45 protein-coding genes, 1 other RNA gene and 1 CRISPR repeat array (1 of these 47 running past the window's edge) are annotated in these 57,671 nt (G+C 56.2%); of the genes, 25 read left to right on the plus strand and 21 right to left on the minus strand.

Going from position 1 to position 57,671, the window contains the following annotated elements; all coding sequences use genetic code 11:
• Positions 1-41: 41 nt before the first annotated feature.
• A CRISPR array of direct repeats spans positions 42-1,168; the repeat unit is 36 nt; unit sequence GCTGGGAATCAGTTACCAGAACTCTTGATATTCTTT.
• 49 nt (positions 1,169-1,217) lie between these two features.
• The 4 genes from cas2 to QP503_RS08400 form a co-directional block, all read right to left on the minus strand.
• Positions 1,218-1,538, minus strand: coding sequence for a CRISPR-associated endonuclease Cas2 (gene cas2, locus QP503_RS08385; protein WP_103632373.1), 321 nt, complete (start codon positions 1,536-1,538; stop codon positions 1,218-1,220).
• Positions 1,531-2,454: a type II CRISPR-associated endonuclease Cas1 gene (gene cas1 / locus QP503_RS08390; protein ID WP_103632374.1), complete on the minus strand. Its 924-nt coding sequence runs from the start codon at positions 2,452-2,454 to the stop codon at positions 1,531-1,533. The genes cas2 and cas1 overlap by 8 nt, the downstream gene beginning before the upstream one ends.
• 2 nt (positions 2,455-2,456) lie before the next feature.
• A complete protein-coding gene (gene cas9, locus QP503_RS08395; protein WP_285101602.1) occupies positions 2,457-5,759 on the minus strand; it encodes a type II CRISPR RNA-guided endonuclease Cas9 in 3,303 nt (1,100 codons plus the stop codon).
• 260 nt (positions 5,760-6,019) lie between these two features.
• Entirely contained in the window at positions 6,020-7,864 is a 1,845-nt protein-coding gene (locus tag QP503_RS08400; protein ID WP_131367614.1) for a DEAD/DEAH box helicase, read from the minus strand.
• Positions 7,865-8,115: 251 nt separating this feature from the next.
• Between QP503_RS08400 and QP503_RS08405 the strand changes: the two genes are divergently transcribed.
• Entirely contained in the window at positions 8,116-8,745 is a 630-nt protein-coding gene (locus tag QP503_RS08405) for a ferritin-like fold-containing protein (protein WP_285101605.1), read from the plus strand.
• An 80-nt stretch (positions 8,746-8,825) separates the two neighbouring features.
• On the opposite strand, the gene QP503_RS08410 is transcribed toward QP503_RS08405, so the two are convergent.
• Positions 8,826-9,047 carry a DUF3107 domain-containing protein gene (locus QP503_RS08410; RefSeq protein ID WP_006680924.1) on the minus strand — a complete coding sequence of 74 codons (222 nt, stop codon included), beginning with the start codon at positions 9,045-9,047 and terminating at the stop codon, positions 8,826-8,828.
• A 94-nt stretch (positions 9,048-9,141) separates the two neighbouring features.
• On the opposite strand from QP503_RS08410, the gene QP503_RS08415 reads away from it, so the two are divergent.
• Together QP503_RS08415 and QP503_RS08420 are read left to right on the plus strand one after the other, a co-directional pair.
• Positions 9,142-12,291, plus strand: a complete 3,150-nt coding sequence (locus QP503_RS08415; RefSeq protein ID WP_285101607.1) for a PD-(D/E)XK nuclease family protein — start codon at positions 9,142-9,144, stop codon at positions 12,289-12,291.
• 3 nt (positions 12,292-12,294) lie between these two features.
• Entirely contained in the window at positions 12,295-15,762 is a 3,468-nt protein-coding gene (locus QP503_RS08420) for an ATP-dependent helicase (RefSeq protein ID WP_006680926.1), read from the plus strand.
• A gap of 112 nt (positions 15,763-15,874) precedes the next feature.
• On the opposite strand, the gene QP503_RS08425 is transcribed toward QP503_RS08420, so the two are convergent.
• Entirely contained in the window at positions 15,875-17,509 is a 1,635-nt protein-coding gene (locus QP503_RS08425; RefSeq protein WP_285101624.1) for a phosphotransferase, read from the minus strand.
• A 220-nt stretch (positions 17,510-17,729) separates the two neighbouring features.
• Here QP503_RS08425 and gdhA point away from each other — a divergent pair, with 220 nt between their 5' ends.
• From gdhA to QP503_RS08465, 8 genes are all read left to right on the plus strand, one after another.
• Positions 17,730-19,091, plus strand: coding sequence for an NADP-specific glutamate dehydrogenase (gdhA, locus tag QP503_RS08430; RefSeq protein ID WP_285101609.1), 1,362 nt, complete (start codon positions 17,730-17,732; stop codon positions 19,089-19,091).
• Between the two features lie 125 nt (positions 19,092-19,216).
• The gene (gene prfB, locus QP503_RS08435; RefSeq protein WP_103632381.1) at positions 19,217-20,341 is read left to right on the plus strand and encodes a peptide chain release factor 2; all 1,125 of its coding nucleotides are present in this window, start codon (positions 19,217-19,219) and stop codon (positions 20,339-20,341) included.
• Positions 20,342-20,615: 274 nt separating this feature from the next.
• Positions 20,616-21,305, plus strand: a complete 690-nt coding sequence (ftsE, locus tag QP503_RS08440) for a cell division ATP-binding protein FtsE (protein ID WP_006680930.1) — start codon at positions 20,616-20,618, stop codon at positions 21,303-21,305.
• Between the two features lie 2 nt (positions 21,306-21,307).
• Positions 21,308-22,222: a permease-like cell division protein FtsX gene (gene ftsX / locus QP503_RS08445; RefSeq protein ID WP_006680931.1), complete on the plus strand. Its 915-nt coding sequence runs from the start codon at positions 21,308-21,310 to the stop codon at positions 22,220-22,222.
• Positions 22,223-22,224: 2 nt separating this feature from the next.
• Positions 22,225-23,493, plus strand: coding sequence for a peptidoglycan DD-metalloendopeptidase family protein (locus QP503_RS08450; RefSeq protein WP_103632382.1), 1,269 nt, complete (start codon positions 22,225-22,227; stop codon positions 23,491-23,493).
• A gap of 187 nt (positions 23,494-23,680) precedes the next feature.
• Positions 23,681-24,211 carry an SsrA-binding protein SmpB gene (gene smpB / locus QP503_RS08455; RefSeq protein ID WP_006680933.1) on the plus strand — a complete coding sequence of 177 codons (531 nt, stop codon included), beginning with the start codon at positions 23,681-23,683 and terminating at the stop codon, positions 24,209-24,211.
• Between the two features lie 214 nt (positions 24,212-24,425).
• Positions 24,426-24,802: a transfer-messenger RNA gene (gene ssrA / locus QP503_RS08460) on the plus strand.
• Between the two features lie 121 nt (positions 24,803-24,923).
• Positions 24,924-25,337, plus strand: coding sequence for a hypothetical protein (locus tag QP503_RS08465; RefSeq protein WP_141089621.1), 414 nt, complete (start codon positions 24,924-24,926; stop codon positions 25,335-25,337).
• Positions 25,338-25,602: 265 nt separating this feature from the next.
• On the opposite strand, the gene QP503_RS08470 is transcribed toward QP503_RS08465, so the two are convergent.
• The 6 genes from QP503_RS08470 to QP503_RS08495 form a co-directional block, all read right to left on the minus strand.
• Positions 25,603-25,905: a hypothetical protein gene (locus QP503_RS08470; protein WP_219585690.1), complete on the minus strand. Its 303-nt coding sequence runs from the start codon at positions 25,903-25,905 to the stop codon at positions 25,603-25,605.
• 142 nt (positions 25,906-26,047) lie between these two features.
• Positions 26,048-26,905: a hypothetical protein gene (locus tag QP503_RS08475; RefSeq protein ID WP_285101611.1), complete on the minus strand. Its 858-nt coding sequence runs from the start codon at positions 26,903-26,905 to the stop codon at positions 26,048-26,050.
• The gene (locus QP503_RS08480) at positions 26,902-27,708 is read right to left on the minus strand and encodes a bifunctional DNA primase/polymerase (protein ID WP_285101613.1); all 807 of its coding nucleotides are present in this window, start codon (positions 27,706-27,708) and stop codon (positions 26,902-26,904) included. Before QP503_RS08480 ends, QP503_RS08475 begins: the two co-directional genes overlap by 4 nt.
• A 218-nt stretch (positions 27,709-27,926) precedes the next feature.
• Complete coding sequence (locus QP503_RS08485) at positions 27,927-28,154, minus strand: helix-turn-helix domain-containing protein (protein ID WP_285101615.1); 228 nt, start codon at positions 28,152-28,154, stop codon at positions 27,927-27,929.
• Between the two features lie 155 nt (positions 28,155-28,309).
• On the minus strand, positions 28,310-29,455 hold the full coding sequence (locus QP503_RS08490; RefSeq protein ID WP_285101617.1) for a hypothetical protein: 1,146 nt from the start codon (positions 29,453-29,455) through the stop codon (positions 28,310-28,312).
• Complete coding sequence (locus QP503_RS08495) at positions 29,452-30,702, minus strand: tyrosine-type recombinase/integrase (RefSeq protein WP_285069493.1); 1,251 nt, start codon at positions 30,700-30,702, stop codon at positions 29,452-29,454. The genes QP503_RS08490 and QP503_RS08495 overlap by 4 nt, the downstream gene beginning before the upstream one ends.
• Positions 30,703-31,485: 783 nt before the next feature.
• On the opposite strand from QP503_RS08495, the gene QP503_RS08500 reads away from it, so the two are divergent.
• Positions 31,486-34,632, plus strand: a complete 3,147-nt coding sequence (locus QP503_RS08500) for an InlB B-repeat-containing protein (RefSeq protein WP_285101619.1) — start codon at positions 31,486-31,488, stop codon at positions 34,630-34,632.
• Between the two features lie 541 nt (positions 34,633-35,173).
• On the opposite strand, the gene QP503_RS08505 is transcribed toward QP503_RS08500, so the two are convergent.
• Complete coding sequence (locus QP503_RS08505) at positions 35,174-35,998, minus strand: YwiC-like family protein (RefSeq protein WP_141089623.1); 825 nt, start codon at positions 35,996-35,998, stop codon at positions 35,174-35,176.
• A 207-nt stretch (positions 35,999-36,205) separates the two neighbouring features.
• Between QP503_RS08505 and QP503_RS08510 the strand changes: the two genes are divergently transcribed.
• Complete coding sequence (locus QP503_RS08510; RefSeq protein ID WP_103632421.1) at positions 36,206-37,171, plus strand: bile acid:sodium symporter family protein; 966 nt, start codon at positions 36,206-36,208, stop codon at positions 37,169-37,171.
• 331 nt (positions 37,172-37,502) lie between these two features.
• Here QP503_RS08510 and QP503_RS08515 read toward each other — a convergent pair whose 3' ends face one another.
• On the minus strand, positions 37,503-39,467 hold the full coding sequence (locus QP503_RS08515) for a solute carrier family 23 protein (RefSeq protein WP_103632396.1): 1,965 nt from the start codon (positions 39,465-39,467) through the stop codon (positions 37,503-37,505).
• 461 nt (positions 39,468-39,928) lie between these two features.
• Here QP503_RS08515 and QP503_RS08520 point away from each other — a divergent pair, with 461 nt between their 5' ends.
• The 3 genes from QP503_RS08520 to QP503_RS08530 all read left to right on the plus strand — a co-directional run bounded on the left by QP503_RS08520 (position 39,929) and on the right by QP503_RS08530 (position 42,549).
• Positions 39,929-40,210, plus strand: coding sequence for an HU family DNA-binding protein (locus QP503_RS08520; RefSeq protein WP_006681852.1), 282 nt, complete (start codon positions 39,929-39,931; stop codon positions 40,208-40,210).
• A 195-nt stretch (positions 40,211-40,405) separates the two neighbouring features.
• Positions 40,406-40,738 carry a DUF3039 domain-containing protein gene (locus QP503_RS08525; RefSeq protein WP_040318748.1) on the plus strand — a complete coding sequence of 111 codons (333 nt, stop codon included), beginning with the start codon at positions 40,406-40,408 and terminating at the stop codon, positions 40,736-40,738.
• A 35-nt stretch (positions 40,739-40,773) separates the two neighbouring features.
• The gene (locus tag QP503_RS08530; RefSeq protein ID WP_424133820.1) at positions 40,774-42,549 is read left to right on the plus strand and encodes a DEAD/DEAH box helicase; all 1,776 of its coding nucleotides are present in this window, start codon (positions 40,774-40,776) and stop codon (positions 42,547-42,549) included.
• Positions 42,550-42,639: 90 nt separating this feature from the next.
• Here QP503_RS08530 and QP503_RS08535 read toward each other — a convergent pair whose 3' ends face one another.
• Positions 42,640-43,980 (minus strand): nicotinate phosphoribosyltransferase, encoded by a 1,341-nt coding sequence (locus tag QP503_RS08535; protein WP_006681849.1) that lies wholly within the window; start codon positions 43,978-43,980, stop codon positions 42,640-42,642.
• Between the two features lie 81 nt (positions 43,981-44,061).
• On the opposite strand from QP503_RS08535, the gene clpS reads away from it, so the two are divergent.
• The 4 genes from clpS to QP503_RS08555 are packed head-to-tail and all read left to right on the plus strand — an operon-like array spanning position 44,062 to position 46,570.
• Positions 44,062-44,349 carry an ATP-dependent Clp protease adapter ClpS gene (clpS, locus tag QP503_RS08540; RefSeq protein ID WP_006681848.1) on the plus strand — a complete coding sequence of 96 codons (288 nt, stop codon included), beginning with the start codon at positions 44,062-44,064 and terminating at the stop codon, positions 44,347-44,349.
• Positions 44,346-44,921, plus strand: coding sequence for a DUF2017 family protein (locus QP503_RS08545; RefSeq protein ID WP_006681847.1), 576 nt, complete (start codon positions 44,346-44,348; stop codon positions 44,919-44,921). Before clpS ends, QP503_RS08545 begins: the two co-directional genes overlap by 4 nt.
• Before the next feature lie 9 nt (positions 44,922-44,930).
• Positions 44,931-45,767: a glutamate racemase gene (murI, locus tag QP503_RS08550; RefSeq protein WP_006681846.1), complete on the plus strand. Its 837-nt coding sequence runs from the start codon at positions 44,931-44,933 to the stop codon at positions 45,765-45,767.
• Positions 45,764-46,570 (plus strand): MBL fold metallo-hydrolase, encoded by an 807-nt coding sequence (locus tag QP503_RS08555; RefSeq protein ID WP_006681845.1) that lies wholly within the window; start codon positions 45,764-45,766, stop codon positions 46,568-46,570. Before murI ends, QP503_RS08555 begins: the two co-directional genes overlap by 4 nt.
• 18 nt (positions 46,571-46,588) lie before the next feature.
• Here the strand turns inward: QP503_RS08555 and QP503_RS08560 are convergent, their stop codons facing one another.
• Positions 46,589-47,521, minus strand: coding sequence for a LysR family transcriptional regulator (locus QP503_RS08560; RefSeq protein ID WP_103632397.1), 933 nt, complete (start codon positions 47,519-47,521; stop codon positions 46,589-46,591).
• Positions 47,522-47,661: 140 nt separating this feature from the next.
• Here QP503_RS08560 and QP503_RS08565 point away from each other — a divergent pair, with 140 nt between their 5' ends.
• Positions 47,662-47,790: a hypothetical protein gene (locus QP503_RS08565; protein WP_006681843.1), complete on the plus strand. Its 129-nt coding sequence runs from the start codon at positions 47,662-47,664 to the stop codon at positions 47,788-47,790.
• Between the two features lie 123 nt (positions 47,791-47,913).
• Here the strand turns inward: QP503_RS08565 and rdgB are convergent, their stop codons facing one another.
• Positions 47,914-48,537 (minus strand): RdgB/HAM1 family non-canonical purine NTP pyrophosphatase, encoded by a 624-nt coding sequence (rdgB, locus tag QP503_RS08570; RefSeq protein ID WP_103632398.1) that lies wholly within the window; start codon positions 48,535-48,537, stop codon positions 47,914-47,916.
• Positions 48,537-49,304: a ribonuclease PH gene (rph, locus tag QP503_RS08575; RefSeq protein WP_103632399.1), complete on the minus strand. Its 768-nt coding sequence runs from the start codon at positions 49,302-49,304 to the stop codon at positions 48,537-48,539. Before rph ends, rdgB begins: the two co-directional genes overlap by 1 nt.
• Positions 49,305-49,359: 55 nt before the next feature.
• Between rph and nudC the strand changes: the two genes are divergently transcribed.
• Both nudC and QP503_RS08585 read left to right on the plus strand, forming a co-directional pair.
• Positions 49,360-50,367 (plus strand): NAD(+) diphosphatase, encoded by a 1,008-nt coding sequence (gene nudC, locus QP503_RS08580; RefSeq protein ID WP_285084253.1) that lies wholly within the window; start codon positions 49,360-49,362, stop codon positions 50,365-50,367.
• 40 nt (positions 50,368-50,407) lie between these two features.
• Positions 50,408-52,444, plus strand: coding sequence for an ATP-dependent DNA helicase UvrD2 (locus QP503_RS08585; protein ID WP_103632401.1), 2,037 nt, complete (start codon positions 50,408-50,410; stop codon positions 52,442-52,444).
• A gap of 15 nt (positions 52,445-52,459) precedes the next feature.
• On the opposite strand, the gene QP503_RS08590 is transcribed toward QP503_RS08585, so the two are convergent.
• On the minus strand, positions 52,460-53,368 hold the full coding sequence (locus QP503_RS08590) for a hypothetical protein (protein WP_103632402.1): 909 nt from the start codon (positions 53,366-53,368) through the stop codon (positions 52,460-52,462).
• Positions 53,369-53,508: 140 nt separating this feature from the next.
• On the minus strand, positions 53,509-55,041 hold the full coding sequence (locus QP503_RS08595; RefSeq protein ID WP_103632403.1) for a zinc-dependent metalloprotease: 1,533 nt from the start codon (positions 55,039-55,041) through the stop codon (positions 53,509-53,511).
• 132 nt (positions 55,042-55,173) lie between these two features.
• On the opposite strand from QP503_RS08595, the gene QP503_RS08600 reads away from it, so the two are divergent.
• On the plus strand, positions 55,174-56,385 hold the full coding sequence (locus QP503_RS08600; RefSeq protein WP_285084255.1) for a YlbL family protein: 1,212 nt from the start codon (positions 55,174-55,176) through the stop codon (positions 56,383-56,385).
• A 16-nt stretch (positions 56,386-56,401) separates the two neighbouring features.
• Here QP503_RS08600 and QP503_RS08605 read toward each other — a convergent pair whose 3' ends face one another.
• Entirely contained in the window at positions 56,402-56,968 is a 567-nt protein-coding gene (locus QP503_RS08605) for a PPA1309 family protein (protein WP_006681835.1), read from the minus strand.
• A 194-nt stretch (positions 56,969-57,162) separates the two neighbouring features.
• Between QP503_RS08605 and QP503_RS08610 the strand changes: the two genes are divergently transcribed.
• Positions 57,163-57,671: the start of a UPF0182 family membrane protein gene (locus QP503_RS08610; RefSeq protein ID WP_181002131.1), read on the plus strand. It continues 2,539 nt past the right edge of the window; 509 of the gene's 3,048 nt are visible here — the first part of the coding sequence; its start codon is at positions 57,163-57,165; the stop codon falls past the right edge of the window.

Here is a 57,671-nt window from a genome sequence, read left to right on the forward strand (position 1 = left end):
CTTGATATTCTTTTCGGCGGACTGCTCGCGGCCGCCGCCGTGCTGGGAATCAGTTACCAGAACTCTTGATATTCTTTGCGATATGCCCGTTCAGCCTGTTCGTAAGCTGGGAATCAGTTACCAGAACTCTTGATATTCTTTTGGTCGAGACCGTTCCACGCGTTGCGGGGCTGGGAATCAGTTACCAGAACTCTTGATATTCTTTCCAGGTGCGCGAGGCTTGCCCAGCCGTTGCTGGGAATCAGTTACCAGAACTCTTGATATTCTTTACAAAGAGCGGACTATATGGCGTGTCTGGGCTGGGAATCAGTTACCAGAACTCTTGATATTCTTTACTCACCATTTACGGCGACGACACTCCAGCTGGGAATCAGTTACCAGAACTCTTGATATTCTTTGCAGGGCTCGGCGCGCTCATCGCGTCTAGCTGGGAATCAGTTACCAGAACTCTTGATATTCTTTACATCCCTAGGCGAACAAACGACGACCTCGCTGGGAATCAGTTACCAGAACTCTTGATATTCTTTCCAAGGCGAGCGTCTAGCCAGTTCCTACGCTGGGAATCAGTTACCAGAACTCTTGATATTCTTTTTCTGCCCCGTGCCAACACTCACTTTGAGCTGGGAATCAGTTACCAGAACTCTTGATATTCTTTCTTGACCAGACCACACGGGCGTGCCCGTGCTGGGAATCAGTTACCAGAACTCTTGATATTCTTTTGCCCGGTTCGGCGTCGTGGGTGAGCGTGCTGGGAATCAGTTACCAGAACTCTTGATATTCTTTTGCGCGCACGTGGGCGTACCTGGATTCGGCTGGGAATCAGTTACCAGAACTCTTGATATTCTTTGCCACGCTTGCAGGGCGAACGTCCACGCGCTGGGAATCAGTTACCAGAACTCTTGATATTCTTTAACTCGGGTACGCGTGCGTTCGAGTTAAGCTGGGAATCAGTTACCAGAACTCTTGATATTCTTTTTTTTGAGGATCGTCCACTTTTCGCCCGGCTGGGAATCAGTTACCAGAACTCTTGATATTCTTTACCGGCCACGGCATATCCTGCGTTTCCTGGCTGGGAATCAGTTACCAGAACTCTTGATATTCTTTGCGCGAGCGGCAGCAACACGACCGAGAAGCTGGGAATCAGTTACCAGAACTCTTGATATTCTTTAGAGCCTGTGGTTTTCCGCAGAATAGCGCGGGAAAGTGCCTTTGAGGCGTCAGAAAATCATCAATTGTTCTGGCGCCTCATCTGCTACTTGCTCACGTGCGTTCTCAAAACAGTAAGCAGACGACCACTGGCGATCAGTCACGGCAAGCACCCGAACCTTCCCTCCCGTTGGCAAGGATCCCTTAATCGCTTTGATCGTCGTCATATCGATTCCGCCAGTCGGCCAATACTTTACGTACACACTGAACTGAACCATCAAAAAACCGCGATCAAGCAAGAATTTTCGAAAACGTGTTGCCTCACGACGCTGCGGAGCCGTTAAAACAGGCAAATCAAACATCGCAACACACCACATCGGAGAATCAGGCATTCTTGAGATCCGTATTCAACGCTGATGGCCCCTGCCACGAAGGAACCGGGAGTTTTTCAATATCTCCTTCGACATAACGCCCATACTGTTGGGCGAGATCTAATAAGACACGTGGAACACTTCCGGCATCATTGAACGTCTGCATTGCAGCTGCAACCAAGCGTTTCTTCACACTTCGATCCGAAGGAGTAGCATCTGCCGGAAGGAACATCGCAATCTCATCAATACATGGTCGAAATGGTTCAATCAGATCATCAACAAGGTTGAACATATTTGAACGCCCTCGATGGAAAACCCCATTCGCAGGTCCAAGACCAGCGGCAAGAACAGCTCGGATTCCATGGCCACGTAGGATCGCATATCCATAATCGAGGCAGGAATTGGGGCCAAATAATGCGCCGATTCCTGGTGTTCGTTTTCCGAGAGTGTCTGAAAACTTACTCCAATAGATGCGCGCTGCTTGCCCTTCAAGATTGCTAGGGTCACCCGAACGAACTTGGCCAGCGATGTGTTCTAATTCTTGCGCTCCAGGCCTATTGAGATTTCGCAGAACTGCTGCCTGCCCTTGAATCTTTGAGCGAACAATACGTCCCCAAGCATTTTTCCTGCGAGGCAGACTCAACTCGAGCTGTGCTTTGTGGCGTGCTCCAACACGAGTGTGCTCTGACCATGAAAAGGCTCCCGATTCTGGAACTCCGCGCCAGTCGCAGAACAATACAGCGATATCTTTGTCCGTTAATCGATGGATTACACCTGCAGAAAACGAGACCTTCATTCCGATCAGAACAACGGCAACATCAGCAACGGATACTCGTTGGCTCACGCCATCAGAATTAACGACAACAATGGCACCGTCGTCCGAGTGGATCTTCCCTTCAAAAGAGGTGAAGTCCAGTATCCGCCACTGGCTACTCATCCCTATTGCAACTTACTCGAAAGGGGAAGGGAACGGTGTGAAACTACTCGTGGTTTTCCGTGCGTATCACGTCGATACAGAAAAACATTCCCAATTTTCAGAAGTTTATCAATAGCAGGCCGCCAGCCTTTCGTTTCTACGATTTTAACGATGTCGTCTGGGGCGTCGTCAGCTAAGCCTTCGCTTGCGATGAGCAGTGGTTTCAAACCGAGTTTAGCTTTATCTGGGAACCCAGTAACCTCCCACCTCGTTGCCTGCGGGTAGGTTTCATTGAAGGTTCCGATCTGTCCTGTCGTGAATCCAGACGGATCAATCTTCAACTCGTCCCCGACAACTAGCCAGCCAATTTGCTCAGCTGTTCCATTAGCGAGGGCCTCCCTCAACTTCGGAACTGCCGTGCGCACGCTGATCGTGTTTGCTGGAAGTTCAACAGTCAATAGATCCTCCTTCTGGAAGCGCACCAGATCGCACTGATAGACACGCAACATCGCATACGTTGTATTCTTACCCGAGATACGGAAGATGCGAGCGTGATGGATCCCAGCTCCGATCTCGCAGTAGCCTCCACGAATAGCCAAATAAGCGGCTGCAGTCGGGAAAAAATCCACGGTTTCGTTCGGACCCAAACGCTTGTCGTGAAGACGAATAGTGCGCGAAGGATTCGCTGGCAAACCTTCCTTTGGATCGAAATCCGGATCTCGTGTCAGTGCTGTCCACAAAGCAGGAGTCGAGGCGCGGTCAATCAGCTCCACTGGCATCGCATCGCTGACAATGCGCTTATCGGATGCTTTAAAAGGCTTCACAGTGTCCTCGTGCACCGAACTAGAGCCAAGTCGAAGACGTTTGTTCTGGCAGATCGGGATGCGATCTTCTGCTAAGAAAACATTGAACAACTCAGAGGCACGAACCATTTCCTCGCACCAGTGTTCCCAACGCTTCCGTGCGGTATCACTTCCGCCGGTAAAGGACTTCCAGGTTTCCTGTTCACCTAGTACTCGCTGGGATTCGCGCATATTCATGCGTAGTGCAATAGTCTGAGCAATCCCGGGCTCCATCAAAGCAATCGTTAATGCATCCATCGCATGATGGCGCCGATCCAAACGCGTTTTACCCTTTCCGCCGATCAGATTAACTCGGCTCTCAAACCCAGATGCGCGACGTCCCTCTGCAGTTACAGCACCACGGAACACCCGAACCGTCACATCGTTTTCTGCTGAACGGTAGAAGCCCTCAATGCGATGACGTAGTTCGTTCGCCATCCACGCAACAGATTCCAGCGATCGACCATCGATCTCCGCATCAGCATGCTTCGTTTTCAGACGCAGACGAATCGCCTTCCTGAAGTCGTTCATTTCACGACCATTCATGCCGGGTTCAATCCTCATATCACTGACGCGCTTGTACGCTTCCTTCAGGCTGACTCCTGGTCGTTTAGTCTGTTCAGCCCAGACAGCGAAGGGAAGATTCGACTTCTGGTGATTGCACGCTCGGCAAACAGCAGCAAGGTTTTCACGAGTGTTTGTTGATGCAGCACCTTTTCGAGGAACAATGTGATCCATCTCAGCATCGGTATAGGTAATCGGCATGCCACAGTACAGGCATTGGCAATTCTGTCGTTGTAGAGCCAAATAACGCGTCAGCTCTGACCCACGAGGCTTTCCACCAATATCGAGACGCTCACGCATTTCAGCGAAGATTTTCTCGTTGCGATTACGGCGCGTTTGCAAAGAACGTTGATATTCGCGTGAAGCTTTTTCGCTACCGAGAGCGTCTCGGACATGCTCAATGTTGACCGATTCTGGAGTTCCCCACTGGTTTGTTGCAGCACTAATCCAACGCGCAACCTGCTTCAAAACACGATCAACGGCTGGGTTTCCAACAGGCTGTCCAATCGGCTCGGCTGGGGGAGTCCACGAATCATCCACCCCGAAGGCGATCTTACGAGCAGAGTGCAGATCGCACCCTTCGGACAGCATCGTATTGGTCAGTTTTTCCAACGAATCAACAGAGTAGGCTGCGCGACCACCAGGCAATTCAACTTTATCTAGAGCCTCTAGCTCTTCATCAGTGAAATCAGACAGGAACTCGCGCACGTCGTCATCAGCAAGCGACCCCTCGTCATCAGAGCCCACGTTGGACAGAGCGTTCACCATGGCACAGCGGTGATCGTAATCAGCATCTTTCCACCATGCGGAGAGCTTCTTCAGCTTTCCATTGAGAATCTTCTGCGATGTGACATCAAAAGGTGGTCGTGTACTGGGAGCAATCCCATCGAACCCCTCGGTGGCTGTTCCTTTCAGATGTGAACGCGGAATCTCAAGATTATCGGCGACCTCTTCCCATGTCGGAGCCTCAGTGAGACCAGCTTGATTCAGGAAATCAACAACAATCTCCGTCTCTTCTGGGGTTAGTGCACGAAGCTCTGTCCCTTCTTTGATACGTAGATTCTGGACGATGCTGACGATACGGAACTGCTGGAACGCAGGATGAGCTTTCTCTGCACGAAGCCCGTGTGCTCCCGGTAAAACATCTTTACCGACCCGCTTAGCGGCGCTTCCCTTCGGCGATTCGGCAGCAAAAACAAAGCCAATGATCTTCTTCAGGAGATCATTATCAAGCCCCTGAACGGTAGCAATACGCCGAAGCTCATTCGCGTTATCAGACTGCATGAGCTTGCCACCCAAGATTCCCTTTGGGCCACGCAACTTGCCTGTTTCAAACACATCAAGATAGACAGAGATGAGCTGCGCAGGAGTCTGATCGGCTGTTAAGGAAATACCTGTCTTTTCAGAAACCCGTTCAGCAAGAGCCTTCAACTGCTCGGAAGGATCCGCCTGAATGTGAAGAGACGAAATACGAGCATAGGGGCTACGCCACCCACGATGACGTGCCATATGGCGGAGCGCAATCGACAGTAGCTTGTCTTGTTCTGCTTTATCGTCAATGTGTTCCGTTGCAAGACGTGCACGAATTCGCCACGGAGAACGTGCGTCAGTAATAGTTGCGAGATCAACCAGTGGCCAGCCACATTCTTCAATGAAGGCGTCAAGCTCGTGTAGGCGCTTCTTGCGACGGCGGATGAGTCGACGCGTTCGTCTTGCTACCCCAGCTTCTGCCAATCGAGTCGTCGCAGTCTTATTTCCACCAGGATCAATGCCTGAATCGTGCATATGCACCATTGAGTTCAAAAGCTGAATCGGCATACCCGATTCATCGACCTCAACCGCACAAAAACCAATGGAGTGTGTGCCTACGTCAATGCCAACACGGTAACGAAGCTGCTGAGAAGCGTCCTTGCAAAACATGTTTTTATAGTGACATAGACCATGTAGAAATGAAATTGCATTCGCGTCTTATTCAGGTATCAGCCCTCTCATCAGAGAAAACAGAGGGAACAAAAAGACCGGGCCACTCGAAAGAGTGACCCGGTGGAGCATTCAACGCCGCTAACGAGTCGGCGCTTACTGGGAATCAGTTAAGTGCCACTATACACGTGCGAGCCTCCCAATGGGAGCGTTTTACACAACCCAATGCTCAAGAAAGATGAGAGGCACGAACGAATGCCTTACTCGGCGCTGCCACCCTTGTCCTTACGACGGCGCACACGCTGACGCCGAGCCTTCGGCGCTGAGCCCTCAGTGCGCGGAGCCTGCGTGTGGTTGCCACGACCGCGCCCCTTCGTTCCACGGTCAGAACGACCCTGCTGGCCCGCATGGAACTCGCGATCCCCGTCCTTTGAACGGCGATTACGTTCCGGTGAGTGCGAGCGACCCCTCGAACCGGATCCACCCTTGCTACCTCCGCGCCCCGAACCGGAGCGAGCACCCGAACGGCCTAAGCGGCCTCGTGAACCGTGAACGCCACGCGGTGAAGAACCACCCAAGTCCTCTAGGACCTCGGCGTTCAAGCCCGCAAGCTTACGCTGGGCGCGTGGCAGGCGACCCGTGGTTTCCGGTGCAATATCAAGGTCGGTGAACAGGTGGTCAGAGGTGTGGTAGGTCTCCAGCGGTTCTGGAACCCCCAAGCCCAACGCCTTCGAAATCAATGACCAACGTGGCGTATCATCCCAGTCCACGAACGTGACCGCGACGCCCGAATGTCCTGCGCGACCGGTACGGCCAATACGGTGGATATAAATCTTCTCGTCTTCGGGGCACTGGTAGTTAATGACGTGGGTGACGTCGTCAACGTCGATGCCTCGTGCAGCAACGTCGGTGGCAACGAGCACGTCCACCTTGCCATTACGGAAAGCACGCAGAGCCTGCTCACGAGCACCCTGACCCAAGTCACCGTGCAACGAACCAACTGCGAAACCACGCTCCGTCAGATCCTCGCCAAGGCGGGCAGCAGTGCGCTTCGTGCGACAGAAAATGATCGAACGGCCACGGCCCTCAGACTGGAGGATTCGCGCGACAACCTCGACCTTATCCATTGCGTGAACACGGTAAATCACCTGCTTGACGGAGTTCACGGTCTGGTTCTGATCCTCGGGATCTTGAGCGCGAATGTGCGTCGGCTGTTCCATGAACTTACGAGCCAAAGCCACAACCGGGCCGGGCATGGTTGCCGAGAACAGCATCGTGTGGCGGTTCGCGGGAGTGCGTGCAAGCAACGTCTCAACGTCGGGCAGGAAGCCCAGGTCGAGCATCTCGTCGGCCTCATCCAAAACGACCGTCTCGGCACCGTTCAGATGCAGAACACCCTTTCGGAGCAGGTCAATCAGACGACCGGGCGTGCCCACAACAATGTCCGCGCCCTTTTTCAACGCCTCGATCTGAGGTTCGAACGCGACACCACCGTAAATTTCCACGATGCGTGTCGACAGGTAGGCGGCAGCCTCGCGCAGGTCAGTGGCCACCTGCTTCGTCAGCTCGCGTGTCGGCAGGATGATCAGAGCCTGAGGCATGTTCGGGTTCAGCAATTCGTCATAGCCCTCTTCATCAGGAGCAATAACGTCTTCCAGAACCGGAATACCGAAACCGAGCGTCTTGCCCGTACCCGTCTTCGCCTGACCAATAATGTCGTGGCGATCAAGAGCCGGCGGAAGCGTCAGCGCCTGAATGGGGAACGGGTGCGTGATTCCCTTATCTTCCAGCGCGTCAACGATCGGGTCGGTCACGCCAAAATCAGCGAAGGACTTGTGCTCAAGATCCTCGTCGCCCGTGTCCACAACGTCCGGCGTTGCTTCGGGTTCAACAGCGACCGGAACAATAGTGCCTAGGCGGACAACGCCTGCGGAGTATTCAACGGTTTTCGGCTTGCTTGCCTCCTGCACGTCAGCTACTTGAGTGAATGCGGTGGCCTCGTCATTTTTTTCAACGGGCACATCGGTGCCCTGGGTATTCGTGGAAGTCACGATCTGCCTTCTCTCCCGGAAACGCCGGGGTGGGGGTAGCAGCCGATCGCGCATTATCGAGGCGCCAAGCGCGCGCAAAAACGTGGTATTCAAAGCGACCGGTCAGCTATGGTCACTCCCATTGTACGTTGGCATCTCAGTTTTCAGCCCGAGGATATGGTCACACTACATTCACGAGGCCACCCCGACCGCCCGGGTGCGCACGTTCAGTATGCGCACGGGGTGGGGAAAGTGCGCAGGTTGCGTGGACATCCGTCTTCGCGATTGAGATATCGGGGGAGTGCAGACGAGGCTAGGCTGAGAACATGGCTACTGAAAACGGTGCGGTTGAAGCCGCAGATATTGAAGTAATCGGTCTGCTCGCGTTCACGGCACTCGCCGCAATGACGCGACTGTCAAAGGACGGCGATCAAGCGCCGACCATCGAAGCCCATATCGAGCATGCGCGTATGTCCGCACGGGCTTTTGAACTCTTCACCCAGCTTGAAGCCTGGTGTACGAACCGTGACATCGACCTGCCTGCAGCAGCTGGGCAGTACAACGGTCTCTACGACGATCTGGATGCTCGCACACGCCCGACAACATGGTTCGAACGCTCAGTGAAAACCTACGTGACCATGGGAATCATCTCTGACCTGCTCGGCGAAATCGCTAGCCGGCACGAACTCTTCATCGAAGAAGCCGGAAACTGGGATGTCACGCAGGGGGAGTGGGTTCGTGAGAATATCGCTCCGCTGATCTCCGCAGACGAGCAACTCGGCGCCCGCCTGTCCTTGTGGGCGCGACGCGTCGCAGGTGAAGCATTCGCTCTAGTGCGCGCAACACTGTTTACGCACCCCGCCCTTGGCCAAGACCCCGACACTGTTGATGCGATCGTCGCATTCGTCACCAAGCGTCACGGTGAACGTATGGAGCAGATTCATCTGAAGGCCTAACAGCGTCAACTCTCAGCCTGACACACCTGAACGCTCTTCTGCGAGCTGCGGAAGAGCGTTCAGTGTATGAAGACCGGGCTTCAGATCATGAAGCCAACGCGCCGCTTGGGCTCGTCGGCAATCTGCACGAAAGTCAGCGCGTGTCCGGGCACGAGATAACGAGCGCCCTCGGCGTCCGTCAGATCCAGAAGAGAGTCGCCTGTGAGCGCTTGAGCGACCTTTGCAGTCAGCTCATCAGCGGTCAGATCCAACTCAAGATGCAGTTCACGAGTGCTTTCGCGAACGCCGACGATGATATTCATACCCACTCCTTCACTCAATGAGTGATCTGTTTTTCGAACCTGACTTTAATGCTATGCACATTGGTTTCTACATGCCTCCTGAGATGATTACCCTATGAGCGAAATAAACGTACAGATTGCTACGCGCCCGCATGGATGGGCGGATATTCCGCCGCTGAATCATGCTCAGAAACAGGCATGCGATTCAGCGGAAATGCATTCTCTTATCGTTCGTGGTGCGCCAGGTTCGGGGCGGTCGACATGTGCGTTAGAAGTCTTCCGCCGTGCAATTGAAAAAGGCGAAGATGCCGTCATCATTGTTCCTGACCGCGTTCGTGCGCAGATCATGACCCCTCGGGCTCAGTTTTTTGCTCCCCGTACTCTTCGACCTGTTCGTACCCTGTCAGCTTTCGCGTATCGGATTGTGAATCAGTGGCGCGTTGAACGTCAAGAACCCCTGGGTGGCATTGAGCTTGTCACCGGCGCAATGCAGGATCAGCTGATCCAAGATCTACTGGAATCAGCTGACATTGAATGGCCGGACTCAATCTCGCAGGAAATGCGCGGAATGTCTGCTTTCCGCGATGAACTCAGGGATCTGTTTTCGCGCGCGGGTGAAGCCGGAATGGACGGTATCGCGCTCAGTCGCGCCGGTCACGACTTTGATAAACCCCAGTGGGTCGCAGCCGGTGAACTGCTCCAACGCTACCTTGAACAACCTCAATTCGCTCTTGAGTATCAGGGCACACTGGCGGTTGACATTTCTCGTATCCAAGCCCTGGCAGCAGATGTTCTTGGACAGTGGCAGGACAAAGCTGCTTCTCTGGGTATCACGGGCGAACGGCCACTTCCTGACCTCGTCATCGTCGACGACCTGCAGGACTGTACGGCATCCACGATCACTCTGCTCGCCCAACTGCATCAGCTGGGTACTCGTATTGTCGCTTTTGCTGACTCAGATGTTGCCGTCGCTACGTACCGTGGTGGTGAGCCCCATTTGGACGGTCGCCTTGAAAAGAAGCTCCATCTGAATTCTCATGAGCTGGGTGACGTGTACACAACCGCGCCCGTTCTGCGTGAACGCTACAAGGTGATCGCCCAGGGCATTGCGCATTCGGACGACAATCCTCGGCGTCAATGTGGGGTTGCTCCGCAGGCTCAGAAGCTCGACGGCAAGGTAATCACCCACGTTGGTGGCTCATACGCGCAGCTTGGTGCACACGTATCGCATGCCCTGCGTGCCCACTTCTTGCACGACAAGATTGCTTGGAAGGACCAGGTCGTCATCGTCAGATCAGAGGCCCTCGCTGAAGAAACTCGTCGCTATTTACGTCGCGGTGGAATCCCAGTTACCTCGCACTCTACTGCCTTCGATTTCCGGAGTATTGCAACAACTCGCATTCTTCTTGAGCTGATGAGTTCTCACCCGCAGGCGCGTGGCGATGAATGTGCAGAGGCTCTTATTTATTCGCCACTGATCCAATGCGATGGGATGAAACTCTATTCGCTTCTTCAACGGGTCAGCGCATGGATGGGTGCAAGCGTCCAGGATGCTCCGCTGGTTACGGCTTCCACGTTGATGAGTCAGCCGGATCTTTTGACGAACGAGGACATCGGTTTTGTTCCGCCGGAATTGCAACGCGCGGCGCAGATGTGGGGCATTTCAACGGATCAAGAACAACGTCCACGTCAGCTTCTATGGACGCTGTGGGATGCGGCAAATGTTGGTGACGACTGGAAAGAGCGCGCTCTAGCCAATGATCAGGACTCATCTTGGTACGACGACCAGCTGGACGCTGTTCTCTCCCTGATGCGCGTGGCAGACGTCTGGGAGCAACGTAACCCTGATGGGAACGCCCGCGATTTTGCAAAAGAACTGCTTGATCACACTGTCCCCATCGATACGATCAGTCGCGTTGCAGTACGGCCTGACGGTGTCCGTGTGATTACTCCGGCACAAGCGATGGGTCGCCATTGGAGCGTAGTCGTCCTCATGGGGTTGCAAGACGGTGTGTGGCCAAATACGCGCCTGCGCACACGCGCGATGCGTGGTGACCTGCTGGCGGATGTTGCTTTAGGTAGGACAGGTGACGGCGCGAATGGGCGTGTTCTTCTCGATGAACCTCAGGTGGCGCGCAGAGCTGTCCTTGATGACGAACGTCGTCTGCTGGCAGCCGCAGTTTCTCGATGTTCAACATATCTGCATCTTGGTGTTGTCGTCGCTGAAGACTATGCGCCTTCACGCTTTTACGCGATTCTTGTGAATCCTGAAGGCCAAGAGGGCGGTGACATAGCAGTTCCGACTCCGGCACCTGCTCCTTTGAACCTCGAAGGTCAGATCGCTGAACTCCGTCGTGCTGCATCTGCGCCCGATGAAAGCGAAGACGAATCGACGGCAGCATCTCTTCTTGCTCTTTTGGCTCGAGAAGGCATTTCCTCGGCGGACCCCGATGAATGGACTGGTGAAGGTCCGCTGACTTCCCAGCAACGCATTGCCTCTCAACGCGTTGTTCTTTCTCCGTCGCGTATCGAAGCGATGATGGATTGTCCTCTTCGCTGGTTCTTCTCGTCTATCGGTGCGCAGCCTCGTGCCACGAATGCTCAATCAGTTGGGCAAATAGTCCACGAGCTTGCTGAAGTCTTCCCTCGCGGGAGCGCAGAAGAACTCCAATCCCACCTGCTCCAGGAGCTAGAAAGAATCGATATCGATATGCAGACCTGGGGCGGAATTGAGTTTAAAGATGCCGCCCTCGACAAGGTTGAGCATCTTGCTGAATACCTCGCGCAATGTCCGCACGACATTGAGATTGCTACCGAACGGGCGATCGAAGTCGACATGGATGGCGTCACGATCCGTGGACGCCTGGATCGCCTTGAGGTTGACCCCGATGGTCGCGTTCGCATTGTTGACTTTAAAACAGGAAAAGTTGCGACCAAACAAGAAGCAAAAGATCACGCTCAGCTGGCGATCTATCAGATTGCTCTCGCTCAGATGATCGCAAACGGTGCAGACCTAGGGCTTGACCGTCAGGCCAGTGAAGTCAACGGTGCCAAGCTGGTCTTTCTGGCAAAGAAACTGCAAGAGCGCACGCAAAGCGTTCTTGACGAAGACGAAAAATGCGCCTGGCATGCCGTTATTCAAAGCGCAGGAGAAATCGCGCGTGGCATTCGCTTGCAGGCGAAACCAGATAATACGAAGTGCTCACGGTGCGTGTTTGCGCGCTCATGTCCTGCACAAGACAGCGGTCGAAGGACGGTGGACTGAACAATGACACAGCATGTCTATAGCGCTGAAGAGATCCAGCGACTGATTAACCCCAAAATCCATCCGACCCCAGAGCAAATTAAAGTCATCGAATCACCTCTACACCCGCTGCTGGTCGTTGCTGGCGCGGGTTCGGGCAAAACGGAAACGATGGCAATGCGCGTTCTCTGGGCGGTTGCCAACGAACCGGACATCACAGCGTCGCGTGTTCTGGGCCTGACTTTCACAAAGAAAGCCGCAGGTGAACTGAAAGATCGTCTACGTTCACGATTGAAGAAACTCAGCATTGGCATCGGAGCTTCCGAAAAGGAAAAGATCAGCAACGATGATGATTCTTCTGCGAAAACAAAGATGATCGACCCGCATGAAGAACCGACATCAATGACCTACAACGCCTTCGCGGGGCAGATTGTCAGCGAACACGGTTTACGGATCGGCTTGAATCCTGACGTCACAATGCTCAGCCAAGCTGGTTCGGTTCAGCTGATGACAGACATCATGACGAATTGGCCGAAACGCCTCGATGAGAACATCACGATTTCGTCTGCGGTCACGACGGCGTTGAGCCTCAACGGACAGTTGGGGGAGCATGGACTCAGCATCGAACAAGCTCGCGAACAGTTGGGACAATTCGGAGCGGAACTCACCGAGGTCGGCGATTCTAACGAAGACGCACGTAAGGTGCAGGCGCGTAACCAGCTTCGTATCGCCCTCCTTGATCCCATTGCCCAGTTCCAACGCCGTAAGCGTGAACTCGGAGTCATGGATTTTTCGGACCAGCTGATCCTGGCCACTCGAATCGTGAATACCGTGCCCGATGTTGTTCAACAGATTCGTAAAGAATATGGGCTTGTTCTGCTCGATGAATTCCAGGACACCTCTGTCATCCAGATGGAACTCCTGTCAACGCTCTTCAAAGACCAGGCGGTGACTGCCGTCGGCGACCCGAACCAAGCAATCTACGGCTGGAGAGGTGCTTCGGCATCCTCGCTAGAATCATTCATGGAACGTTTCTGTTCTGAAGAACCCAAGCCGGAACAGACTCTGACGCTATCAACCGCGTGGCGTAACGATCGTCAGATCCTTGTATGCGCCAACGAAGTGGCAAAACCGCTTCGCTCACATTCGCATGCTGCAACGTCTCCGGTCCTCGTCGAATCTACATTGGCAACTGAAGGCGATGTTGAAATTGCCTATGAAGCTGATCGCGATGCTCAGATCGCGCACGTTGTTGACTACGTGCAACGCCTTCGCAATACCCATCGGAGTGAGTGGAAGATCGGCATTCTCTGTCGCAAGAAGAGCCACTTTCTTCCCATTGACCGCGCACTTCGCGAGCATGGCATTCCCACCCAAGTTCTCGGGCTCGGCGGACTGCTGGAACAACCGGTTGTTGCTGACCTGCGTGCAGCCCTCGAGATTACGAACTCAGTAGATGCATCTCCTGCCCTGTTGAGACTCCTTGTTCGTGAAGATATCGGAGCGTCCGACCTGCGTTTGCTGGGGCAGTGGGCAAGCCGTCTGAACCGTAAGAGCAGAGGAACTCCGTATGAGGGCGTGCTTCTGTCAGCCGTTGATTCTCCTCCGGAAGTGGGATGGACGTCTACGAATCGTCAAGCGGGATCGTCACAATCCGATTCCGTTGCAGAGAGTGCCAACGATGCTCCTCAAGAATCGGATGCGCAGACGGAGGCGCTTGATGGTCCATCGTTCTCTGAAGGTGGATATCGTCGCGTTCTTCGCCTCGGAGAGCGCCTGCGAAAACTACGCTCGTTGCGTGGGCATGGGCTGGTTGAACTCGCAGAACGAGCAAGCCAGATCATGGGGATCCTCGATGATGCGATCGCCGACCCGCTGGGTTCAGGTGCTAGGGAATCGCTCGATGCCTTTATCGACCAGATTGCAGAATACGAATCAAGCGTTGATAACCCCACTCTTGCTGGTCTTGTCGAATGGCTGAACGTTGCAGAAAGCGATCCGGCAGGGCTCAAAGGCGTTGACGTTCAACCGGACCCGTCCGCAGTGCAGATCCTGACAGTGCACGGATCCAAAGGCCTGGAATGGGATAGCGTCATTGTCTTTGGAATGTCCGATACAATTTTCCCCTCGCACCGTAGCAAGAGCGTGTATTGGCGGGACGAGCCTCCAGCCCAAACCGGCTGGGTCATGGCTCCTGAAGAACTCCCGCATCCGTTGCGAGGTGACTATGGCGACCTCCCACCTTTCACCATTGATGTTTCTAACGGACGCACCCCATCCGCAGGATTCTCAAAGTGGTTAAAGACCGTGTATGGGCCGGAACTTGGTGCACACGTAGAAAGGGAAGAACGTCGTCTGGCATACGTGGCAATGACACGAGCACGCCACACGCAACTCCTCATCGGCTCGTGGCTGGATGAGAGCAAAACCCTACGAAACCCTTCCCGCTACCTCATGGCATCACGGCATGCGATGATCGAAGACTTCGAACAGACCTTGGCGACAGGGCAAGTCGTGTGGGCAAACGGAAACGTGGATGTCAAAGACGGCAACGAGTTGCAGGAACTTCAAAAACGAATCGACGGCTTAAACGACGTCATTCCCGAAGCTCCAACATCGGAGTCGTTTGCGCAAGACAGTGAGGAAGACACCATCTACTTCCCCTTCGAAATTGGTCCATCACGTCAAGCGGTTGCCAAAGGAGCCCAGCGCGTGCGACAAGCTCAAGCAGAGCTGAAAACGGACGCCGACGTCTTCGAACTGCTCGACGCCTTGGGTGAATCTCAGCGCGTTAAAGACGTGACAGCGCTCATTGAGGAACATCGACTTGCATCAAGCAAAGAAACCATGGTGATCCGCCAGGATCATATTCCGGCAACCTCGGTTTCAAAGATGCTCGAAGACATCGACGCGTTTGCTCTGGATATGCGCAGACCCATGCCCGCTCAACCCAGCGACAGCGCAACGCTTGGAACGATTTTCCACGCGTGGGTTGAACGACAACTGCATCTTGCCAGCCCAGAAGAACGCGATGAGCCCGTTGCTGGGATCGAGACCCTTGATGATCACGAACGCGCCCGATTGCGACACATGCAGGACAACTTCGTCGAGCTTCCCATCGTCAAAACGGGCACACCGATCGCCATCGAAGAAGCATTCAGCGTCAAGGTCGCTGATATTTCAGTCAATGGCAGGATCGACGCTGTCTTCGAAGACAAACACGGTAAAACAATCATCGTCGACTGGAAGACAGGGCGGGCTCCACACAGGAACACGAAGAAGGAAACACTGCGTTACTACGCGACTCAGCTCCGCCTCTACCGGCTGGCCTGGTCGCAACTCACCGGGCTCGCGGAAGAATCAATCACTCCGATGCTTGCCTTCGTGGACGCTAACACAACTGTTTCCCTTGATGATCTGGTGAAACTAGGTGGTGCAGGCCTTGAAGAAAGCCTAGAAGACGAAGTGAAAAGGACCTTGAAGCGGGCCTAGGCGCAAAATACAGTTCGGGCCCACACGACAGTTCGTGCCCACACGGACACCGCGTGGGCACGAACAAATGCGCCAAATATGCTTCGCCGGAACTTGCTTCAGTCTCTGGCCATTACTCCTGATCCAAGAAGTGCAGGCGCTCAGTCGGAGCCTCGTTCACATCGGTAGAAGCGCGTAAGACGGACGAAGGCGAGGGAACCGAAGACGTGGAAGCCGAATCGGATTCTGACTGAGAACCGGACTGTTGCGGATCGTCATTATCTGCGCGGTCATCATCTACGCGCTTATTGGCATCGTCGTAGTCCGCAAGCAACGTTTCAACGTCGTGCCCGTGACGCCCATGACGCCCAAACCTGGTGAAAAGTGATGCTGGCAAACCAAATCGTGTTGCAAGACTCGCCTTTTCTTCGGGCGCGTCCTGATCACAATCAGCATCGACTTCGGAGTAAGAGTCATCGTCGGCACAACGATCCGGGGCTGCGTAGTCGTCCGAATCCGAGTAATCGTCAGAATCTGAAAGATTGGCGGCGCCGAGGCGGCCTGCTACGACGTTGAAATCAATGACCTCAGTCTTCTGGTTCGCAAGCTCTGCGCCAGCAAAGGAGGACGTGGAGAAAGCTGGTGCCCGGCGCGAAGAAGAAGCAGAATCGGAGGCAGAGGAGACGGAAGGCGACGGCACGGAAGCAGAAGATGCAGGCGATGGGGCGGAAGGTGCGTATGCGGAAGCAGAAGATGCAGACGACGATGGGGCGGAAGGTGCGGTAGTGCCAGAATCAGAAGCCTGAGAATCCTGCGTCTGAGCAGCATGCGCATGCGGGCGTTCAACGATTTGCGCGTCCCCCAGATCTGTTGAAAGCTCACTGAGCATGTGGCGCGCGTCAGAAATGATGCTTCGGTCTTCCGCGTGCAAGCCGTGAACCAGCCAGCGCACAATAGCAAGCTCAGACAACAGTTGCGCACGAGTAAATAACTGCAGATCAGCAACCGTTCGTTCCTGAGAATATGCGGCGCGGAAACGCTCCAAGAAAGCATCCGATGCAGACGCAAGAACCCACGCGATGTCCTGAGCGGGATCGCCGACGTGCGCAGAAGTGAAGCCAGTCATCGCGCGAACAATGCCAGCGTCGACGATGACGGAATTGCCTTGAATATCGCCGTGGATCGGGGCTGCGGGGAAGCGCCACAATGACAGATCCTCAAGGGCTGCTTCCCAACGGTTCCAGAGGTTCGCGGGAATCAGGACCTGAGACGCCACCTCGTCAAGCATCGCCAGATGGCGTTCGCGACATTCAGAGACGGAGTATGCGGGCAGGTTAATGCCGGTGTAAATGACCGGAGGAAGGTTGTGAAGTGCTGCAAGGGCTTTACCGAGCGAAGCGGGAAGAAGGTTCGGATTGTCGAAGTCGTCGTCGCTCATCGGGTGCCCGCCAAGGTCTTGGTGGACGATGACACGATCACCTTCAGGGGTCAGGGTTGTGCCGTGGATTCGCGGGACCTCGAAGGGGATTTTCTTCGCGTCTTTTGCTTTCGCCAGCCGGGTGAGGACGCCTGACTGAGCGTCCAAATCGAGTCCGCCGACGCTGGAGTGCGGGCAGGTGACGGTCCATTTATTGCCGGCTGAATCGATGATGCCGGTGACGGAAAGAACCTCGTCGGCAAATTGTGGTTCGCGCAGACCCGCAACGGAAAGTCCGGGGACAGCGGCGGTCGCTAGGGCAGCAAGTTCAAGCGGAGTTTTCGGGCGCATCACAGTTTAACGGTACATGGGTGTGTGCCTGAAGCGATGGTGCGGCTTGCGCTTCGTCAGGTTTTTGTGGTCGACGAGGCCGGCCTCGCCGATGATTTGGCTGAATGCCGTAGTGAGTGGCCGGTTCGGGAAGAGGTTCAAAGTATGTGATCTTTCTTGAAAGGGTCAATATGTGGAAAGGGATGGTCAAGTATGTGTAATACATGCCCATAATTAGGGCATGAGCACACTTGACATGAATCGTTTGTCCGACACTCTTCGACCTGTTTACGAGGCCGTTGTTGCCCGCGACCCGGGGCAGCCCGAATTCCACCAGGCCGTCTACGAGGTCCTGCTGACGATTGCTCCGCTTGCCGAACGCAAGCCTGAATACGCTGACCTTGAGATCTTCAAGCGCGTTGTCGAACCGGAACGCCAGATCATGTTCCGTGTCCCTTGGATGGACGACAACGGCAAGATCCAGGTGAACCGTGGCTACCGCGTTGAGTTCAATTCCGCGATCGGCCCGTACAAGGGCGGTCTGCGCTTCCACCCGTCCGTCAACCTGTCGATCATTAAGTTCCTTGGCTTCGAACAGATCTTCAAGAACTCCCTGACCGGCCTGCCGATTGGTGGTGGCAAAGGTGGCTCCGACTTCGACCCGAAGGGCAAGTCCGATGCTGAGGTCATGCGTTTCTGCCAGTCCTTCATGACTGAGCTCTACCGCCACATCGGTCCCGACACCGACGTTCCCGCAGGTGACATCGGTGTTGGTGGTCGCGAGATCGGCTACCTCTTCGGCCAGTACAAGCGCATCACCAACCGTTACGATGCGGGTGTCCTGACGGGCAAGGGTCTGAACTGGGGCGGTTCCTTCGCGCGTACCGAAGCAACCGGCTACGGCTTGGTCTACTTTGCCGAGGAAATGCTGAAGTCGAAGGGCACCTCGTTCGACGGCAAGAAGGTCGTCGTTTCCGGCTCCGGGAACGTTGCCATCTACGCGACTGAAAAGGCTCAGCAGCTGGGCGCGACTGTCATCGCCGTCTCGGACTCCTCCGGCTACGTGGTGGATGAGGCTGGCATCGACGTTGCACTTTTGAAGGACATCAAGGAAATTCAACGAGGCCGCGTTTCCGACTACGCCAGCGAGCGTTCGTCGGCGCGATTTGTTTCGGGCGGCTCCATCTGGGATCTGCCGTGTGACGTCGCTCTGCCGTGTGCAACTCAGAACGAACTCCCCGTTGAGGCCGCGAACACCCTGATTAAGAACGGCGTCCAGCTGGTCGCTGAGGGCGCAAACATGCCGACCACCCCGGAAGCGATTGAAGCCCTGCAGTCCGCGGGTGTTGCCTACGCTCCCGGCAAGGCGTCGAACGCGGGTGGTGTTGCCACCTCCGCTCTGGAAATGCAACAGAACTCGGGTCGTACGCAGTGGACGTTCGAGGAAACCGACGCGAAGCTTCACCAGATCATGGTGAACATCCACGCAAACTCGGTTGCAACTGCCGAAGAATACGGTGTGGCCGGAGACTATGTTGCTGGCGCAAACCTTGCAGGCTTCCTGAAGGTTGCTGACTCGATGGTTGATTTTGGTCTGATCTGATCAGCCGTATTGTGAGCATCTGAACGCTTCAAACCCTGCCCGGTGGCGGTGTGTAGGTTGAACCTCATACCGCTACTGGGCAGTGATGTATCTACCAGATGCTCTGAATCGACTAGTGTAGTGGCGTGGCTACAGAATTTTCAGAAGAGATCCAGAACCTGCGTACGACTATGGAGAACGTCCTCGCGGTCGTCCAACCCGATAAGCTCCGTAGCCAAATTGAAGACCTCGAGAAGCAGGCAACGGCCCCCGATTTGTGGGATGACCCGTCACACGCCCAGGAAGTGACCTCGGCCCTCAGCCATCGTCAAAGCGAACTCGATCGCGTGACCAAGATGGTGGATCGCATCGATGATCTTGAAGCCATGGTTGAAATGGCAGGTGAAGATCCTGAAGAATCCGCAGAGATCCTGGAAGAAGCCGACGGAGATCTTGCCACGTTGAAGGCCGATATCTCCGACCTTGAAATTCGTACCCTGCTTGATGGTGAGTACGACGAGCGCAATGCTGTCATCACGATCCGCTCCGGCGCAGGTGGTGTTGACGCCGCTGACTTCGCAGAGATTCTGCTTCGTATGTACCTGCGTTGGGCAGAACGCCACGGCTACCCGACCAAGGTGATGGATACGTCTTACGCCGAAGAAGCTGGCTTGAAGTCGGCAACCTTCGAAGTCCAGGCTCCCTACGCCTACGGCACCCTCTCGGTTGAAGCAGGCACTCACCGTCTGGTCCGAATCAGCCCCTTCGACAATCAGGGACGTCGCCAGACCTCCTTCGCGGCAGTCGAAGTTATCCCGCTGATCGAATCCACCGACCATATCGAAATTCCGGAAAACGAACTGAAGATCGACGTCTTCCGCTCGTCCGGTCCCGGTGGTCAGTCCGTGAACACGACCGACTCCGCTGTTCGTATGACGCACATTCCAACCGGCATTGTCGTGTCGATGCAGGACGAAAAGTCGCAGATTCAGAACCGAGCGGCCGCTCTTCGAGTCCTCCAATCCCGACTTCTTGTCCTTCGCCATGAAGAAGAACAGGCGAAGAAGAAGGAACTCGCCGGTGATGTGAAGGCATCGTGGGGTGACCAGATGCGTTCCTACGTTCTCCAGCCCTACACGATGGTGAAAGACCTTCGTACCCAGTTCGAATCCGGTAGCCCGCAGAACGTTTTCGATGGTGACATTGACGGCTTCATTAACGCAGGCATCCGCTGGCGCAAGAACCAAGCGAACGAACAGGCAGAGGCCTGACCTGATCCGATCCCGAGTCAGGGAAAAGAAGCGAACGCTGGTCGGCCTCGTCGATCACGGTCGACATACTGCACTGAAGCGTAAGCTCGCGCCACGGCGAAGCAGTTGGCTAGAAAACGCTGAAAGTATCGCCCTCGTCACCTTTTTAACAGGTGGCGGGGACGGATTTAACAGGTGGCGGGGACGGAACTGAATCCGGCGCGTGTCGCTTCAGCCCGCGTTAGAAAACCTTGCCTAGTCTGATTGAGACCATAACCTTCAATTGGACGGCCTAATGATTCGATTTGATGACGTAACCATGGTGTACACCGCAGGTGCGAAGCCTGCGCTCGACCATGTGTCTTTGGAAGTTGAACGGGGAGAATTCGTATTCCTTGTCGGTAAGTCCGGCTCGGGCAAATCCACCTTCCTTCAGCTTGTGATGCGCGAAATTAAAGCAACCTCCGGTCACGTGTGGGTCCTCGGCAAAGAGGTCTCCAAGCTCCGTAACTGGGCGGTGCCAGGACTTCGCCGTCAAGTCGGAACCGTCTTCCAGGATTTCCGCTTGCTCCCATCAAAGACCGTGTACGAAAACGTCGCGCTCGCAATGCAGGTGATTGGTAAGCCGAAGCACGCTATTAAGACCGCCGTCCCAGAAGCACTGGCGTTGGTCGATCTGGCAGGTAAGGAAAACCGCCTGCCCCACGAACTCTCCGGTGGTGAAGAACAGCGCGTCGCAATCGCACGCGCAATGGTGAACCGTCCCGAACTGCTACTGGCGGATGAGCCCACCGGTAACCTCGACCCCGATACCTCGCTTGGCATCATGCGTCTTCTGGATCGTATTAACCGCCAGGGGACCACGGTTGTCATGGCAACCCACGACGCCGACATCGTGAACCAGATGCGCAAGCGCGTCATCGAGCTACAAGGCGGTCACGTCATCCGAGACCAGTCGCGTGGCGTCTACGGGGCGGTGAACTAACCATGAAGCTTCGTTTTATTCTCTCTGAAGTCGGCAAGGGACTGGCGCGCAACCGTGCAATGTCCGTCGCCGTCATCATCGTCACCTACGTTTCCCTCCTATTCGTCGGTGTTGCTGGCCTATCGCAGATGCAGGTCATGCAGATGAAATCGCAGTGGTACGACAAGATTGAGGTCTCGATCTACATGTGCGCCACCGACGATGCAACGCCGTCCTGTAACGCAACGGAAGCGACCGAGGCTCAGATCAGCGCCGTTCGTGACAAGCTCAATTCCGCGGAAATGTCGCAGTACGTGAAGAACGTATACGAAGAATCCAAGGAAGAAGCGTACGAAAACTACTTGAAGCTCTACGGTGATTCCACGATCAGCGAATGGACAACGGTAGACATGATGCCCGTTTCCTTCCGCGTGAAGCTCGTTGACCCCGAGCAGTACTCAATCATCAAGGAAGAATTCTCCGGTGCTGCCGGTGTTTCCCAGGTGAAAGACCAGCGCGAAATTATCGAGCCACTGTTCAACGTCATTGACGCTGCACGCCTGATGGCCCTCGGCCTGGGTGGTGTCATGATTATCGCGGCCATCCTGCTGATTTCGACCACGATCCGCCTGTCGGCAATGAGTCGCGAGACGGAAACACAAATTATGCGTTACGTCGGTGCCTCGAACCTGTTCATCCAAGCACCCTTCATGATCGAAGGTGCGCTTGCCGCAATCGCCGGCGCAATCCTGGCAGTGGGAACACTGTTCGCCGGCGTTCACTTCCTTGTCCAAGGCTGGTTGGCTCCGTCATTCAGCTGGACCAGCTTTATCGGCGCCACCCAAGTGTGGATTATGACGCCGATCCTTATCCTCGCAGCGGTTGCGTTGGCACTGATCGCGTCCGCAGTTTCCTTGGCTAAATACACGAAGGTCTGATCATGAAGAAGTCGATTCGTCTTCACGTTCCTGTTGCAGTTGCATGGAGCGCATCGATTGGTGCGCTGTGCATGTACAGCTTCATTCCCGCGAATGCTGACGAGCGAGATGATGCTGTGAGCAAACAGGATGCCGCGGCTCAGCAAGTTTCTAATCTCAAGACTGAGATTGAGGGTATTGATGCGACACTCTCGCAGCTCTTCTACGACCTTGAAGCAGCAAACGCGCAGATTCCTGCTGCTCAGAAAGCGCTGGAGGCCACTCAGGCGAAGCGCGATGCTGCGAATCGTGAACACGAAGTCGCAATGGGACAACTTCAGGTCGCTCAAGCGAAGAAAGCTGAGATTGATGAAGAGGTCCACGCTTCCTCGTCACGCCAAGAGGAAGCCAACAAGGCGATCGGTCACTTGGCTCGCTCCATGTACCAGGACGGCACTAGTTCTGCAGTCCTGCTTGCCCTGACGAAGAGTGGAACCGAGTCAATTGACGATCGAGCATCAGCAGCTGACGCCATGGCCCGTTCTCAAGCCCAAGCGCTCAACGCTGCGATGGAAATGAAAGCGACCCAACGTAGCCAAGCAAGTCGCCAGCAAGCAATCTCTGACCGCGTGGCAGCACTTGAAGCTCAAGCTCAGAAGGCCCTTGATGACGCTGCGGCGGCAGAAGCTGAAGCCCAAGCGGGCGTTGATGCCCTAGAAAAAGCTAAAGCTGACGCTCAAGTGAAGCAAGCGGAGTGGGACTCCAAGAAGTCCGAAGTGAACCAACAGCTGGCTCAGGCACAGGCTGACTATGATGCTCAGACCGCGAAGATTCAAGAGATCGATGCGGCTAACAGGGCTGCGAACAGGATCTACTCGTCGGCGAATGCGAGCGGTTTCCATAACCCGGTTCAAGACAGCTCGATGATTATTACGTCGCCCTTCGGCTGGCGTATGCACCCTGTGCTCGGCTATCAGAAGTACCACTCGGGCGTTGACCTCGCTGCGCAGTGCGGTGAGCCCGTCTACGCGATGACATCCGGCGTTGTTCTGGATGTTTCAAGCAGTATCTCTGCCGGCAACTACGTGGACGTGAACCACGGAATGCTCGGCGGTAACTCCGTGATCACCGAATACCTGCACATGCAACGCATCTATGTTTCGCCCGGACAGTCGGTTAGTGCCGGAACAGTGCTTGGCGAGGTCGGCATGACCGGCTATGCCACCGGTTGCCACCTGCACTTCGGTGTTCTGCAGAACGGCGTGAACGTTGACCCGATGGGGTACTTGTAAGCCAATGCGACTCGCTGATCTGATGATTGGCTGAGTCAGAAGGCGGGGACAAGCTCAGCTTGTCCCCGCCTTCCATTGATACTGGCATTTTACGAGGCGTGAGCAAGACCCCTGCCCGCGGAGGCGTTAGAATTAACGCCTTGAGTGGCGGGGCGCGGCCTCGTCAATCAAAGAAAGGAGGTGCACGATGCCGAAAGACTGGAAGAAGCCGAAGCTGACCGAAGGCGAGAAGCGCAAAGCTGCATCGGACGCGAAGAAGACGATCGCGCGGAACAAGAAGGCGCGCCACGACTATCTGATCGAAGATACGTGGGAAGCCGGTCTTGTCCTGTCGGGTACCGAAGTGAAAGCTCTGCGGATGGGGCGCGCGTCGCTGATCGACTCGTGGGTTGAGGTCAAAGACGGCGAAGCATGGCTGTACGGCGCGAATATTCCGATGTACGCGCAGGGCTCCTGGAACAATCACGCGCCAACGCGGAAGCGAAAGCTGCTACTGCACGCCTCAGAAATTGAGCGGATCGGCCAGAAGGTGCAGGCCAAGGGCTACACGGTCGTCCCACTGGAGCTCTACTTCATCGGCGGTCGCGCCAAAGTTGAGATCGCGCTGGCCAAAGGCAAGCAGGAATGGGACAAGCGCCAGTCGTTGCGCGAGGCGCAGGATAAGCGTGAAGCTGAACGCGCGATGCGCGCCTACACGAAGCGACCGAACTACAAGTAGCGTATACAGGTAGCGGGTGCCAGCTTCGTGCGTGGTGCGTTTTCTGCTGAAACCTTGCGTTTGCTGGCATTGCGCTAGCTGTTGAAACTTCGCGTAAGCGGGGTTATTCTTGGATGTCTGGCCGAACGGTTGGAAACGGTTCTGCGATGAGTCTGAGGATTTCGTTGAAGAGCCAACCCGGCAGTCTGTTTGCCGGTGAGTGAAGAACTCAATAGGGGATGATCGGTTTCGACGGCGGTCGTCGATCGAGGGGAAGCGGGCCGAGAATGTGCGCTCAACTCGTTAACGCTGCGTGCAAACCAATAGGTGCCGAACAGAACCGCACCGACTACGTTCTCGCCGCCTGATATCGCCGCGTGAACCTTTAGTCCGTCAGCCCAGGTGGTGCCCTCAGCCTGGTGTCTGGCGTCATTCAGGGGGCCACTGGGTGCGCGCCATGTCGGTGGGCGCGCTCCGACACTTCATCGACTGAGCTTCGCTGACAGCAGGCCTGCATGACGTCACAAGCTAAGAAATCAATAGCAGGATGCGCCCGGAGAAGACCTCGGGGCCGGCCGTCGGACGGGGGTTCGATTCCCCCCATCTCCACCAATCCGCATGATTCCAACGAAAAACCCCCATTGAGGGGGGTGTGTGCTACCTACGTGCTACATCGGCAAGGAATCAGCTCTTCAAACTGCATGGTTGCGCCCCTTCCAGGAAGGGCACCCCCATGCTTCTCGAACTTGATCCGCTCACGCTCTCTCGCCACGGTCACCATTACAAGGACCCCGACCGACGCTCTTTCCTCGAGGTCGTCGGAGTGAGCGACCGTGAGGGCGGGACTGTTGAAGTTCGCCTCTCCCTCCTTCAATCGGGGATCTCCAAGAATGGGCGGCGTGAGCCCGTCCCGTCTTCGGAGCGGATGCGGGTCGTCCTGACGCTCACTCCCGGCGAGGCCCGCGAACTTTCTGAGCGGCTTCGCGAGTCGGCGCTCGGCGTCGGCTATGCGGACTGTGCGGCCACTGCGCCCGTCCTGCCGTACATGGTGGACTTGTGGCCTGAGCGCAGGGGAGTGCGCTACGAGTGGGCGCAGGGGTGTTCTTCCGCGTGCCTGATGGGTCACGCCGCCCCCGCCCCGGCTTAGGCGTGCCCACAGGATGGTCGAAAACAGCGCGCAGGAGCACCGTAGACGGACTTTCGCAGCTTGCGCGGGAGGATGGGGGCCAGGCAACATGCTTTCTGTCGTCTCTGACGCGCGTCTACGAGCCTTCCTGCTTCCATGCTCTCAAAGCCGGAAACGAGTAGAGTCCCGCATCTTCGGGCGGCTCATTTCCCCTTCCCTGCTTTCCCCCTACAAGCCGGAAACGACCTGCCGCCTTGATCCGCTGACACGACGAACAACCCAACGGTTAGCGGGTTGCCCACTCGGTACGGGCGGCCTTGTACGCCTTGAGGATGTGCTCGAGGCGGGCCACGTCGTCGAGGTCGCGAATCGTCGTCTCTGGCACGCTGAGGACGGGCCCCGTCGTGTCGGCGGGTGCGTCGAACGGGTTGGGCACGTCGCCGGGGTCGAGGCCGTCGGACGGGTCGCCGGGGCGGGTGATGGTGAACGCGGCCCCGTTGATCACTCCGGCGGGCGGCGTCGCGAACGGGTCGGGGAGCGGAGCTCGGCGGATGGGTTTCCTCTGGGGTCGGTGTACGACAGTCATCATGTGTCCTTCCTGCATGTGGTGGTGTCGGTAGAGGGCGGGAAAGGGCTGTCCGGCCCCGGGTACGGGGTCCCCGCCCCCACTGTGTTGGGGTGCTCTTGTGTTGGGGGAACAGTCGAGCATCTCGGTTAGGTGGCGTCCTCCTTCACGCCGCTCCTCTGCCAGTAGGTGAGGCCCCCTCGCGCCTCGGCGGCTCGAGCACGGGCGCGCCGTCCTTCTCCCACCGAAGCCGCGCCACGCGACCATACGGGCGCGGAAGACCATCGGAACCGACGCGAACACTCCCGTAATCCGGGTGCCGCCACTTCTTCGGTGGCAACGACGGCGACGTGCTCTCAGGCGGGTCCTCGGTCGCTTCGGAGTCATTCGATATGCGGTCCCCGGAATGAATAGACAAGTGTCCTGCAGTGTTAGCCATAGTGTTAGTGGGCAGGACCGTGGTCTGGCCATTTGCCCAGACGTTCGTCTGGCCACTGCCCGGACGGCGGTCTGGCCATTCGACTATTTCAAGGTTCTCCGATCGGCCCGTGCTTGGGTCGGGGTTCGCGCTCGCGGCTTGCTGCCTCGCACCGACAATGCCCGGACCGTCGTCTGGCCATTTCTTCGCCTTGTGCCCTTGGGATTTCCTCTGACGTTCGCTCTCATACCTGGGGCGCGCGGCCTCGAGTTCGGCGACCGTCGGGAACACGTACACGGTCGCGTGTCCCGGCTTTGCGGTCCACCGTGTGCCGCTCGACGACGTGAACCACTTGCGAACCATGATCTTGTGATCCTCGAGGCGTCGGGCCGCCTTACGTATGGCATCGGGTGTGACGCCGAAGCGTTGGGCAAGTTCCGCTTGATGAAGGAACACTTCACGAGGGGCCAAGGTCTTGCCGTTGACTGTGCGCGGCGCACTTTCGGGTTCCGGGCACCGCCACGCGATTTCATCGAGGAGTTGCTTCTCAAGTCCCCTGATGAAGTCGCCGTGCTCGAAGAGCTCATTGCGAAACTGGATGCTCACGAGGCCACCCCCACGTGTTCGCGGGCGCTGTCGATCGTTCGATCGATTTCCCCGGCGTCGAGGCCGACCTCGAGCCCAGCGACACGCAGTGCCTCGAATACGTCCCAGCCCTGCCTCTCGGTCCAGAACTTGCACGCGAGGGAGAACAAGGCGCAGTTTCGGTTTCCTTCCCGCGTGTTCGCCTCGTAGCGGGCGATGAGGGCAAACGCCCCGTTCCTCTCCCGCGCCGTGGCCTTCTGAGACATTTTCGCGCTCGCGGACGATACTCGGCCACTCCTCGGTGTGATCGCCGATTCTAGCGGCCGGGGAAGTGCCGCTATGGCCCCTCCATGCCATTCGTAGGCCTTCCCGGTCTCGGGGTGCAGGGACGGGGGCGCGATGAGGTAGCCGGTTCCGCCGTGCTTGACGTCGATGCCCGCGAGTGCCGTCCCGTTTTGGCCTCGAAGGTGGCCAGTCATTCGGTCGAGTCCGGTCCGGTAGTACAGGTGTAGCCCTCCCGATCCCGTACGCACATACGCCGTTTCGGGCAGAGGCCTGCCGTTGAGGTCTTCGAGGGCCTGCAGGGTGCCGCCGTTGCGTGGATCGATGTCGAGGGCGACGAGGCCGCGTGGGGGGACGAGTCCGACGAGGGCGAGCGGCCAGTGCTGCCACCATCGGCGAATCGTGTCCGGGTCGGTCGTTGCTGAACGGTAGCCGCCCGCGATGAGTGGGGCCTTCGCGGTTGTTCCCGTCCACTTGCAGGGGAGTACCTGCCAGCCGTGGGCCACGTAGTCGAGGGCTGCGGCGAGCATCTGCGAGTTCATCGGTGCTCTCCCGCCTTCCGCTCTTCGAGCGCCTCGGCAACGTCGTCGGCGACGGCTTGGAGCATCCGGATACGGTCGAGGGCTAGGGCGTTGAGTTGAGTGCCGGACGCGCAGCGCGTAGGGGGCGGGCACAATACGCCCATGCCCCGTATGCTTGTCAGTGGCGACGGTCGTCCCAGCCTTCGGGTTGGGGCGGCCCTTCTTGTTGGAGTCCATCGTCACGCCGCCTCTCCGCTGTTGTCGGTGAGGAACGCGGGAATGCCGTAGCCGAGTCGCTCGAACTCGCTGACGGGGATCCGGACGGCGCGGGCGAATCGGATCACGTGCAGGTCGCCGCGGTTGATTGCGTTGCGGACGGTCGAGGGCGAGACGCACAGGGCGCGAGCGAAATCGTCGACGGTGAGGAATGCAGTGCCGGGACCGGCTTCGGTCTTCGGTGCAGACATGAGAATGCCCCTCTCAAGGCATAGCAGGATCGGGGTCGGCCTTTCGGCTTTCCCTCGGTGCTGCCATGTCCCACGAGTAGGGGCGAGGCTCCGCAACCACGTTTCGGACGGGGCGGACGGTCCCCATCATAGACGGGACTAGGTGGGGTTGGCAACTACTCGATGAGGTCGCCCGTCGACCTTAAGAGCTGCCGGAACCCTTCCACGCTGAGAACGTGGATCCCCGACTCAATCGCCGTTTGGAAGGGCCTCGAGTTTTCATACACGCCGCGCCACATGGGCAAGTCGTCGCGGCCGCATAGGCACGGGCGAATCGTCGTCGTCCATTGAGTGACGTCTTTCCAAATCTCTTGAAGGGCGTCATCTAACCCTGCACCCGGGATCAGTGGCATATCCGTGGGCGAACTGATGAGGGGCTTCTCGAATGGTCGATCATATGCGGGTGGCACCGCTGTGGCTTCACTCAAGGTCATCTTGCCTTCGGCCACGAGCCTGTCCGCCTCCTCTGCATTGAGGCGATTCCGTTCCATCACGGACATGTTCGGGTCGTAGGGGATGAGGTGGCGCTGTTCTTCGATGGGAACGAGTGGAGCGCCGTCGGGCCTGTCGATTCCGCGTAGGAGCGCTGTCCGCGCCGTCGGTGCGTACAGCATCCTTATGGCTACCGCCGTCCCGTGCCGTCTATGCCAAATCCGTGAGCGGGTGCCCTCTCGCCCGTCACACATCACGTAGAAGTCGTAGTGATCGCGCCGAATGGGATCGGCGGTCACGTTGTTCACCTCTGCCTGACGTTGCTCTTCACGGCTTGGAATGTGCCAAAACCGGAAGTCGGGATCGCGGAAATGACGAGGATACTCCTCGGCGCGAATGCTCGCTACCAACGGATAGAGGTCGGCAACGTCCAAGTACCCATCTTCGCCGCGCACGGCCTTCGATGCTGCCACCTCGAGCAGATCGACCATGTCGGCGACGTGAACCGTCGGGGCGGGCCAACCGCACTTGCATAGTGGGAGAAACACGCGACAACGCTCCGAATGCGGGAACCTCACTGGGAACCGCTCATAACCGGAGTAGCCCGCACAGTTCGGGCACTCGTCGTCGGTGGAGTCGACTACGCTGCCCGCGAGACGTTCCATCTCGGCCAGACTACCGGACAACTCCGCGCCGGTAAGGATCCGCCACCCGGCCGCGTCCGCCCGCAGGGGATCCGGCTCCCGGACGGCGAACGCTAGTACGCGGTCGCGGTGTCCGTCATGCCACGCACCCAACCCGCAGGTGATCCGCACGCGATCCGCGCTCATGCTCGCTTCCTCCGTGCTTCGTCGAGGTCGGCAACAGTGCCGTTCGCGCTCGCGGTCTCGCGCGCTTCCATGATGTCCGTAATCTCGCGCTGATAGTCGGCGTCTTGACGCTGGTACCGCATCGCCATTTCCGGCTTCGTCCATCCGTAACGGTCGAGCAGTGCCGCCGTCGTCGCGCCCGCCTGGCCGAAGCGCGTAGCCGAGTAGTGGCGGAATGCATGCCACCCGCCCGTCCTGTCCTCGGGAATCTTCACCCCGGCTGCCTTCATTCCTGCCGATAGCCATTTGGTTGCCACGTTGTCGCGCATGAAGGAATCCGGGCGCGTCGATGTCGTAAATACCGGGGAATCGGGGTCTGGTCCGGTGAACTTGTCCAGGTGTTCCGCGAGCGCGCCCACCGTTCTTGACATGATTTCTACGTGGCGTGTCCTGCGCGTCTTCGTGTTCCCAGGGGCGACGGTGCTGCCCTCACGGTGCAGGGAGTGCATGACATGCACGACGCCCGTGCCGCTTTCGCGGTCCAATTCCACGTCGCGGCGCGTCAGTGCCAAGGCTTCGTTGATCCTCAAACCGGCATCGGCTTCGAGGAGGACGAGGGCGTGCCCGCGTTCGTAGATCGCATCTGCAATCGCGAGGACTTCGGGCCTGGTGAACAGGTACTTCGGCGGTTCTACCGGGATCGGCTTCCCACCCTTGGGCACGTTGCAGGGGTTCGCAGTGAGCGGGCACTTCTTGGACTTCACGCCAAGGTTCATCATGCCGTTGATCGTCTGGTAGCACTTCGCCTTCAGTCCGTCGGGAAGGCGACGGTACCAATCGGTGATGTCTTCGTCGGTGATGTCGATGAGCCGCCGATTCCTGAACGTGGGGAAGATGTGGTTCTTGAAGAGTCCCTTGCGGTCTGTGATGGTCTTTGCTGCCCAGTCGAGTATTTCACGCCCGTGGCGTTGGTATTCCTCGGCCCACTGCTCGAACGTCATGTTCTCGAACTCTGCGACTCGCTGCGCCTCTTCCTGCTCGGCGCGGATCTCCTCGGGGTGCTTCCATGTTCCGGCTGTGACCTCTGCGCCTACCTTGATAAGCCATGCCTCGGCCTCGGATTGCAGTCGGAAGGTGTGGGGTGCGTTGATCCTTGGCGGTCGTCCCTGACCGGTCCAAGACGGATCGCCGTATGACGCTTGCCAACGTCCCGATGTGAGCTGCTTTCGACTACCGAAGCCCGTCCATCGTTTCGGCTTACGTCCCATCGCCGCCACTCCTTGCAATTTCAACTTTCGTGCTACTAGCGTGCTACATCTCCATGAGAAATCATAACACTCGGTGCCACTCAGTGGGGTATGCTTAGCCTCAGGAATCACGCATGATTCCAACGAAAAACACCCATAAATTGGCGCAACTAGGCCACAAATGAAGATTGGCGAAATGGTGCAATTTGGAGAGTCCCCCCATCTCCACCACTAGGACGTTCATTTTAATACGAAGTGAACGTCCTGTTTCTTATGCCCTAAAACGTGGCGTTTCGCCCTGTCGGGGTAGCTTCATGGGTTTCGGAAGTCTTCCTGGTTAGGTATTTGACTTATCGCTGGCTCGGCACAGTTTGTCAGATTTCCGGGAGGCTGGAAGGCTCCGAGAAGTAAGCTACAAGAAATATGTCCATCCGCCAAAAGCGTGCGAGTCGCTAAAACTTTGCGGTTTCACAGGATAGATCTATAACCTAGAGCGATCGTGGAGTAACTGTGCGAAGCCAGAGCTTCTAAATGAAGCAGTAAAAGTTTGTTACGTTTTTTCGTGGACATTCATTCCAAATTGCCGTTAATGGATGATTTGATTACCAAAAAAATCACGTATGCATAAGAATTTCAATAGCTAAAATGTATTTAATGAACGTCTAGCTAATTTGCTTTATCTGTTTAGCTATATTCCTGTAGCTGTCACCACCTACCTGAGCTCAACGGGCTGGTTTTGTGGATGAAACAGTGGTACTTTGAGGGGGAATAGATCCAACTAGCGACACTAGACGGGAAGTTCTCATGCGCAACCTCAAGGGCGTGTCCGGTTCATTTATAGCGTTTGCTGGCAGAGCGTTGCTTAAACCAGCTTACATTTTTAGAAAATTTCTGATCGTAACCTTGGCCTGCGCTTTGGGTTTCACGCTATCGACCCCGTCCTTGGCTCAAGCCGAGGATCTGCAGATGAGCTCCCAGACTGACGAACAAAGCGTCAGCCCGGCACCAGTAAGCACTCCAGAAGTTGAAACTGATACCCAGGCAGGCGATGGCCTGGAGATCGGGCCTGAGATCATTGGGCAACCGGTAGGCGCTGTCAAGAAACCGAGTGTTAATAATGTATTTGCAGGAGATAAAACTGTTTCTGGAAAATTAACGATCGGAGCCAATCAGCGGAAGAAAAAAAAGCTAGACGTGACGATTCACGTGACCGTGAATCGTCAAGCAGGTGGAACCGAAGAAAAAACGGTCACTATTCCATACGCAACCGCAAGCCAAGATTGGTCCGTAACTTTAGATAGTGAACTTGTAGTAGACGATAAAGTCACTGTAAAGCAAGAGGCCGGTGGCGAAATCTCTGAAGGCGATGTTCGGGAAGTCAAGAAAGCCCTGAACGACCAGCATAAAGATGAGCTCAAGATGCCGTCTGGTGAAATCTGGATTGAACACCCGAACGCCAACCTTGTAAATGAAGATGAGCAAGCAGAAGCTATTGAAAAGCTGAAGGGTGCCAATCCGGACATTGCGCAAGACTTTAAGAGTGTTAAATTCTCTATCGATTACACGGACCATGCGTACTATGAAGTGACCTATACCGATGGATCAACCTCCGGAAAAATTGAAGCTACGGACCTAAAAATCAAAGAGGTAACGGAAACATCTGCTGCTCCGACAATACAAAAAGTCCAGGTAACAGACGGGCAGATTATCGTTACACTTCATAAAGAGGTTGCCGAAGGTACGAAATTTTATTTTATCAATAATTTTACGGATGGGGAGGGCAAGAATTTTGTCGAAAATGGAAGCTGTAAAATTGACAAATCTAACTCGCAAGAGATGTCTCAAGCAGTAACCGTTAACGGCACAACAGTTACTTTCCCAATCGAGGATAAGGTTAAGGATTTAGAACTCGGAAAAGAGTTCGGTATCCTTGTCAAAGAGCCACATAAATTCCGTTCTTGCGCGAAGTCTGAGCCGGTAATAACAACCCCCAAAAAAGTCGCCGTGAGGGATCCTCGCAAATTAACGGATGCGGATAAAGAAGCCATCGATAAAGCTATTCGAGATGCCAATACGGTAAATGGCGTATCTAAACTCCCCGATGGAACTGGAGACTGGGATGGAGTTCCGGCAGCTATACAATTTGATGACAGCGGAAATGTTAAGATATTTAGCGCTGATGATGTAGCAGGTGATTGGGATCCGAACAATGATTATAAATTTGTTCCAGAAACAAATGAAGATGGTTCAGTCAAGGTAAAAGACGGAGCTGAACCAAAAGGAACAATCCCAGCCAAGGATCTGCTGAAAAATATCGCACCTAAATCTCCTGCGATTGCGGTAGATACGGATAAGGGTGAAGTAACCATTACCCCGCCTGTCTATGAAAAGCCGGGTGAAGATACTGACTTGCTGTCCTACACCGTCACCTATAAGGATGCTTCCGGAGCAGAGAAAACCGTCACCGCAACGCGAACTGTAGACGAAACTTCCGGTAAGACCACTTGGACAGCCGATAATAATGCCACGGTTGATGCGAACACCGGTGTGATTACTCTGAAAGTTGAAGGCATCGAAGTTGGTGGAACTGTCAGGGCAACCGCAAAAGATAATGGCGGTCTGGAGGGTGACACCGATAAGCTCGATTCAGATCCGGCAACCAAGAAGCTCGAAACTGCCACTGTTAGCTACAACGGTAATGACGGCACCGGCAAAATGGATGGCAAGAAGCTCAACAAGGGCTCAAAGTACAAGATTTTGGATAATAAATTCAAAGCCCCTGAGAACCAAGAGTTCAATTACTGGGAAATTGACGGCAAAGAGGTAGCTGCGGCTACCGAGATTACGGTCACTAAAGACACCGTAGTGAAAGCTGTCTGGAAGAAGAGCCAGGTGAAGGTCAGTTATGACGCTAATGGCGGTAGCGGAACCATGACTGGTAAAACCGTGGATAAGGGTAGTGAGTACACGGTGTTGCCTAACGCTTTCAAAGCCCCGGATGACACTCAAGAGTTTGATACTTGGGAAGTTAATGGTGAGAGGGTTGCGCCTGGAACCAAGATCAAGGCTGACAAGGATACCGTTATCAAAGCTGTCTGGAAGAAGATCCCGGTGAAGGTCAGTTATGACGCTAATGGTGGTAGCGGAACCATGACTGGTAAAACCGTGGATAAGGGTAGTAAATATACCCTGCTTGATAACGCTTTCACTGCCCCGGATGACACTCAAGAGTTTGATACTTGGGAAGTTAATGGTCAGAAGGTTGCGCCGAACGCCGAGATTACGGTCACTAAAGACACCGAAGTGAAAGCTATCTGGAAGAAGATCCAGGTGAAGGTCAGTTACGACGCTAATGGTGGTAACGGCGAAATGAAACCTGCAACCGTGGATAAGGGTAGTGAGTACACGGTGTTGCCCAACTCTTTCAAAGCCCCGGATGACACTCAAGAGTTTGATACTTGGGAAGTTAATGGTGAGAGGGTTGCGCCTGGAGCCACGATCAAGGCTGACAAGGATACCGTTATCAAAGCTGTCTGGAAGAAGATTCCGGTGAAGGTTTCTTATGACGCTAACGGTGGTAAGGGCAGCATGGATGGCGCGACCGTGGATAAGGGTAGTGAGTACACGGTGTTGCCTAACGGTTTCACTGCTCCGGATGACACCCAGGAATTTAAGGCTTGGGAAGTAAATGGCCAAGAGGTTGCGCCTGGAACCAAGATCAAGGCTGACAAGGATACCGTTATCAAAGCCGTCTGGAAGAAGATCCCGGTTGACAACCCGAATGGTGGAAGCAACAACAATGGCGATGGCGCCACTAAAGCGTCTAAATCCCCTAATTCCGGGAAGCTCTCGAAAACTGGATATGCTGGGATGCCGTATCACGTTGCAGCGATGATTCTTGTGGCTGGCGGATTACTTATCGCTGGTAGTAAGAAAACCAGAAAGCACTAAAATACGAAGATAAAGTAGCCGAAACTGCCTATATGAGTCGACGACGGCGCAGATTATCAACGAGCTGGGGATCAGCGAAGCAACGTTGAATCTGTGGTAGTCAACGTATGGGTCGATGAGCACGAGTGAAGCCAAAGAGCTCCAGCGTCTTCGTGAGGAGAACGCTTGCCACAAACGGCCCCTCGCCAGGCGGAGCTGGAAAAGGCAAGCTGGAAGGAATTATCGGAAGGAAACTTCTAAGCCCCGCTCGCCATCATGATGCCGTGTGGCATCTGGTCGAGCGGGGCTACTCCCGAAGATATGCTCGCCAGATCGTTGGGCTCTCTCGTAGTGCCTATCGGTGTGCCAGAGCACGCCGGGTCGACACGCCTCTCCGGATGTCCTTTGAGCAGACCCTCGATCAAAGCGGTAATTCGTGCATCGGTCGTCATAGTCCAAGCCTTGCAGGATTGAAGCGAGCTGGGCGCAGTTCCAGTTGTTCAATTGATGAGGTCACACTGCTATGCGGTTCCTCGGCGTTGCTTTGGGTAGATAAATCGCACTAGATGAGTGGGATGGTCAAGCTGGCAACCACAAGCAGTGACCACACAATCTCACTGCGCCCAAGAACGATCACAGGAATCGGCTTTGCGCGTCGTGCCTGCCAGAGCGGAACAATCAGGGATCGGGCCAGCAGAGTAACCCACAAGACGATGGAACTCCAGCCGAGCAGATTCGCCCATACTGCACAGCAGACTCCGACCAGCGCAAGCAGATGAAGAACCCCGCCGGCAATAATCCACGGGCGCGGGTTTGTGCGTCCGCGAATCAGTGAACGCACATACGGAACGCAGGCGATGAAATAGGCGCTGAGCACGCCAAAGGAAACCCAAGCAAAACCAAGCTCAGTGTTCGTCGGATACACGTCAAGCGACAGACTGGCGGCAACAGGTGTCATCAACGTTGACGCAAGAACCGACGAGAACCTGGTCGCAATCGCACGATCATGCCCGCGCGACACCCCCCACAAGGTCAGCGCAACCAGCGGAGCAAAGAACGGAGCCCACGCCAGCAGTCGAGGCGCCACAACCAGAAGCGGAATTCCGAGCAGAGCAGTCAGCCCAGTCCACGTGATAAACGCAGGTTGAAGGGAAGAACGACGAGAAGACGGCGCCTTCATCCACTTCTCAAACACTTGGAAGAATGCGAACGCGCTAAACCATGCGGGGATAAGCAACGCAAAAAGCGGATGCCAGCCGGCAAGCCAACACCCCAAGAGGAGCGGGAGCAACGCAATTCCCCACGACCCCTTCTGACCGGGAACCCATCCCTTCGCGCCGAGCGAGCGTTTAACGCCACTCTTTGGTGTCATCTTCTTCGGTTCCATGACACAAACTCTAGGCAAAATGCCGGGCAATGGAGATGACAAAGCGTCGTCAAGAGACACGTTAAACCGGTGCCCGGGACCCCTTCCCGAAAGGAGTCCATAATGCCAGCCCGACCTCGTCAACCGCGAGACGTCGCTTACCAAAGCAGACGAAAACAGGAGTTTTTCGCCAAATCTGGGCACAATAGAGGCGTGAGTACCCCGACGATGACAGCTCCCGCGCCCCAAACTCCTGCGCCTAGCGCACAAGAAGACCGATCCGCAAAGGTCGCGGTGACCGTATTTCCCCTGATCATCCTTGGCGCACTTGTTGGTGGATTGATCTTCCCCGACGCTGCTGCGCCACTGGTTTCCGGCGTGAACTACGCGCTGATGGTCATCATGTTCGGCATGGGTCTGACACTGACATTTCCCGACTTTGCGGTTGTTGCCCGTCGCCCCTGGCCCATCATCATGGGTGTCCTGCTCCAGTTCATCGTCATGCCTCTGTCCGCACTCTTCGTCACCTGGGCATTCCACCTCGATCCGGCGCTCGCAGTTGGCGTCATCCTTGTCGGTTGTGCGCCCGGTGGAACCGCATCGAACGTCGTCGCCTACCTTGCGAAGGGTGACGTTGCCCTGTCGGTTGCGATGACCTCCGTTTCCACACTGCTTTCTCCGCTGGTCACGCCGATTTTGACCAAGTATTTGGCCGGCCAGTACATGCCCGTCGACGCGCCCGCGATGGCAAAGTCGATCATGATGATCGTCTTCATCCCCGTGGTCCTTGGCCTGATTGTTCATCGCCTGATGCCACGCTTCGTTGCCACGGTTCTTCCCGCCCTGCCCTGGATGAGTGTCCTTGGCATCTCCTATGCGGTCCTCGGGTTGGTTGGCGCCTCGTCTGAGCGCATACTGTCGGGTGGCCTGCTGGTTCTTGCCGTCGTCATCGTGCACAATGCGCTTGGCTTGGGCCTCGGCTACGGTTTTGCCCGGCTGACCGGTGTCGGTGAGCGTGCAGCTCGCACGACTGCCATCGAAGTTGGTATGCAGAACTCCGGTCTAGCAGCGGGTCTCGGTGCCCAGTACTTTACCCCCGAAGCAGCCGTCCCCGGCGCAATCTTCTCTGTCTGGCACAACGTGTCCGGCTCCGCGCTGGCGGCGTTCTTCCAGCGTCGCCCACTGGACAAGTAATCCACAGTTTCGCCAGAGTTGCTCCTTCTGTTTCTCGTTGGGGGACGAGGCACCCGCAGAACTTCTACCTTTCTTCACTTCAGCGCCTTGCGCGCATAACGAATGGGCCCACGATCCGGTGTGAAAACCAGACCGTGGGCCCATCGTGTGTGAAAGCCCCCGAGGAAGTCACCACTGTCGTTGATGCCGATAACGTCGCACCAGAAGATAGAGTTCAGGCCGTGGTGCAGGTAGGCCGGGATGAGTAGGCGCTGACAATTCGGGGGAGAAAAGCGCTGGGGGGGCTGGCGTGTGCCAGCCCCCCAACGGAGTTTCAACGAATCAGGATCGGTCAGTCGACCTGGTCAAAGTTGCGACCCCACGCGGTGCGGATCGGGTTCGCATCAGCAACCAGAATGTTGAAACGCTCGTCGGCAATGTCGATGACCTCACCGAGTGCGAAGCGTGCTTCACGCGTCTGCGAAGACTCGACGCGCTTCCATGCCGAAGCAATCAGCTGTTCGCGATCGGCAAGATTGGTCACGCAGACAACCAGCGGGCGATTAAACTTCTCGCGGTAGGCAGCCGATGCTGCCTGCAGCTCCTTGAGTTCAGCATCGTTGAATTCGCCAAGAGCGAGGGCTGCGGTGTCAGCATGCGCCTGCTCGTTGGCATCCTGGTTGGAGGCCAAGTCGGCGATGTCAACGTAGGCGCTGATCAAAGCTTCCTGTTCATCAGCAGATGCACCGAGGACCTCGTCCTCGAATGCCTTACGGAGCTCGGTTGCATCGGTGAACGGACGCTGCTCCCATGCGCGTTCGACGGGCCAGACGTCACCGTCGTACATGCTCTTGAAGGCTTCAACGAAGGTCTCGCGATCCATCGCATTGACCTGATCGAGGTCCACGGGACGACCGTCAACGATTGCAACATCCGGGCCATCCTGCTTGCCAACGTGGAAGAAGAGCAGGTTCAGAATGAAAGCTATCAGCGCACCGATGGTCACGCCGGAACCGAAGATGATCTGCAACCATGACGGCATCAGGGATGCAAGATCGGGCTTCAGGGTGACCAGCATGGCCAGACCAATGGAGGTCGAAACGATGACGGCATTGCGGTGATCGCGCATGTCGACCTTGGACAAGGTCTGGATACCGACAACGGCAACGTTCGCGAACATGGCCAGAGATGCGCCACCGATGACCGGCCCGGGAATCGAGGCAACCACTGCGCCAGCCTTCGGCAGGATGCCGAGGATGATCATAATGATGCCGGCTGCAGTGACAACCCAGCGGGACTTCACGCGGGTCAGTCGAACCAGACCGACGTTCTGGGCGAAGCAGGTGTAGGGGAACGAGTTGAAGACGCCACCGAGGAGGGTGGATAGACCATCTGCGCGAAGAGCGTTTGCAACGTGCTTCGGCGTGATGCGCTTGCCGACGACCTCGCCGGTTGCGAAAACATCGCCGGTGGTTTCAACCATGGTTACTGCCATGACGATGAGCATTGAAATGATTGCGGCGATGTTGAACTTCGGAATGCCGAAGAAGAACGGGGTGGTCACGCCAACCCATGCCGACTGACCGATATCAGAGAAGTTGGCGTCGCCAAGGGCGAATGCGATAGCGGTCATGACAACCAGGCCGACGAGGACCGAGATGGTCGACATAAAGCCTTTAAAGATGCGCTGGATGGCAACGATGATTACCAGGGTGCCGAATGCGTAGGCGAGGCCGCGCAGAGTGAGTGCGCCAGCGTCCTGCCCCTCTGCCGCGTAGGTGCCCCACGACACGATGTCGCCAGCGGAGACGGAGATGAGCGTGATACCCATGACGGTCAGAAGTGTGCCGGTGACGACGGGTGGGAAGAAGCGAAGGAGTTTCGCGAAGAAAGGTGCCACGAAGAAAGTGGCGAGGCCGGCCGCAATGATGGAGCCATACATGGTGGCAAGGCCGGTCTTCGGATCGGCACCGGCTGGAGTGGCGGCGATACCGATTGCGATAAGGGGCGAAACTGCAGTGAAGGTGACGCCCTGGATAAGGGGCAGCCTCACTCCGATCTTCGGGCCGAGGCCGGCCGACTGAATGATCGAGGCGATACCGCAGGTGAACAGGTCGGCGTTGATCAGGTGGATCAGGGTTTCGTTATCGAGGCCGAGACCGGATGCGATAACAAGAGGAACAACGACGGCGCCAGCGTAGAAAGCCAACACGTGCTGAATGCCAAGAACTGAAAGTTTGCCAAAGGAAGGGACTTGGTCAACGGGATGAACGGTCTTGCCGGTTTCGGTAGCCGTTTCATTTCGTCCGAGAGCCATGGATTCTCCTGGAACTCTAAGAGGTTGTTGGGCTCTTCCAATCTTCCTCTCGCGCGCGGGTGTTTCCTGCATCGCGTGGCCTATCTCGCACCCGGTTTGGACGAGTGTTCGAGGAGGGGAAACAAGGGAGTAAGCTATCCCCTTGGTGCGCTGGACACGTGGTTGTGTGTGCGTGATGATGTGGTCTTTCGTTCATGGCTTTGAAAGACCTGTTGAGTTATTCGAACCTCGTTTGATTACTTTGTTCTATCAGCAAAGGTAACCAAAGAAATGTGACCCAAGTCAATAAAAATGGCTTTTTAGGTGGTCGCTCATGCTCTATGGGGATCCAAAATGCGAGAAATAAGCCATAAATTGCGAAAAATGCCGTAACGAACTGACAAATGGCTCAGTTTTTTCGTACTGTTTCCCCAGTGGCTGTCGCCGTGACAGCTGATAGTAACAATAGGAATGAGGTTCTCATGCCCATCAATCGCACCGAGCTCGTTGCGCAGATCGCAGAGCGCGCAAACCTGACCAAGGTCGAAGCAGATGCAGCTCTTGGCGCTTTCCAGGACGTCCTGGTTGAGTCCCTTGGTAAGGGTGAAGCCGTGAAGATCACCGGCCTGTTCTCCGTAGAGCGCGTCGAGCGTGCAGCACGCACCGGTCGCAACCCGCGCACGGGCGAAGAGATTCAGATCCCGGCTGGCTTCGGCGTGAAGCTCTCCGCTGGCTCCACCCTGAAGAAGGCTGTTGCCAAGTGATCATCTGATCAAACTCTTCGAGTGCGGGGCGGAAACCACTGGTTTCCGCCCCGCACTCGTGTGTGAAACTTCTCTGCCTTTTCCTCTTCCTTTGCCCCTAGCGCCTGTTTTGTTGCTGAATGAAGCGGTTTTCTTTCGCGTTCAGCTCACTTTCTCACCAAGAGAGACCGCGCTAGCGGTCCTACAATGGGAGGCATGCGTAACTCCCTCAATGAACCCCAAGGGCCCTCGTCGCCCTCTGCTCCCTCGACTCAATCGTCGACCGGCTTGCTTGAACGAACTGAGGTTGAACGCGAAAAGGCTCCCGGCGATGGCGATCGATTCGCGCACTTCGTGCGTAGGGATAAAGCTGATTCATCAATGATGACGGGACAGCCTGTCGTTGCCTTATGCGGCAAAGTCTGGATTCCGACGCGTGATGCTTCACGCTACCCGGTGTGTCCGACATGCAAGGAACTTCGTGACTCGATGGGGAAGAACGGACGGAACTGGCCGTTCTCAGACGGGAATGGTGGCTCGGATAAGTGAGCTCCTCCAAGGATCGTCATCTCTATCCATCCCGCATCTCACCTGCTGCCGCTCGCTCGCTGTCTCCCTCGTTTCCTGCGCGTGCCAGAAGAGGAACAGCGGGTTCACTTCGCGCATGGCAGGCAGCTGCTCTTGAGCAATACATGGCTGAGGCACCGCGTGACTTCCTTGCGGTTGCAACTCCCGGTGCGGGTAAAACGACCTTTGCTCTCCGTATTGCTGTGGAGCTGATGGGGCAGGGCATCGTCGATAAGGTCACCGTCGTCTGCCCGACTGAACATTTGAAAGGCCAGTGGGCCGATGCTGCTGCGCGAGTCGGTATTCATATTGACCCGTCGTTTACGAATGCTCAGGGCCGTGCGGGCTCGCATTTTGATGGTGTTGCCGTTACGTATGCGCAGGTCGGCGCTAATCCTGCGGTCCATGAAATGCGTACACGCGACTATCGGACCCTCGTCATCTTGGACGAGATCCACCACGCTGGTGACTCGCTGTCGTGGGGTGACGGTGTGCGCCAAGCGTTCGGCGATGCAACGCGCCGTCTTGCTCTGACAGGCACTCCTTTCCGCTCTGATACGTCGCCGATCCCGTTTGTTCGCTACGTGGAAGATGCCGATGGTATTCGTCGCTCTCACGCCGACTACAGCTACGGCTACGGCGATGCTCTGCGAGACATGGTTGTTCGCCCGGTCCTGTTCATGTCCTATTCGGGTCAGATGTCATGGCGTACCTCGACCGGCGATGAAATGAGCGCTCGCCTGGGTGAACCTCTGACGAAAGACATGATGAAGCAGGCCTGGCGCACGGCTCTTGATCCGAAGGGTGAGTGGATTCCTGCCGTTCTTCGTGCCGCCGATCTGCGTCTTGCAGAAGTGCGTCGTCAGATCCCTGATGCCGGTGGTCTGGTGATCGCCTCTAATCAGACGCAGGCGCGGGCCTATGCGCGTCATCTGTACGAGATCACGGGTAAGAAGGCGACGATCGTCCTGTCCGACGATGCTGACGCCTCGGATCGCATTGATGCGTTCCGAGAATCGGATGACCGTTGGATGGTTGCCGTCCGAATGGTGTCGGAAGGCGTGGATGTGCCTCGTCTATCGGTGGGCGTCTACGCGACAAACACGTCCACCCCGCTGTTCTTTGCCCAGGCCGTTGGACGTTTTGTCCGTGCCCGCAAACGCGGTGAGACAGCGACAGTCTTCGTTCCTTCGGTCGTTCCACTGCTGGAGCTTGCTTCACAGATGGAAGCTGAACGCGACCACGCGCTTGACCGTCCGAAGTCAGCTGATGACGAAGACGCCATGTGGAATCCTGAAGACGCCATGGTCGCCCAGGCAAATGTGAGTGAGTCAGCATCGTCGGATTTGCTCAATCAGTACGAGGCCTTGGGTGCAGACGCAGAGTTTGATGGCGTGCTCTTCGACGGTGCTGCCTGGGGGCAAGGCGCTCAGGTTGGTTCAGTCGAAGAACAGGAATACTTGGGGATTCCCGGCCTGCTTGATGCAGATCAAGTGACTACTCTTTTGAGGGCGCGCCAAGCTGAACAGGTTGCAGCTCAAAAGAAGTCGAAGATCGCAGCGAAGATGCGTGAGGCGAACGCTGGAGTCTCAGACCACCGTCTCCGCGCCGCAAAGCGTAAGGAACTCTCACACCTGGTCTCGTCCTGGTCGCGTCGTAGCGGCGAACCGCACGCGATGGTTCACGCTCAGCTGCGTCAACGCTGTGGCGGCCCAGAGATCGCCCGTGCAACCACGGAACAGATTGAAGCGCGCATTGCTTTGCTTCGTCAGTGGTTCGTTGGAAAACACTAGGCCTGACGCAGCTGAATGTGAATGATGAGCTGATACAACGTGGCGCTCCTGCACCCAAGGTGCGCGAGCGCCGTCGCGTCTCTCAGCGATTCAGAGCTTCACATAGCGTGTCGGGATCGCGACCTCGCCCTCGGACAGGCGCCAGGCCTGATAGGGAAGTTCGTTACGCGAGCGCACGTGCGTTGCTTGTGCTTTCTCTAATGCGTCGTCTCCCCAGAGGGAAGAATCGATTGTGCCGTTAGTGATCAGCGGAATTTGAAGTTCGCGTGCGCCCCGCTTGGCAAGTTCAGCCTTCGCATCGGCTTCAGAATCGGTGACAACCAGGATCTCTTCGGCTGCGTATCCGTCTTCGTCGATGACACGACCAGCGAACTTCTTGCCACCGACCGTCGACTTGGATTCCGATTTCTTCGCAACAGGTTTCGGATTGCCGTTCTCGTCTTCGCGGGACACGAGTTTGTACACGAGGGCCGCTGTGGGCACGCCCGAACCGGTGACCAGCTTCGTTCCAACCCCATAGGAGTCGATCGGCGCGGCGCCTAGGGCTGCGATAGCGTACTCATCCAGATCGTTGGTGACCGTGATCTTCGTGGTCGTTGCACCGAGAGCATCAAGCTGACCGCGAACCTTGAAGGCGGTGGCAACAAGGTCGCCAGAGTCCAAACGAACGGCGCCTAGTTCACCGCCGGCAGCGCGTGCGGCCTCAACAGCGTTGATGACGCCCTGTTCGACGTCGTAGGTGTCAACGAGCAGTGTCGTCGATGGGCCAAGCAGTGCAATCTGAGCGTCGAATGCTTCGCGTTCCGAATCGTGCAGGAGTGTGAAAGAGTGGGCTGCGGTGCCAATCGCGCGGATTCCGTAGCGCTTGGCTGCTTCCAGATCGCTGGTTCCAGCAAAGCCGCCGATGATTGCTGCGCGCGCTGCGGAAACAGCGGCTCGTTCGTGGCCTCGTCGAGCTCCCATATCCATGCACGGGCGACCGTGGGCGGCGATTGTCATACGTGACGCGGCCGACGCGATCGCGCAGTCATGGTTCAGGATCGACAGAAGAAGCGTCTCGAGCATCGTGCACTCGGCGAAGGTTCCCTCGACGGTCAGCAGAGGAGAGCCTGGGAAATAGCATTCGCCTTCGGCGTAGCCACGAATCGAACCGGTGAAGTGGAAATTCTTCAGATAATCAAGTGCGTCATCGGAGACGATTTTCTCGGCGTGAAGCCAATCGATCTGAGCGGGCTCGAATTCGAAGCGTTCGAGCGCTTCGAGAATGCGACCAATACCTGCGACAACACCGAAGCGTCGGGTTGCGGGAAGACGACGCCCGAAAACCTCGAAAGTGGATGTGCGCCATGCGGTGCCGGCTTTCAAAGCAGCATCAAACATGGTCAGTTCATACATGTCCGTCAGCAGTGACGTTGAAATTGATGAGGGCATATGACAAACCTAGCGCGATATACCACAAGTTCGCGTGTTGAAACCACACCATGGTACGAAATCGTTGCTTAGGCTTGAAACATGCCAACGACTTCATCGACGCCACTTGAACGCCCTGCCCCCACCTTAGCTGGGCTCGCGCAGTGGCGTACTGTCGTTTGGGACGACCCGGTCAATCTGATGTCGTATGTGACCAACGTGTTTGTCCGTCACTTCGGCTATTCGCACGATCGCGCTGATTCCCTGATGCGTGAGGTCCACGTGCTCGGCAAAGCAACCGTATCTACGGGACTTCGCGAACGCATGGAAGCCGATGTTGTGGCGATGCACGGGTACGGTTTGCACGCGACGTTGGAACTTGACTCGTGATTGGTCCTTTTGTATACGAGGCCGGCGCTTTCAGCGCCGAATTGCACCCCCCGTATTCGACGTTGATTGCGCAGCTGATGCGTGAGATTCTTGTTGTCCTTGATGATCCAGGGGATATGCCAGCGTTCGTTGCGGCGGCAACCTCGTTGGAGAATCATCGCGAGGCTCCAGAAGAACACTCCCTGGACTATTTACTTCCAGCGATGAGCTCTGACCCTCAGGACGCAACGGGTTTGCGTGCGCTGACGGAAGATTTTTTGCGGGCAGAAAAGTCTGCTCGACTGCGTAAAGTGTGCGCGCATATTGAGCGCGCCGAAGCCCTCGGTATTCAAGAAGTCAGTTTCGATGCTGACGAGGTCTGGGATTGGCTTGGTGCGCTTAATGATGTTCGTCTCGGACTTGCCGGTGAACTTCAGATCGCTTCCGATGATGACGTGGAGCAAATCGCGAAGATTGCAAGCGAAAAACCGAATGGGACCCGTCAGCAGTCGGCAAGCGCTATCTACATGCTCCTTACCTGGTGGCAAGACTCACTGGTGTTAGCCCTGAATTCCCAAGGCGGTAGCAACTAGGGTCAAAGCATGGATAACGCGCCTATCGGTATTTTTGATTCTGGCCTCGGTGGCCTGACCGTCGCGCGTGCCGTCATTGATAAATTGCCGGACGAGGAAATCCTCTACCTCGGCGACACCGCCCACACCCCCTACGGGCCTCGTGCAATTGCAGAAGCGCGTCGCTTCACATTGGAATGCTTGGATGAACTCGCTTTCCGTGGTGTGAAAGCGCTGGTGATCGCCTGTAATACGGCAACGGCTGCAGCCCTTTCAGATGCGCGCGAACGCTACTGGATTGACGCGCATATCCCCGTCATTGAGGTCATCACTCCGGCCGCCAAGCAGGCTGTCGCGACCACGAGGAATCGTCGTATTGGCGTGATTGGTACGCAGGCAACCATCCAGTCGGAAGCATATCGAAACGCGCTTGCGGCCGTTCCAGGTCTCCATGTCTCACAGCAGGCGTGCCCTGATTTTGTTCCCTTTGTTGAGCGTGGTGTGACAACCGGAGTTGAACTGGAAGCTGTCGCGCGCGAGTATCTTCAGCCACTCAAGGACGATGGCGTCGACACTCTTATCCTGGGATGCACGCACTACCCGTTGTTGACCGGCGTTATCGGCCGTGTCATGGGCGAAGGAGTGTCCCTTGTGACCTCGTCAGAAGCGACTGCCAACGTGACGTACAACGAACTGACCGACCGCGATCTCTTACATGAACCATGGGCGGAAGGTGACGGTCCCCATCACCAGTTCATGACAACCGACTCCGGCGATACGTTCCCACGTCTGGCCCGACGTTTTCTTGGCCCCGAAGTTGGCAACGTGCAAGAAATCTCGATTGCGTCAGGAGCCAGTGCCCAATGAAACTGACAACGATCGGGTGCACCGGTTCCATGTCCGGTCCGAAGTCTCCGGCCTCGTGCTACTTGGTTCAAGCGAACGGCGTTGATCCGAGCACCGGTGAGGATCGCGTGTGGAACGTGGTTCTCGAGATGGGCCCCGGTTCTTTCGGTGCTCTCTGGCGTTGGATTAGCCCCCGCGATATTGATGCGGTGGTCCTTTCGCACTGCCACGCTGACCATATGGCTGACATCATCTCGCTACAGGTGTACCGCAAGTGGGGCCCCGGCTCTGATTTGCCTCCGCTGATGGTTGTCGGTCCCGAAGGTCTGTTGGAACGTATCCGCCAGATCGACGGCGTCGTCGAAGAAGAGCTGTATGCGAACGAATTCAATATTCGAACCGTTGAAGATGGCCAGTCCTATCAGATTGGTCCGATGACTCTGACATCGTTCAAGGGTATCCACACAATTCCCTCGTTCGGAACGCGCATTGAGGGGCCGAGTCAGTCAGATCCGTCGACCGCGGTGTCGATGTTCTTTACCGGCGATACGGATGAAAGCCCTCGTATCGATGCTGGAGCTATGAATGTGGATCTTCTTCTGAGTGAAGTTGGTTTCACTCGTGAAGATTCAGTTCGTGGAATCCACATGGATGGGGTGCGCGCAGGTAGCTTTGCGACGCGAGCACATGTTGGTCGACTGGTTGCGACGCACATTCAACCGTGGACAGAAACTGAACAGGTGCTTGCTGAACTGCGTCAGACCTGGTCTGGTCCCGTTGATTTCGCCTGCCTTGGATCTTCGTTCGTGGTGGGTGACACGTAGCGCTCATCGCTGGGACTGCTACTGAGTGGTCTCGTATGTGTTGCCACGCCAGTCATTGTGGTGGGTTGCAACCCACTGGAAGAGGGCAGCAAGGACCTGGCCGGTTGCAGTGTTCGGTGAATCTTCTCCGTTGCGGTGACGCACCAAAATGCGCCTGAAGCCCAGTGCTGGCAGAGTTGTGACACGCATACCTCCCAGTGCAATTCCTTGGATAGCCATGTAGGGCATGATCGTTGAGCCTTTACCGGCGCGAACAAGGGCGTGCGCCGCCTCGTAGTTGATGTACGAGTAGGGCACCCAGTGGATGTGTGACGTTGCAGCTGCCACACGTTGCATGGGGAGTGCGCCGATCGTGTCCGGTGCGACCCGGAGCCATTGGACGTCGGCAAGGTCGCGTTCGGATCCCACTAGCGGGGCGTTGGAGGGGCTGACCAGTACCCAGGGTTCGTCGATAAATTGGACATCGGTGAAGCCGCGTGGCGCGTTGCCGGGGGCGGTGTCACGTTCCAGCATGAGCAGGTCGAACTTGCCTGAACGCATCTTCGTCATGCCCGGGCCTTCGCCGGATTCATCGATGTGGATTTCGACGCCGGGAAGCTCTTGTTCCAGCTGGGAGGTGAGGGGGAGGAGGACGTTACGAATAACCGTGTGAAAAGCGCCGATGTGTACGACACCGGTCAGGTGTCCGGCGATGGGGCGAAGATTTCGGGCAATGTCGTTAAGGTCATTCTCGATGCGTTCGGCGCCGTTGACAAGAATGCGCCCTGCGGGGGTAAGAAGAGCGCCGGCTGGGTTGCGATCGACGAGGTCCAGACCGACTTCTTCCTCGAGTTTTTTGATTTGTTGTGACACCGCTGATGCAGAGACCCCCAGGTAGTCTGACGCGGCGACGATTCCACCTTCTCGGTGAACTTCAAGAAGAACTTGGAGTCGTTTTGGATCGAGATGCATCGGAGCTCCTATTGCTTAAGTAAAACTTAAATTACAAAAAAGAATAGTTCAATTGAACTGTATGTGAGTGGCGTGCATACTTATATGTATCGAGTCGTGAACAGTGAGGCATACGACACAGAGTTGAATGGAGAAACGTCATGATGTCATTGGTCCGTCGTCAGCTAGACCGCTTCCGTTCCTATGTCACTCGCTATCGCAGACAGCAGCGTGATGAACTGCAGTTCTGCATGGATCGCCCGATTTACGGCAATCTGGTCGCCCGCTGAATCCGGCTTGGTGATAAACACCGCTCTCGCTAGCGTGACAACTTAATAGATAAGAGAGGCGATGCCACCGGTGGCATCGCCTCTCTTGTCATGCCTGCTTACTGAAACAAGGATGAATTGAGATCACTGGCTCTGTTGGAGCGCGTCGACAACCGCGCCAGTGAGGGCGCGGAATGCAATGCCTCGATGGCTGATCGCATTCTTCTGCTGGGGCGTCATTTCCGCTGTCGTCACGTTAAAGCCATCGGCAACGAAGATCGGGTCGTAGCCAAATCCGCCACTACCACGGCGCTCGTGAAGCAAAGTACCACGAACCTCTCCGCGCTGAACGAACTCGCGCCCGTCAGGCAGAACCAATACAGCAGCAGAGACGAATGCGGCACCTCGTAGCGCATCAGGCACATCGGCCAACTGAGCAAGGAGCAAATCGAGGTTTGCTGCATCGTCACCGTGGTGGCCACACCAGCGAGCAGAGAAAATGCCGGGCGCTCCACCCAGAATGTCAACGCACAAACCGGAATCGTCCGCGATCGCCGGCAACCCGGTCAGCTTCACCAAAGAACGAGCTTTGATCAGAGAGTTTTCTTCGAAAGAGGCACCGTCTTCTACCGGTTCGGGCGCATCAAAGTCACTCATCTTGGCAATGATCCCGGCCTCGTACCCTGCGTATGCGGGGGCCAGAATTGCTTCCAACTCCGCGATTTTGTGGGCGTTGCCGGTGGCGAAAACCAGTTTGGGGGTCGTCATCAGAGGGTGACCGTCTCAAGTTCGCCAGCGGTCAAACAACGACGTTGCAGATCGGCCAGCTGCGCGTTGCCGATCGCTGCCAGGTCAAGCAGGTCGCCCAGTTCATCACGGTTGAAGGGCGCGTGCTCGGCAGTGCCCTGAACCTCGATGAAGTTGCCGTTGCCGGTCTGAACGATGTTCATGTCAGTTTCTGCACGGACGTCTTCAACGTAGGGGAGGTCGAGCATCGGGGTGCTGTCGATAATGCCAACGGAGATCGCTGACACGGAGTCGGTCAGCACGGACGTGCCAGCCTTGGGTGTGATGAGACCTTTTTCGGTGCCCCAGCGGACAGCTTCAGCCAGCGCAACGTAGGCTCCGGTCACGGACGCGGTGCGAGTGCCACCGTCTGCACGCAGAACGTCGCAGTCGAGGACAATTGTGTTTTCGCCCAGAGCTGTCACGTCAATGATTGCGCGCAGGCTTCGACCAATGAGGCGTGAGATTTCCTGCGTGCGTCCACCGACCTTGCCCTTGATAGATTCGCGCTGTGAGCGTTCAGCGGTTGCGCGTGGCAGCATCGAGTATTCGGCGGTGACCCAACCTTCTCCGCTCCCTTTACGCCAGCGCGGAACCCCCTCTGTCAGCGAGGCGACGCAGAGGACGCGAGTATTTCCGAACTCGACAAGGACGGAGCCTTCACCGACGCCCGCCCAACCGCGGGTCATGGAAATGGGACGGAGCTGGTCGAATGAGCGCCCATCGGCGCGAGATACATCATGAGTCATGCCTCCAGCCTAGTTCACTTCGCGAAGCGAACCCCAGGAGGGTTAGCGTTGAGGTATGACACTTCACCTTCCCCTTGTCCGGCTAACTCCTCGCGCCCTGGTTTCCGTGCGTGAGAATGTCAGCCCACGCGCGCTCCTTGAACGCGGCGTAAAGGCTTTGGGTGCAGGGGTGAGTGAAGAGGATCGCGCAGGGCTGTCGTCCGTCCGCGCAGTTGTAGTAAAGCCAAATGGCGCGATCGGCGTTATTCCAGTTCGCGATGCCTGTGCAGAGATTGAGTTGGCAACGATTTCCACCCCGGTCGCCCTCTCTCTGATCGACGAGGCCGCCCCCGCCTATTTCGTCGGTGCCACTGATGATGGGGCGGGGCAGATTGTGCTCTGCCTTGACAATGACGCTGAGCTTCCGGGCGTGCAGTGGGTTCACCTGCGATGGGGCGGGCATATGTTGGGTGCTTCGGATTCTGGGGTTGCGATAGTGGGTGTGTCTCTTGCTACTTGGCATGCCTCCTACCGTTTCTGCGCTCGTTGTGGGAAGCCTGTTCGCTCGATTCTGAGTGGCTGGGCGACGGAGTGTTCCGGGTGTGGGCACGTGGAATATCCGCGACAGGACCCGGCAGTTATCGTGCGCATCCACGATGATGAGGATCGTGTGTTGCTTGCGCACAATACGGCGTGGCGCACCACAATGTGTTCTCTGATCGCCGGCTTTGTCGAGGCCGGAGAATCGCCTGAACATGCAGTTATTCGCGAAGTTAAAGAAGAAGTTGGTCTGGATGTGGCCAGCGTTGAATATCAGGCGACGCAACCCTGGCCGTTCCCTCGTTCGCAGATGATTGGGTACACCGCGCGAGTAGCTGTTGGAACACCGGTTGTGCCGATTCCCGATGGGGAAGAGATCGAATGGGCGCGGTTCTTTAGCCGGAGTGAATTGCGCGATGCTCTTCACAGCGGTGAAGTGAGTGCGCCGGGCCCAACATCCATTGCGTATGCCCTGCTTGCGGATTGGTACGGAAGCGACTTGCCTGAGAGCCCAAGCTCGCTTGACCCGCTTCGGCGCCCATGATGCACATTGGTTTCTCCATGGTCAGTGGGACAATCGTTCTATGAATTTGCCAGACCCGAATGCTCTTCTTGACGCGCTTGACCCGGATCAGCGCGCTGTTGCCCTGCAAGTGAAAGGGCCATTGGCTGTTCTTGCTGGCGCAGGGACAGGGAAAACGCGTGCGATCACCTATCGCATTGCGTACGGTGTGGCAACGGGTGCGTTCACGCCACATTCGGTTCTTGCAGTGACGTTCACGCGTCGCGCTGCTTTTGAAATGGGGCAAAGACTTACCCAGCTTGGCGTTCCCGGAGTTCCTGCTCGAACCTTCCATTCGGCTGCACTCAGTCAGCTGAAATTCTTCTGGCCAACAGCAATTGGTGGTCAGATTCCAGAGCTCATCCCCAGTAAATCATCGCTTGTTTATCCCGTGATGTCCCGCCTTGGAATAGCGCAGGGAAATGTTGAATTCCGCGATGTTGTTGCCGAAATTGAATGGGCGAAAGTGTCGATGGTTAACGCAGAGCGCTACGGCGAAGTAGTGCGCGACGGACACCCTGTTCCAGATGGCTTAAGCGCTGATGAGATGGCAACGATACTTCGCCTGTATGAGGACGCTAAGCGCGAACGTGGTGCGATCGATTTTGAAGACGTCCTTATTTTGATGGCCGCCATCATGCAGGATCGTCCTGACGTTGCTAGGCAAGTGCGTAATCAGTACCAGAACTTCGTGGTTGATGAATTCCAGGATGTGTCACGCCTGCAACAGTCGTTGTTGGATCTATGGATCGGTGATCGTCACGACGTGTGTGTCGTTGGCGATGTTGCCCAGACAATTTATTCATTTGCAGGTGCTCAATCATCATTTCTTGTCGATTTCCCAAAGAAATTCAAGGGCGCGCACGTCCTTGAACTGACCAGAGATTATCGGTCGACCCCTCAAATTGTTGATGTCGCTAACTCGGTCATGCTGGGGGCAGGAAAAACCAGTGGCGCTGTCACGCTCAGCTCTCAACGACCTTCGGGTGCGCATGTTGAATTCGCAAGCTATTCGTCAGATAGGGAAGAAGCTGAAGCCATCGCGTCGAAGATTCAAGAGCTCATACATCGTGGAACACCTGCCCACGATATCGCTGTCCTCCTTCGTATCAACGCTCAATCCGAACTCTACGAAGAAGTGTTTTCAGCGCGTCAGATCCCGATTGCTCTTCAAGACCAGACCCCATTCTTTGATAGAGAATCAGTTCGCCGTGCAGTCAGCCATCTGATCGCGGTGTCGAAGTCTGGCCAGGATTCCCCTGGCTCTCTGCGCGACCACATAGAAGAACACTTGGGAGCCATCGGCTGGACGCCTCAAGCTCCCAATGGAGCAAATGCGCTTGAACGCTGGAATAACCTCAATACGCTGATCGCATTGGCTACTGATTCATCTGCTCCGGATCTTGCTGGGTTCATTGAAGAGCTCACACACAAGCGCAAGGTAGCAGAAGAGCCAAATAAAGAGGGCGTGGAAGTCATGACTCTTCACTCGGCGAAGGGGCTGGAATGGTCAGCTGTTTTTATGCCGGGGCTCAGCGAAGGTCTGCTCCCTATTTCCTACGCTCAGACCCCCGAAGCAATCGAAGAAGAACGTCGCCTTCTCTACGTTGGTATCACTCGTGCGCGGGACATTCTTGAAGTGTCGTGGGCGCGAAGCCGGCGTGATGGGGATCGTTCGAAGCGTAAACGTAGTCGTCTGCTGAACAGCGTGTGGCCGCAGAGCCCCTCGATAAAGACGAAGAAGCCCGCTCACGCTCACGCATCATCATCGAAGCAAGCGACACGCGAGTTCCAAGCAACAGCGTCGAAAGAGACCCTCGATCTTTTCGAAGCCCTCCGCTCGTGGCGAAGTGATGTTGCAAAGCTCGCTGGTAAGCCTCCCTATACGGTTTTTTCGGATGTCACGCTTCGTGAGCTTGCGACAAGGCGTCCGAAGAACCATCGTGAGCTTCTTGGAATTTCCGGAATCGGCGAGATCAAAGCAGATGCGTTCGGATCATCCGTTTTAGCGATCCTGGACGGCGAAACAGTTGAAGTGACTAAGGACGATCTTCTTTAATACGTTCTCTTCGTACTATCGATCGGAAGTACGCTCGCTTAGACTGTTCTCCTTACACCCGCAGTTCGCTTCAGGTACAGCTTGTCGTATCGAGAAGCCACCGTGAGCATCAATATGGTGAATGCTTGATGCCATCAGGTGATCATTCCCCATAAAAGTCTGGATAAACCTGGCAATCGACCAGGCTGCGCCATGGGTGGCAAGAGGGGTGGGAGCAACCAATGGTGTCCGCATCGCTGTCTTACGGTGATCAAGAAAATCAGGATCTCTAGCGTTTTCTTGGGAGAGTAAACATGCTCCACACGCACTGAGTCCTGGGATGACAAGAGGCCCGACGTCATAGCCGTCTTCCAGTTCAGTGACCAGAAGGTGGGGGATATCTTCTTTCACGAGCATCCAGGAGTCTTCGAACGCGGGAAACCGCTGAGAGGACACAATCGTTAAAGCCTCATTTTGACCATGAGTATGAGGTACATAGCGGGGGAGTAAGTCATAGCGATTTGATAGTGACCGTTTCAGTGGCAACCCTAGAAAGCCTTCACCAATCACCCTGGCAATCCGGTCATCAACCCGACGTGGTTGCAGAGGAATGACCTCAAGATAGAAGTCATTTTTCACCAGATCCAAAACTCGCGCGGATACGTCATCGAAGACGGTGAACGTCAACGCGAGGTGTTGGGGCAGAGTGACATCTTCTAAGAATCCAGCGTGTTGCAGGCGCATCCGAAGACGAATCGGCAAAGTGCTCGGCAAAGGATCATCTTGATCGGCATCCAAAGACACAGAATGATGACTGCACGCGATCAAGGCATTGATCTGACGATCATGCAGGCCACGAAGGACCATGTGGTGACCGTGATCTGTTCCAACCTGGACCGAATGATCCCCAACCCTCAACACCGTGACACCGGGCTTCAACTTCATCGCACACCTCTTCGTGAGAACTCGATGGCGATGAGTATGCCAGCCTTCAACCCGGCTCAGCGTTTATCCACAGGCCGAGCGTGCTCGCGCGAAAAAGTTATCCACAAGCATCAGCGCGGAGGTGACGAGGGGCTTCATCGTTAGGCCTGAGTATCCCCCGAAGAAGGATCAGAATCCTTGTCTTCAGAACCGTCAGCAGAATCATTGAACTGATCCTCGGCCTGATCGTCCGGAGCAAATCCTGCCCGCGCCAACGTTTCACTCTCGGGATCACTCTCCGGAGAAAGCCCTTCAGCCCACCCCATCGTGCCGTCCAACAGGGCATTGAGAGCAGCATCGATATCCGCGTCCTGTTCACGAGCCGCCTGGCGGATCGTCAAGAAGGTGTCGGGAGAATCAAGCTCTGCCTGCGTCGGCACCATGTCAGGATGTGACCAGAGGTTGTCGCGAGCTTCCCTCCCACCATCGGCTGCGACAAGACCGAAGATCGATGCGGCGCCTCGTGCACGACGCGGACGCATCTGCAATCCGATCAACTGACCCAGCACCTGCTCGGCTGGGCCGCCGGTAGCGCGACGACGACGGATCATTTCGCGCAACTGATCGGCGTGAGGAAGATACGGGGCGGTCGCTTGAGCCGTCACAACTTCAACCCAGCCTTCGATCAGCGCAAGCATCGTTTCAAGACGCTCCAAACTACGCTTCTGCTCGGGCGAAATATTCATCGCAAACACGCCACCCGACAGGGCTTCCTCGATCGACTGCTGATCCGTCGGATCCAACGTGCGGGCAACGTCAGAAAGAGCTTCCATGTCGATCTCGATATGAGTCGCGTAGTTTTCGACGGCTCGCATCAGATCGCCCTCAAGCCACGGAACTGAAGCAAAAAGACGACGATGAGCGCACTCACGAACAGCAACGAACTGTAGAACCTCTTCGAAAGGAATATCCAGCCCGTCTGCGAAATCCTCAACGTTCGACACCACCAGACCAGTTGTCGGCTTCGTCAAGAGGGGAATACCCACGTCATTCGTGCCGAACGTTTCGCGCGCAAGCGCGGTCAGTGCCATTCCAAGCTGGGAAGAAAACATCATTGTCGCCAGCTTCGGAGTCAGGCTCTTCATTTGGCTTGCCATAGAGGCAAAGCCCTCAGAAAGAAGCGAAGGATCACCTGAGATCCCGCCCATCTGGTTTTCAATCACAGACGTGAGCGCACGAGAAACATTCAGCGCAATTGGTTCGCAGATTCGTTTCCACTGCTCAAGGGTGACCTCGGTCCACTCAATGCGACTCCACGCCGCGCGCTCGACCTGTCCGGGGGCAAAATCGGTGACAGTATCAAGCCACAAGTCAGCAACGCTCAACGCTTGACGTGCGCGCCCCGCCTGGGCTGCACTCACAGCTGGATCGCCCGCGGAGTAGATCTGTTGCCGTGCAGAATCATTCACGATTCGCCAATCAACGGGACCAGTGGACGTATTCATAAAGAACTGCATCTGCTTCAATGCGGCGTTCAAAGTGTTTGGATTCTGAACCTCCGGGGGCAACATTGAAGGATCGAACCCTTGTGCGTTCAACGCCCGCATTGCTTCTTCCGCTGCGTTGGCACCGAGCATATTGCGCAGAAAGTCTTCGAATGGATTGTCCTGGGGGAACGTTTCGTCCTCGTTCATACTGCGAGCCTACCCGCGCCACCTGTAGAATCGCGCGATGAACCATGGGCGTGCGCTGAAAGAGGAATTGGAAAACACTGAAATAGGCATCCCAGCGTGCCCTCGGGGCAAACCATGGGCGACAATGATCCGGTGAGTATTGATGAACAGCAGGATCACAGCCTCCTAACCGGCGAGCTTGAAGACGCCACGGTGCGGTCAGAAAACACGGCCGACACCCCCAGCCAGCGGGTAAAGAAATGGATGCCGAGTCGTCCCACCATCGCCGCGATCGCCGGTGGCGTGATTCTAGGAGTCACACTATTCGCTCTACCAATGCCGTATGTACTGGAATCGCCGGGACCGACGTTCAACGTCGTTGGGTCATATCGAGGCACCGACCTGATCACAATCTCCGGCACCGACCCTGATTCGGGACAGTCCGTCGCTGTTGAACCTTCGACGGAAAGTGAGGACGGTGTCGGACAGCTTCGGATGGTGACAGTGTCTCAACGAGGTGGGCCGAGCGCCCGTTTGAATCTTGCTGAGCTGATCATGGGCTACTTCGATTCAAAGTCCGTCCTTGTTCCCTACGACGAGGCATATCCCTCAGATGTCAGCCAAGAAGAGGTTGACCAAGCCCAATCAGCGATGATGTCGAATTCGCAGTCGACCGCGGAAGTTGCGGCTCTGGAATCGCTTGGCTGGGACGTGCCCGCATCAGTGCGTGTCGTCCAAGCGGTCAAAGGAACAAACGCAGAGGGTAGCGTTCAATCGGGTGACTTGCTTGTGTCACTCACTGACGCCCAAGGAGTCGTCCATCCGATTGATCGAGCCTCAACTGTTTTTGCGGTGGTCAAGACTATCCCCGCTGGCACAACACTGACAGTGACCGTTGAACGCAACGGGGAACAGGTCGATATTCCGATCACGACGGTGGCCGCTCCCGAAGGGCAGCAAGGCTCCCGCCTAGGCGTTTACCTGTCTGTTGAAGCCACGTTTCCGCTTGATATTCAGTTCAATCTGAAAGACGTGGGCGGTCCCAGCGCAGGCATGATGTTTGCGCTTGGAATTATCGACCGCATGACCCCGGGTGCCCTCGCAGGAACTGAGAGCATTGCCGGAACAGGGACGGTGTCCTACGACGGTGAAGTGGGTGCGATCGGTGGCATCGTGCAGAAGATGTGGGGAGCCAAGCGCGACGGGGCTTCGTGGTTCCTTGCCCCCTCTTCGAACTGCGATGAAGTTGTCGGAAACGTCCCCGAAGGCCTCAGTGTCGTCTCTGTCTCGACCCTGTCAGAAGCCAGAAGTGCCGTAGAAACAATCGCGGCCGGCCAAGGGGATACCCTGCCGACCTGCGAGTGATGTTCGGAAATGGTCGTCAGTCGACGTCCGGTTCGAGTGATGCGAGAAGAGCATCGACGAGGTTCGGAATAAGGTTTGTTCCCTGACCAACCTTGTCGTCGGAGTCGAATGCTTTCGTGCGCAGAGCACACCAGGATTCGCCGGTGCGAAGCGCGCCAACAGCAAGACGAACATCCGCGCGTGACGGGTGGTTCGAAATGAACTGGATGGCTTCTTCGGGATCTTCGGGAGCCTGATCTTCAACCTCCGGGGGTACGACAAGACGCTCAACCGTAATCGCAGCACCAGCAACCTGCTCTGGCCAGCCAAGATGTCCGAGCACCTCTTCGAGGTCGTCTTCCCGAAGATCTTCCTGAATCACGGCAGACAGGTGTTCTTCGCTCCCATCCCACCCCTTGCGGATCTGCTGAGCAATATCCTCGGGCAAGTCCGGCTGGGCAAGAAGCTGGGACGTGTGGACAAGCGCATAGAGCGAGGGGGCATGATCCCAACCGATTCGTGCAGCGCTACGTTCAATGTCGACAACAACATTCGCAAGTGCAATCTGACGCGCGCTCGGCATCTGAGGTTCTTCGATAGTCATGGAATGTATGTTCTCACGTCAAACACGCAAAGGTGTCACCGAATTGTGAGTTCTGATGAATGCCAGTCAAGGCTAGCGTTCCAACAGGAGCCTCGTCGCGCACTCTCACGCGCACCGCGGGTAGGATGAGGGCACGATAATCAACGTAGAGGAGTGACGCTGTGAGCGCCTTTCCCATGCCCGAACCTCAGTCAATGAAGCCACAGAGGGGAGGGAACAACACTGACCGTCCGCGTTTGGGCCCAATGACTCTGACGCTGCTGATTCTGGTTGGAATTGGCGCGATCATCTATGCGGCCTCAGTCGTATGGACCGAGATCCTCTGGTTCCGCCAGATGCATTCAGTGCGTATCGTGCTGACCCAATGGATTGCTCACGCCGGCCTCTTCGTCTTTGGTTTCCTTGTCGCGGCCGGCCTGATTCTCTGGTCGCTCAACTACGCGTATAAGCACCGCGAAGCCTCCACGCGAGGTCAAGCGTCCGCAACCCTTCGCGAATACCAGAAGGCACTGGACCCGGTTCGTCGTATCGCGTTCTGGGTGGTCGCACTGTTCCTCGGTTTCACGAACGGTGCCAATCTCGCGAATGATTGGCAGACGGTTCTGCAATTCGTGAATCAGACGCCCTTCGGGAAGACGGATCCTCAGTTTGGTTTCGATATCGCCTTCTTCGTCTTCACAATGCCGATGCTGAACCTAGTCGT

Source organism: Pauljensenia sp. UMB0895, from assembly GCF_030218905.1.
GTDB lineage: Bacteria > Actinomycetota > Actinomycetes > Actinomycetales > Actinomycetaceae > Pauljensenia > Pauljensenia turicensis_A.

Excerpts from the sequence above, each read along its gene's own strand:
- ftsE (WP_006680930.1), top strand. The coding sequence starts at position 20,616 with ATGATTCGATTTGATGACGTAACCATGGTGTACACCGCAGGTGCGAAG.
- QP503_RS08425 (WP_285101624.1), bottom strand. The coding sequence starts at position 17,509 with ATGCGCCCGAAAACTCCGCTTGAACTTGCTGCCCTAGCGACCGCCGCT.
- gdhA (WP_285101609.1), top strand. The coding sequence starts at position 17,730 with ATGAGCACACTTGACATGAATCGTTTGTCCGACACTCTTCGACCTGTT.
- QP503_RS08555 (WP_006681845.1), top strand. The coding sequence starts at position 45,764 with ATGAAACTGACAACGATCGGGTGCACCGGTTCCATGTCCGGTCCGAAG.
- QP503_RS08470 (WP_219585690.1), bottom strand. The coding sequence starts at position 25,905 with ATGATGACTGTCGTACACCGACCCCAGAGGAAACCCATCCGCCGAGCT.
- QP503_RS08450 (WP_103632382.1), top strand. The coding sequence starts at position 22,225 with ATGAAGAAGTCGATTCGTCTTCACGTTCCTGTTGCAGTTGCATGGAGC.
- ftsX (WP_006680931.1), top strand. The coding sequence starts at position 21,308 with ATGAAGCTTCGTTTTATTCTCTCTGAAGTCGGCAAGGGACTGGCGCGC.
- QP503_RS08520 (WP_006681852.1), top strand. The coding sequence starts at position 39,929 with ATGCCCATCAATCGCACCGAGCTCGTTGCGCAGATCGCAGAGCGCGCA.
- QP503_RS08405 (WP_285101605.1), top strand. The coding sequence starts at position 8,116 with ATGGCTACTGAAAACGGTGCGGTTGAAGCCGCAGATATTGAAGTAATC.
- QP503_RS08585 (WP_103632401.1), top strand. The coding sequence starts at position 50,408 with ATGAATTTGCCAGACCCGAATGCTCTTCTTGACGCGCTTGACCCGGAT.
- nudC (WP_285084253.1), top strand. The coding sequence starts at position 49,360 with ATGACACTTCACCTTCCCCTTGTCCGGCTAACTCCTCGCGCCCTGGTT.
- QP503_RS08480 (WP_285101613.1), bottom strand. The coding sequence starts at position 27,708 with ATGAACTCGCAGATGCTCGCCGCAGCCCTCGACTACGTGGCCCACGGC.
- murI (WP_006681846.1), top strand. The coding sequence starts at position 44,931 with ATGGATAACGCGCCTATCGGTATTTTTGATTCTGGCCTCGGTGGCCTG.
- QP503_RS08485 (WP_285101615.1), bottom strand. The coding sequence starts at position 28,154 with ATGTCTGCACCGAAGACCGAAGCCGGTCCCGGCACTGCATTCCTCACC.
- QP503_RS08525 (WP_040318748.1), top strand. The coding sequence starts at position 40,406 with ATGCGTAACTCCCTCAATGAACCCCAAGGGCCCTCGTCGCCCTCTGCT.
- QP503_RS08510 (WP_103632421.1), top strand. The coding sequence starts at position 36,206 with ATGACAGCTCCCGCGCCCCAAACTCCTGCGCCTAGCGCACAAGAAGAC.
- QP503_RS08565 (WP_006681843.1), top strand. The coding sequence starts at position 47,662 with ATGATGTCATTGGTCCGTCGTCAGCTAGACCGCTTCCGTTCCTATGTC.
- QP503_RS08495 (WP_285069493.1), bottom strand. The coding sequence starts at position 30,702 with ATGGGACGTAAGCCGAAACGATGGACGGGCTTCGGTAGTCGAAAGCAG.
- cas2 (WP_103632373.1), bottom strand. The coding sequence starts at position 1,538 with ATGCCTGATTCTCCGATGTGGTGTGTTGCGATGTTTGATTTGCCTGTT.
- QP503_RS08400 (WP_131367614.1), bottom strand. The coding sequence starts at position 7,864 with ATGCGCGATCGGCTGCTACCCCCACCCCGGCGTTTCCGGGAGAGAAGG.
- rph (WP_103632399.1), bottom strand. The coding sequence starts at position 49,304 with ATGACTCATGATGTATCTCGCGCCGATGGGCGCTCATTCGACCAGCTC.
- QP503_RS08560 (WP_103632397.1), bottom strand. The coding sequence starts at position 47,521 with ATGCATCTCGATCCAAAACGACTCCAAGTTCTTCTTGAAGTTCACCGA.
- QP503_RS08535 (WP_006681849.1), bottom strand. The coding sequence starts at position 43,980 with ATGCCCTCATCAATTTCAACGTCACTGCTGACGGACATGTATGAACTG.
- rdgB (WP_103632398.1), bottom strand. The coding sequence starts at position 48,537 with ATGACGACCCCCAAACTGGTTTTCGCCACCGGCAACGCCCACAAAATC.
- QP503_RS08500 (WP_285101619.1), top strand. The coding sequence starts at position 31,486 with ATGCGCAACCTCAAGGGCGTGTCCGGTTCATTTATAGCGTTTGCTGGC.
- QP503_RS08465 (WP_141089621.1), top strand. The coding sequence starts at position 24,924 with ATGCTTCTCGAACTTGATCCGCTCACGCTCTCTCGCCACGGTCACCAT.
- QP503_RS08515 (WP_103632396.1), bottom strand. The coding sequence starts at position 39,467 with ATGGCTCTCGGACGAAATGAAACGGCTACCGAAACCGGCAAGACCGTT.
- clpS (WP_006681848.1), top strand. The coding sequence starts at position 44,062 with ATGCCAACGACTTCATCGACGCCACTTGAACGCCCTGCCCCCACCTTA.
- smpB (WP_006680933.1), top strand. The coding sequence starts at position 23,681 with ATGCCGAAAGACTGGAAGAAGCCGAAGCTGACCGAAGGCGAGAAGCGC.
- cas1 (WP_103632374.1), bottom strand. The coding sequence starts at position 2,454 with ATGAGTAGCCAGTGGCGGATACTGGACTTCACCTCTTTTGAAGGGAAG.
- cas9 (WP_285101602.1), bottom strand. The coding sequence starts at position 5,759 with ATGTTTTGCAAGGACGCTTCTCAGCAGCTTCGTTACCGTGTTGGCATT.
- QP503_RS08410 (WP_006680924.1), bottom strand. The coding sequence starts at position 9,047 with ATGAATATCATCGTCGGCGTTCGCGAAAGCACTCGTGAACTGCATCTT.
- QP503_RS08590 (WP_103632402.1), bottom strand. The coding sequence starts at position 53,368 with ATGAAGTTGAAGCCCGGTGTCACGGTGTTGAGGGTTGGGGATCATTCG.
- QP503_RS08505 (WP_141089623.1), bottom strand. The coding sequence starts at position 35,998 with ATGGAACCGAAGAAGATGACACCAAAGAGTGGCGTTAAACGCTCGCTC.
- QP503_RS08415 (WP_285101607.1), top strand. The coding sequence starts at position 9,142 with ATGAGCGAAATAAACGTACAGATTGCTACGCGCCCGCATGGATGGGCG.
- QP503_RS08595 (WP_103632403.1), bottom strand. The coding sequence starts at position 55,041 with ATGAACGAGGACGAAACGTTCCCCCAGGACAATCCATTCGAAGACTTT.
- QP503_RS08420 (WP_006680926.1), top strand. The coding sequence starts at position 12,295 with ATGACACAGCATGTCTATAGCGCTGAAGAGATCCAGCGACTGATTAAC.
- QP503_RS08490 (WP_285101617.1), bottom strand. The coding sequence starts at position 29,455 with ATGAGCGCGGATCGCGTGCGGATCACCTGCGGGTTGGGTGCGTGGCAT.
- QP503_RS08605 (WP_006681835.1), bottom strand. The coding sequence starts at position 56,968 with ATGACTATCGAAGAACCTCAGATGCCGAGCGCGCGTCAGATTGCACTT.